The following is a 55,275-nucleotide window of genomic DNA, read 5'->3' on the forward strand; positions in this document are numbered from 1 at the left end:
TTACACCGCACCCCCTTGTGCATTTCCTCCATGATGTCATCTTGAAGTTGAACATGTTTATCTTTAATATTTAGTAAGTCTGCGATATAATTCATATGAGCCAAGTGAATTCTCCTTTTAGTAATGTATGGTAACTTTATTATATAGGAATTCACTGGCTTTTGTGTACATACAAAAAAAGGTGTCAGTGAGATTTCTCTCACCAACACCAAAAATTCAAGAACCCATTTTTGTACGTAGGCCAACGTGTACATAATTGGATGTCTATTCTTTTTTGTTTTTCTAAAAAAGAAGGGATATGTTTTATCATTATTAGGTATTAGGATTGGTGCTGGTTTGGTTGAAAGTTTAAATCCAATTGCTATTTCACAACAGTTTGTATTACAATCTACCGAGAAAAGTAAGCATTCAATCTTGACTTATATTTTTGGGCTGTTATTTTACTTTGGTATAGCTCAAATTATCCGAAATTAATTTGAATCAGCGCAGACGAACTACCTATTTTTAATCCCGCTTACACTAAATGTTCTAGGTGTGATGCTAATCATTTATCGTTTTATCACTATTTTTCAGCGAGAAATAATAAAGCAGAGATTAAGGATAAGGAAATAAATCCTACGCCAAAGAATTTGTCAGCCGTTCAATTATTTGGAGTTGGCGTATTGTCTTGTTTGGCAGAGCTCACAAGCGCTTTGCCATACATCGGCTATTTAACGGTCTTAATTTCAGCTGATAAACAATGGACAGTGGCTTTAGTTATGCTTGTATTATATAACTTAGTCTTATTCAATTTATCATTGTATATTTTGTATGCAGTGTCCGTTTATTATGAAAAATATTTAGTGAAAATATATACTCGATTTTACCGCATCATGAGTTATATTCTTGGGTACGGAATACCAGTACTAAACGTTTTGTTAAGTTTATTTCATATACTTAGGAGAGGTTAGGTTTTATAATTTGTAAAGTGGGTGAATTAGTGTCCCGAAAAAATCTCAAGGACACGAATCCAACAACCAACCAAAACGAAAAACCAGCCCACCTCACTCAGCGTCAATACTGAACGGGGAGGGCTGTTATTTACGCGCGTATATATGCATAGCCGTCTTCTTGGCGGGCAATCAGTTCAACCACGCCGCTTGGGACGTAAGTAAAGTGAATCGCTTCTGCTTGTTCTTGTGTTAATTCTTGTGCAGCCAAAGCATGTCCGCATAACTCGAAAGTAACACCTTTTTCTAATAAAGGCTCGGCTTTCGAAGCAATGTCAGGGTGACTGACAATTTGTACGGCAGGTCCGTTTCCAAGAATAACTATATCAACATTAACTAAATCAGCTAAGGCATTTCTAGCACTAGCAATAACTTTTGACCAATCCTCTAATTCGTGAGCATGAAATATGACTTTTTTCATCGTTTCACCTCTTTACTTTTGAAAAAATAGAAATAAACCAGCGTGTAAAGGCAAAACTTCTGCCGGCAAAAAGTTTTTGATTGCGTAAACAATCCATCGAGTCTTTATATTTATCAGCTGCAGTGGTTTTTAATCGTTAAACTTTAATCGTAATATTAAATTAATCGTCAGTCGCAACCGTTCAATCTAGTTTTAAGTACACAAAGACTCTGCCAAAAGTGTTAAATCTCAGTGAGTAAATCAATTGAAATCATAGAGTTTGCATTCGATTGATCGATTAAAGAAGAAATTTTATTAACTTCTTTCGTAAGTCGGTCAATGTCTTCACGAATCGATGTCTCATTATAAGCACTATATTCGACCACGCCAACCCCCGTCTCAACGCGTGTTTCTTGGCGTTGAATTAGATTCTCAAGTTGTGTTAATAGTAAACGCGTTTGACGAACCCATTCGAGCTGATAAGTGACACTATGATTTTCTACTATGATTTCATTATTTGCCTTTGCGATGGCGTGACGCAGAGCGCTTATGTCGGTAATCAGTTGTTTGTATTTTACCAATTCTTCTTCATTCGATTTAGCTTTATCATCATGGGCAATTGGCTTACCGTCCACTTTCACCGGTCCAAAGAAATTTGAGCGGAAACGGTAAGTAAGTTGGTCAATTTGTTTATTAAAATTTGATAAAGTAAAAATAGCTTCTTGAATAGTTAAATGATGTTGCATAGTTACCTCCAGTGATAAAATTTAGTTTTCCAAAACTGCTGCTTCCAAGTTGCTTATAATAATTTTCTTCGTATTCATCTAGGTTTAAATTTGAGCGTAAGTTTGTTGCAATTCATTTAAGTGACTCGGGATAATTTGCCAAGAAAGACCGTACGCATCCTTAACCCAACCACATTGCTCACTTTCTGGAACGTGAGATATTTTTGACCAGTAGTAGTCAATCTCCTCCTGATCTTCGCAAGCAATCGTAAATGAAATTGCTTCGTTAAATCGGAAATACGGACCGCCATCTAGACCAATAAATTTCTGGCCATTCAATACAAATTCAGCATTAATAACTTTGCCAGCCATGCCTTTAAAATGTTCATTTAAAGACTCATCCGGATAATATTCGATGGACGTGACTTCTGAATTAGGAAAAATAGAAACATAATAATTAAGCGCTTCTTCACAATTGTTATCTGAGAACCATAATGATGGGATAATGTTTTTCACAATATACACTCCTAATGTTTTCTTTATTTTACCACTCCAAAATATCAAAACAAAATAATACAATCAGTCGAACAATGAAAGCGACTGTTTCTAATTAATTTCTAATAAGCGTATAAAAAGGGTCAAATTTGTATTATAATAATAGAATACAAAGTGAGGTGAATGGGAATGTTTAAAACAAATAATTTAGTTAAAATCGCGTTGTTAACTGCTTTAACGACTGCTATTTCCCTATTAGTGATTATTCCGGTTCCAGCAATGAACGGATTTGTTACATTATGTGAGGCGGGTATATATTTAAGTGCAGTCTTACTTGGTCCCGCAGGTGGCTTTTGGGTTGGGGCATTGAGTGGTGGACTTATTGATATATTAACTGGCGCACCTCAATGGGCTTTATTCTCAATCATCATCCATGGTATTCAAGGATTGTTAGTTGGATATTTATATCAAAAATTAACAAGTTCCTTTAAACTAAGTATGAGCTTAGTACTTGGAAGTGCGAGCATGATTGTCGGCTACTTCTTAGCAACCATGTTACTATATACTTGGCCAGCAGCGATGGCGTCAATTCCAGGGAATCTTGTTCAGACAGTTTTTGGAAGTTTAGTCACGATCGCCATGTTAAAAGGTCTTAAGAAAACAAGTTTTAATCCAGCAAAAGAAGGTAATTAAATGAACACTGATAAGTTAACGAATGATTTAATTCAAATTGTAGAAGATGTACTAGAGGCAGCCCAATTACAAGCAGGGAATACTTTTGTTTTAGGGTGTAGTACAAGTGAAGTTGTTGGAGGCATGATTGGGAAAAATTCCAGTCAAGAAGTCGGCGAACTCATTGTCTCAACACTGAAAGAGTATTTAGACCAGCATCAAATTAATTTAGCCGTTCAAGGATGCGAGCATTTGAACAGAGCGCTTGTTGTTGAACGCGCCTTTGCAAAGCAAGCTGACTTAGACGAAGTGTTTGTTGTACCAGCTTTAAATGCTGGAGGTGCAGCGTCGGTGGCAGCCTTCAAATACTTTAGGGATCCTGTTGTCGTCGAACACATTGTCGCGCAAGCTGGATTAGACATTGGAGACACGGCAATTGGCATGCATGTTAAACATGTTCAAGTACCCGTGCGCCCAAGCATTAAGAAATTAGGCTCAGCCCATGTAACTGCTTTAAGAACTCGACCAAAATTCATTGGGGGACCTCGCGCACAGTACGCTAATTAAGGAAAACATTAAGGAGCGGAATGTATGAGTCTTTTTTCAAATGAAGAAAAGATATCACTAATAAAAGATTTATTTGCGATTAAATCAGTGAATAGAAATGAAATCGAAGTCGATGAAGCACGCGCCAATGTAGTGGCTGAATTCGGAAGCGGTAGCCCCGTGATGGAAATTTTAAACCATATGGATGTGGTGTCATAAGGAGATGCTACTGATTGGATACATGATCCCTTTGTCTTAAGTGAATAAGACGATAAGCTACATGGACACGGTACTTCGGATATGAAAGCAGGATTAATAGCACTAGTCACTGCGATGATTGAAATTAAAGAGGCCAATGCCTTTCCTCCAGGAACGCTACGCTTATTATTTACTGCGGGTGAGGAAAGTGCGCAACACGGGTCAAAATATTTACATGAAAATGGCTACAGGGGTGACATTGAAGCAATGATTATTGCTGAACCAACAGGTGATGTCACAGACACATCGAATTTACTGAATGATAAAGACGCTTATTTTAACTTTGTGGATATTTATATTGAACTGATTACAAAATTTGCTGAAGGCAAATAATTGAACGACGCGTACAAATTCAATGGAGGGTGAATGAATTATGACGATGAGATACACTCAAGCACAAATTCCTGAGGTCTCTCTTGTGAAGATAGATACCTTAATAGATGCGCATACGTTAGAAAATTATCCAGAACATGAGAATTTAGAATCTAAACTGTATGCGATTGAAGCCGTGAATGAATCTGGTTTTGCAGGCGGCATCGCCTTTACAAAACAATTTGAGACAGCGCATGTGAATGCATTAGCTGTAGAAAAAGCGTATCGTGGTCAACAAATTGGAACAGGGTTATTAAAGGAAATGGAGCAGTATGCTGAATCGATTGGAGTACATACTGTTTCCTTATCAACCTTGAGTTATCAAGCCTTAGATTTCTATCAGAAATTAGGTTACACATTATCAGGTTCAATGAATGATTACCCAAGACGTGGTCTGACTAAATATGCTTTATACAAACGCCTACCAAACTATTAACTAAAGGAAAAGTCCTAGAAGAGATAACTCTTTTCTAGGACTTTTTGCTTAAGAATTTTTCGAATGGTTTCTGGGGTTTTCATAGAACATAAGTGTTGTCGATTTTGTTTTTAGAAGAATGTCATCTTTTTGATTTTTTACAATCCAGTTTACTTCTACGACTGCTTGATATGGTTTTGATTTAGAAGGCTTGATATCCAGAATCTCAGTTTTAACGTATAGAATATCATCCGGTCGAGTTGGATTTGGCCAAGATAGGTTGACCATCGAACCAATCATACCGTGCTCAATGTTTAATGATCGAACTATAATCCCCATAGCAATAGATGCTGTGTGCCAACCACTTGCAATTAAACCTTTAAACGGGTAGTTCTTCGCTTTATCTTCATTAATGTGATAAAACTGAGGATCATATTTTGCGCAAAATCAATGATTTCCTCTCGACTAATTTGATAGGAGCCATTATCTATTTTGTCTCCAATCTTTAAATCTTCTAAACGGACTATTTGACTATTCATATTTACCCCTCATTTTTTATTTTATGTAAATGCACCTAAACCTGTTAACTCACGACCGACTATTAATGCGTTTACTTCATGTGTTCCTTCGTAAGTGTAGATGGCTTCTGCATCTGCGAAGAAACGCATTACTTCAGATTCTAGGGTAATACCATTACCACCACAAACTTCACGCGCCATTGCAACAGTTTCACGCATTGTCAGTGAGTTGTGCATTTTTGCTAGAGACGAATTTAACGTTGATGGACGTTCTGTTTCTTGTATTTCAGCTAAGCGCACTGAGTAGCCAATGTTAGCAACAACGTTTGCTTGCATACGGGCTAATTTTTCTTGAACTAATTGGAAGCCACCTAATTTTCTTCCGAATTGGTCGCGTTCTTTGACGTATTTTAATGCTGAAATGAAAGCACCTGCTGTCACACCCGTCACGATATGAGACACATCTGCACGAGTGAAGACTAAGATTTTCGCAACATCACCAAAGCCGTTAATGTTAGCTAAGCGGTCTGTTTCAGGCACAACAACGTCTTCTAATTTAATGTGTGCGTTACGGATTGCGCGTAAAGACCCTTTGTGTGGAATTGGGTTAGCCTCATAACCTTCGGCACCTTTACGAACGATGAAACATTTGATGCGGTTATCTTCAACGTCACGTGCGAAAATTGGAATAACATCCGCAGTATCCGCGCCACCAATCCAACGTTTTTCTCCGTTAAGAATCCAGTTGTCTCCCTCACGACGAGCCGTTGTAGCCAAGCCACCTGCAATATCAGAACCGTGATCTGGTTCAGTTAAGCCAAAGCATCCTTGCCATTCAAATGAAGCTAATTTTGGTGCGAATTCTTCGATTTGACGGTCATCTCCACCAATTAAAATCGTGTTGTAGCATAATCCACCGTGAACAGTGTAGAAAGTAGCGATGGATGCATCGAAACGGGCTAATTCTAAGTATAAGAAAGCTGTATATAATTCGCTTGGTTTACGTTTTCCTTCACGGTCAACATATAACTTAGGATTATTTATAATTCCAACATCACTAACTTTTTTAAATGCTTCAAATGGAAAATCAGCTTTCTCCCAGTACTCAGCGATGACTGGACGCACGTGAGTTTCTAAAGCTTCACGAACTTCTTGTAATACTTCAATTTCGCCATCAGTTAATTTCTCTGCATATCCATATAAATCTTCTGGATATAATTCCTTTACGATATCTGCTTTTGTTGTCATAAAAATTGCTCCTTTTTTGGTTAAATTAATTTGTATATAAACGCTTACAAGACTATAGTATAACCATTTTGCGAGAATTACTAATTACTAATAATTAAACATCGTATTAGCTCAGCTTATGATATTTTTAAAAATAAGCGTTTACAAGCGATTAAAAAAGAAGTAACCTATCTTATGTAAGCAAAAAGGAGTTTGAAATTTTTATGAGAATGGATATAAATCAAATGAATTATTTCATAAATATTGTCGAATGTGGTTGCAATTTATCATTAGCTGCAAAGAAGATTCACATTAGTCAATCAGCTTTGAGCCAATTCATTACAAATTTTGAAAAAGAAGAAGAAGTCGAACTATTTAAAAGAAAAAATGGACGATTAGATGAACTCACTGAAAGTGGAGAAAAGATATATCGCTATGCTCAAGATATTACGCAAAAAAGTATAGAGATGGAAGAGCTAGTGAGAAGAGAGGCTTCTAAACAAAAAGGAACCATTCGACTAGGCATTCCATCTTTAATATTGCGAGTTTACTTTTCAACGTATTTACCAAACTTTGTGTTAGAACATCCAGACATCCGCATTGAAGTTACCGAAGGTGGCTGTAATGATCTCAGACATATGTTGATTAATAACGATCTTGATTTCGCATTTTTAATTGAACCGACGAACTTAGACCTGAAAGGTTTCGAACAACATGTGATTGACATTAATGAAATGACAGCCTTTATGGATGTGAACCATCCTTTAGCTTCTGATGATTTGTTGAACTGGTCGCAATTAAAGCCTTATAGTTTAGCGACATTTAATGATACTTTTACAACGCATTTGCAAGTAAAAAGTAAATTAACCGAAAACAATGTGCCCAATGATGTGATGTTTACGTCTGCTTCATGGGATTATTTAATCGAAGCGACGCGTAATAATGAAATCGTAACCATCCTACCAAAGCCAGTAGATCGTTTCTTGAGTAGCGTTGAATTTGCGGTGAAGCATTTCCATGATTTCGTACCATTTAACGTCTTATTATGTCGATCTAAGAAAAAACCTTATAGCGACGTTGAAGAAATCCTGCTTGAAAATATGCTCGACTTCTTCTATCAACCTGTCGCGTAATGAATTTAAGTTAGACGAACAATAATTAATTTTAAGATAGTGTTGGTGAGGTGATCTTGCTGATGCTATTTTTTTGTGATTGAATATCCTCGAAAAGTGACACTATATGACCTCAAACTACTGACCTCCATCCCACATTTTCTATACAAAAATTTTATGAAAACTATAATTTCCCGACAAACCCCAACACACAAAATGGGTATCAATAAGCCCTTCAAATGAGATATAAGTCGAGCTTATAGAAACGATAAATTTAGTATGTTAGAAATTCATCGATGCAAGCATTAGAATTATAATTGTAAACGCTTAATAAATGAAACTAAGACATATATAAAAATGGAGGAAGCAAAATGACAGAAGTAGTAATTGTATCAGCACGTCGTTCGCCAATCGGAAGCTTTGGGGGAGCATTCAAAAATGTTTCTGCTGTGGATTTAGCAACACAAGTAGTGAAAGAAAGTATTAAAGACATCAACTTAGACCCTCAAGAGATTAACGAAGTGATCTTAGGAAATGTACTTAGTGGAGGATTAGGACAAAACGTTGCGCGCCAAATCGCTATTAAATCAGGTATTCCAAAAGAAGTTCCTGCATTTACAGTGAACAAAGTGTGCGGATCAGGACTTAAAACTGTTGCTTTAGCAGCACAATCAATCCTAGCCGGAGACAATGAAGTTGTTATTGCGGGTGGAACAGAAAGTATGAGTCAAGCACCCTACGTATTAAACGACCAACGTTGGGGTAAACGTATGGGAGACGGTCAAATTGTTGATACTATCTTAAAAGATGGTTTAATAGACGCTTTTGATGATATCCATATGGGTGTGACAGCTGAGAATGTCGCAGAAAAATTTGGATTAACTCGTGAAATGGAAGACGAGTTAGCCGTGTCAAGTCAAAACCGTGCAGAAGCAGCAATCAAAGCTGGACGTTTCAAAGACGAAATCGTTCCAATTGCCGTTCCACAACGTAAAGGTGAACCAGTGATGGTTGATACTGATGAATTCCCACGTTTTGGATCAACGATGGAATCTTTAGGGAAATTACGTCCAGCCTTCGCAAAAGACGGATCTGTTACTGCAGGTAATTCATCTGGAATCAACGATGGTGCTGCGATACTTATTTTGATGTCAAAAGAAAAAGCAGAAGCATTAGGTTTAACACCAATAGCTTCAATCGTCGCTTACGCAAGTGGCGGGGTAGATCCAAAAATTATGGGGACAGGTCCAATCCCAGCTACACGCCGAGTATTAGCTAAAGCAAATATGAGCTTAGAGGACATTGAGTTAATTGAAGCGAATGAAGCTTTCGCGGCACAAGCATTAAGTGTGATTAAAGAATTAGAATTAGATACAGATATTGTCAACGTCAATGGTGGTTCAATCGCTCTAGGACACCCAATTGGGGCAAGTGGTGCACGAATTACTGTGACATTATTACACGAAATGATAAAACGTGATTCTAAAACAGGGCTCGCTACATTATGTATCGGTGGCGGGCAAGGGATTGCCTTAATCGTTAAACGACCATAAAAAAGGAGAATGTGTAATGTCGAAAGAGTCTCATGCTTTATTAGAAGAAATTACCCAATACACGAATGATGAGTTAGCTCGAGTAACAAAGCATTATGATGCGACGGAAGAATTTCCTACAGAGTATGTTGATTACTTCTTTAAGCGTGACATCTTTCGATTATTACTTTCTCAAGAATCAGAGACAGAGGATTTTTACACCTTTATAAAAGTAATTCAAATCGTTTCTAAACAATTTCCGTCACTGGCAAGTATTTCATTAACTCAAGTGTTCAAGTTGATTTCTTAGGACAATGTAACTCTCAACGTGTTCAAGATACTTATTATTCTTCTACAGGTGGCCAATCTGACTTTACAAAAGGGGTTCGCTTATCTAAGGCAGGTAAAGGAATTATATGCCTTTATTCAACAGCCAAGAATGATTCAATCTCAACGATAGTGCCAGTTCTCCACGCAGGATCACCCGTATCAACGACAAAAAATGATATTGATACAGTCGTAACAGAATATGGAGCAGTACAATTGAAAGGGAAGACAGTTTTTGAACGTACAGAAGCATTAATTAATATTGCTCATCCAAAATTTAGAGATGAATTACGTCAACAAGCCATTGAAATGGGCTACTTAGAAGTTGAAGAATCAGTTGCTGCAATTGTTTAATATATATTATGAAAGTCATTTAGGTACTTGAATCACGGATATGAAACTGTGATTAAGTCCTCAGTGGCTTTTAATATTTCGAAATTTTCATAAATAATTTTTATGGAATTGCTTCTATCTCATAAAAAATGTGCTATAGTAGTAGTGTAAAATTTATGGGGGAGATAGATTAGGATGAATAATTATATCGATGACGTTGCTAAGAAAAAAGAGGTTTTATATCGTTCAGAATTTCTAAGATATGCTGTGAGGGCGATGTATGCAGGAATGTATTTGACCTTAGGATCAGCGGTGGCCTTTATTGCTGCCAACCACTTTAGTGGCATTGATCCAGTCATTGGTCGGGCCATTTATGCGCTTCTTTTCCCATGGGGCTTAGTGACGATTATCTTACTCAATGGAGAATTAGCCACATCTAATATGATGTTTTTAACAAATGCCACATACCGCAAAGCGATTCCAGCGCGGTCTGCAGTGGGTATTTTGCTAGTGTGTACGTTATTTAATTTACTGGGGAGTATGGCAATTGCTTTTATGTTGAGTCGCACCACTTTATTTAGCAATTTAGAGGCAACACATTATATGTATAATGCGATTGAAAAAAAGCTAGCCAAACCATACGGAGCCATGTTTTTCGACGGAATCATCGCGAATATTCTAGTGAATATTGCCATTATTGGATCGGTTCGAATTAAGGAAACAAGCGCTAAAATTTTATTTGTCGTAGCAATTATTTTTATCTTTTGTTATTTTGGCTTCGAACACGTGATTGCAAACTTTGGTGGATTCTCATTAGTTATGTTCACAAATCCAGGTGTTATTGACAGTTTCACATTCGGTAATGTTATCATGCATTGGTTACTCGTCTTTGTTGCTAACTATATCGGCGGAGGACTCATCATGGGCTTAGGTTATGCTTGGTTAGATTCAACGAAAACTAATTACTTAGACTAATATAAATACTCAGATTTCTGTCACAGTACAGGAATCTTTTTTTATGCAAAAAGGGTTATAATACTAAGATGTTTCAGTATAATAGATGACAGATTCAATGACTTAAATTAGAGGAGTTTATTATAATGAAATTAAACCGACGGTTCATCAAATGGGGACTAGCCACTATCGTTCTGCTTTCTGCATTAATAACAGTGCCTAGCCTTTCTCAAGACCGACCGAGCTTTGATAGTGTGATTGAAGAAGCCGTAAATGCCAGTGACGACGCTATTATTACCATCGGTTATATAGAAAAGGGTCAAACAGACTTTCAAGTTTATACAAAGGAGGGTATAGATGAGTCAAAGCCAATACATGCTTATGAAGTCGGCTCGATCACTAAAACTTTTACCGGTACTTTAGTTGCTCGCGCGGTTGAAGAGGGTTTATTAAACATCGACGACTCAATCAGTGAGTATTTAAACCTACCGGAAGATACTGACTACCCAACCATCCGACAATTACTGACTCATACATCCGGATACCCCACTTTCTTTGAAAATGAAATCATCATTGATAATTTAACACAAGGCGCTAACCCATATCATGGTGTGACCCGCGAGATGATGCTTGAAGAAGTTGCTGAAAATACGACAAAAGTAGGCGAGCAAGCTTTTCAATATTCGAATTTTAATGCCGGTGTATTAGGACTGGTCTTGGAAAGTATTTACGAGGAAAATTATGCTGTGTTACTGGAAAATTATCTAAGTGAAGACTTAAGACTAGAAGAGACGTATTTATTTGAGGAAGAAACGACATTAGGAAATAACTGGTGCTGGTCAAAAGACACGGAAGCATATGTCCCGGCAGGGGCTTTAATATCAAACATCGAGGACATGTTAAGTTACTTGGACTTGCAACTTTCAGAAGCGAATGCTGAAATTCAAGCGTCTCATGATCCACTCAGAGAAGTGAATGCCACTTCAGGTGACAATGGCGATTTAGGAATTCGAATTGATGCCGTTGCTTATCAATGGATGCTCAATCAAGAGGAGGATATTATTTGGCATGACGGAGGAACCGGTGGTTACACCTCTTACATTGGCTTTAATAAAGCGGAAGGTGTTGGTGTTGTCGTTCTATCCAATGTTGCGATGGATCAAGGAATTCCGTCAAATTTACTCGGAAGTTTGTTACTGATGGAGAAGTTAGAAGCTTTATAACACAAATTAAAAACCGCCTTGTGGTCTAGCCTCAAGGCGGTTATTTCTATATTTATTTATTAATAACTGTGAATCGTTGTTTATGATACTTAGGTGCTTCAACCTCATCTATAATTGCTTTCGCAAGCGTACTGTAAGTTGTGATTGATTCGCCATTATCATTTTGTAAGATATGGTCGATTCCTGACGTGTAATTTGTTTGCTCACCTTCAATAAGTCGAGCCCCTGGAGATACACCAACCCATTTTACATCGTTTACATCACGTAAGAAGTTTAACTCTTGAAGTTGCGCTTCTGGGACATTAATAAAGGCAGATGAATTAGGATCTTGACGAATCGTTTCGACAAACAACTCATCATTTTCATCAAGTAAGCTACCAGCACCTAGAATAAAGAACAGGCGAGTGGTCGTTGTTTCACGGAATAAGTGAACCAATTTTGCAGCTAAATCAACGTGTAAATATGCAGTTTGAGGAGCAGTCGCAAACGCATTGACAATCACATCAAAGCCTTGTAAATCATCACGAGTCAAATCAAAGGCATCTTTCACAATTGTATTCGCATCTGAACCTAAAAGGTCTGCGGCTTTTTCAGCGTTTCGAACTACAGCAGTGACTTCGTGGTCACGTCCTGTTGCTTCTTTGAATAACTCTGTTCCAGCTTTCCCTGTTGCACCAATAATAGCTATTTTCATATAAATCTCCCCTTTACTATATATTATAGTTGGGAAATACATTCAAATGCAATTAATAGGATTGTGCGATTTTGAGTTGTATAATGGGGTAAAAGAGAAGGAGTGGTGACAATGCCTTGGAATATGCAAGATTACCCAGACTCATTGAAAAACTTTGAACAGTTGTTGAGAAAGAAAATTATCGACATTGCGAATGCCCTCGAAGAGAGTGGTTATGAAGACGACCGTGCCATCCCGATTGCGATTAATGAGGGAAAAGATTGGTACAACAATGCAAGCCAAAGCGAACGCGACGCCTTTGAGAAAGAAGCAAATCCACAAAAAGACGATGACCACGATACAAGTAGCGCCGATCCGGATTTGTTAGATAATGATGTTGAAGTCTTTTACGAAGATGAACAGTGGAAAGTGAAGACGGTTGACGCCGAAAGAGCGAGTGACACCTTTGATAAAAAATCAGACGCGATAGAGCGCGCCAAAGAAATCGCCGAGAATCGTGATGAAAACGTGATTAGTTATACAAAAGATGGAATGAAACAAGATTAGTTAAAAAAGGATTGTTGCCTATGCGTTGGCAACAATCCTTTTTATTTTGAAACACTATTTACTTTCACCAAAGTTAAACCAACGTTTAGCTGTTCCAACACTTGCTTTACGAACAGCATTGCCAACAGTCTTAACGACCACTTTACTATTGTCTTTAATAATTGATCCCATAAATTTCATTGACTGCAATGAAGCAGAGCGACGAATATTATGTTTGTCGGTAGGGCGAATATGTCCGAGGAAATCTTGGGTAATAATACCAACACGCATAGTCAGGAATGAGTTTACAGCACCTTCCATTAATGAACTCACAACCAGATTAGCGATGGGTACCATACCAGGGATGGCTGAGGCAATACTTTCACCAACGATGGTTGTAATCAGTGGTTCTAATTGATACTCAATTAAATCTGCATCTTCAATGGTGCGCGCCATTAACACAACACTCGCCACTTGCATATATAACTTGGCTAAGCTGGCAAGGGACGGGCGTGTTTCATAAATTCGCGCAATTTGCCAAACCATTCTCAGTAATGAGAATAGAACAACGAGGCTGTCTAGGGAACCATTTTGTGAAATCGCCGTACTTAGGAAAATCGCATTTGCATTTTGCTTGATAAGAGGCATCGATAATTCATCTAATTCTTTAAAATACAACTCTACTTGTTCTTGTTTCGGCAATTCCTCATCGACTTCAAGATTGACCAGACGAGGATTTTTCTTTAATAAATCGAGCGTCTTGTCAATGTACTCCTCATACTTTTCTTCCGTCGCATCATCTTCCAATTCTAATACTTTCGGACTTTTCATTAATTGTTTTGTCATCGAATAGATGAAATATAGAATGCCAATTCCAATGACACTCAATACAATAATAGCAAGTATCGGATGAAGTAAGGATAGAAATTGATAAAGTAATATAAATTGATTAATAACGAATACGATGAATAGTAAACCTAATACAGCGGCAAGCCCCATTAGGACGCGCTTAATATCTTTCCACCAATCTGTCATAAGATCAGTCCTTTCAATGTTATCATAATTATTTTACAGTAAATATACCATAAAACTATCAGCCCAGAGACTTATATTTCAAAAAAATGAGAAAAATATGGCCCTGAGAAAAAGTCAGGGACACACCAACCTCACCACACCACAAAAAAACAGCACTTATTTTTCAATAAGCACTGCTTGTGTAAAAAATATCAAATTATTCAGCAGACTCTTCTTCAGACTCAGAACTATCCTCATCTGCGTCTTCTGCATCATCTTCATCCGCATCTTCTTCGCCATCTAAGCTAAACGCTGGCGCAAGGTGTTTTTCAGCAGCTAATTCATCTAGGAATTCTAATACTTCTGGAGAAGTAAAAGCGGCTTGAAGTGCTTCTGTAGCGTCAGTATCAAGATTTCCTTCACGAATAACTAGTTGAATTGCATAAGTATTATCATCTTCGTCTTCTAAGATTAATGCGTCATCAGTTGTTAAATCAATACTTGCGATGTAAGTAGGGTAGTTGAATACTAATTCAATCCCATCTTCATAAGCACCTGTTAAATTTAATAAGTCAATGTGAGTGAATTCTAAGTTATGAGGATTCTCTTCAATATCTTCAACAGTTGGGAATAAACCAGCCTCATCATTTAAAGAAATTAAATCATGATCTTCTAAAATTAATAATGCACGACCTTCGTTTGTAATATCTGAAGGAATTGCTACTTCAGCACCATCTTCAATTTGGTCAATTGAATCGTAAACCGATGAGTAGAAACCAACCACTGCATTATAAACCGGTTGGATTGCAACTAAGTCTCCATCGCGCTCTTCGTTAAAAATTTCAGCGAATGGCTCGTGTTGAGCAAAGTTTGCGTAGACTTCATCATTTAATAAAGCTTCGTTATATTGAATGTTGTCAGAAACCTCAACTAATTCGATTGAATATGGTTCTGCAATAACTTCACTAGCGATTTCAACGACATCAGTCATTGGAGGTAAGTGAGAAGCAACTTTTAATACATTTTCCTCTTCTTGAGCTGACACATTCTCGGCTGCTGGAGCAAAACCTCCAACTAATAATGCTAACGCGCTAACTAATAAACTTTTTTTAAACATTTACATTCTCCTTTAAATTTAATACGCCTTCTAGCGTTTATCTAATTTCTTAGCTAATTTTAAACCTAACCATTGAATAATTTGTACAAAAATGATAATCACTACGATGGCCGTATACATAATATCAGTCTCGTAACGCTGATAACCGTATCGGATCGCAAAGTCGCCGATTCCACCTCCTCCTACAACACCCATAATCGTTGAGTAAGAGATAAAACTAACAAAGGCGGTCGTAAAACCGATAATGAGTGAGCTTCTCGACTCGACAAATAAGAATTTGGTTACGAGTTGATTCGTAGAAGCGCCCATAGCGTCAGCCACTTCGATGACACCTTTAGGAATCTCTAATAACGACTGCTCCACAAAGCGAGCATAAAGTGCGATTGCAATTAACATCATTGGAAAGGACGCTGCGATGGGATCGCCAGTTGCTCGGCCATACAAGGCACGAATAGCGGGTTGCATTGCAACGACAAGTAGTAGGAACGGAAACGAACGAACAATATTCACGAAAATATTACAAATCTGATAAATCCAAAGGTTCTCACTCGGCTTACCAGGAGCGGTTAAATAAAGCAAGGTACCTAAAGGAATACCAATAAAGATAGCAGCCACTGATGCCAAGCTCAGCATAATACCCGATTCTTGCAAACTCTCAATCAGTCTCGGTGCGAACTCAATCACCCGATCTAAATATATTTGAATCGACTCAGTCATCTGTTAGCACCTCCAACACTCGGTCGTGATAACTTTTAGCTTCTGGTATATAATCAGATTCTTTAATATCTAGCACATCAACCAATTTTCCATGCTCTAAGATAGCCGTGCGGTGACACATCGCTTTTATCACATCAAGTTCATGGGTCACAATCACAATGGTCATATTGAATTTAGCGTGCGCACGTTTTAATACCGACACAATCTCATCCGTCATCTTCGCATCTAAAGCAGACGTTGGCTCATCACATAATAATATTTTCGGACGCGTCACTAAAGCACGCGCGATACCAACCCGTTGTTTTTGACCACCCGATAATTGGCTAGGGTAGTGATCCTTTTTATCACTGAGTCCTACAAAACTTAGAACTTCATCCACCGACAAAGGGTCATCGTAAGGATGTATCTCAAGCGCTAAATGTACATTTGCAGCGACGGTCTTATTATTTAATAGATTAAATTGCTGGAAAATCATACCAATATCTTTACGGAAATATTGAAGTTCTCCTTTACTTAAAGACAGCACCTCAACATTATCGACCAAAACATGTCCACTATCTGGGCGTTCTAAAGCATTAATAAAACGCACAAGGGTTGATTTTCCTGCACCACTTTCTCCGACCACACCAAAAACTTCTTGGTCTTTAATGCTTAAACTTATATTGTCTACTGCGAGAAACGAGCCAGATTTTCCTTCAAATCGCTTCGTTGTATTCACGAGTTCAATCAAAAATTATCCACCACCTTTGATTTTTGTAATTGTTTTCATTGTAACAGATTTATATTTAAAATGAAACAGAATAAAGCCCTATTATCCGGGAATATATTGTGAAAATGTTCTCTAACCTAAAACAGACGACCGAAACTGTTTATTCACTGTCATTTGTCAATAATCTCGGTGCGAAATAATCCATCCCGATGGCTCCAATTGGCGCTGTAATTAAGATTGACAAGACTGCGAGAGTTAACATCAATTCGCCACCAGCCATTCCGTTTGCTAAAGGCACACTCCCAATAGCAGCTTGAACCGTTGCTTTAGGTAAATAACTCATGAGTACAAATCTCTTCTCTTTCTTATTAAAAGGTGTATTAAGCAAACAAAGTCTCACACCAATAAATAAGCGACACAGAGAGAAGAATGATAAAGAGTATCGGTAAGAATCCATAAGACAAAGCATTTTCCGGATTGACACTCACACCGACTAAAAAGAATAGAAAAATCTCAGCGACAAACCAAACTTGGTTAAAAGAACCTGATAAGTCATTAGATAACTTTTCAGATTGAGTCCGAATCATAATATTCATTGCGATGACCGCAAGAATTCCTGAAAATAAACCTGTAAAAACTGTTTCCAAACGCATCAATACCATCCCACTTGCTAAGAGGATCATAACTTGAAATACACGCTTCAATTGAATGTAAACAAATAAGAAGTTTAATAAATAACCTAGGACTGCCCCGCCAAAAATTCCTGCAATAATTGAAACAGGCACTTGCATAAATGTCCAAGCTGAGACAGAACCTCCTAAAGCAATCGTTAAAAAGGCTGAAAATAAAACTAAAACAAAGACATCATCTAAAGAAGCACCCGCTAATATCATTTGCGGCACTTGCTTTTTCGTACCCCGATGCGTTTGAATTAAATCTACCATGCGTGGGACGACTACCGCTGGAGAGACCGCTGCTAATATTGCACCAATCAATAAAGATTGGATTAAAGAAAAGCCAAAAAACAAAGGTCCAAAGATCATCGAAGTCATAATCTCAACGGTTGCCGGCACAAAACACATCATGATAGCTGGGCGACCCACCTCTAACAGTCGCTTAATATCCAATGACAAACCTGCGCGAGTTAAGATAACAATCAACGCGACTTGACGAATGTCAGGACTTAATCGTAATAAATCTGAATCAACAAGATTTAAACCAAAAGGGCCTAATAATATTCCGGCTATTAAATAACCTAATAAAGCAGGGAGTTTTAGCTTCTTTAAAGTATACTCCAAGACAACGCCACTCACTAATATCAACGCTACACTTACTAACATTTTATCCCTCCAATAATATAAAAAAGACTTCTACACACTCAAATAAGCATGCAGAAGTCATTAGTCTTTAAGACGGTTTTGCCCGTAGGCAAGGGAGCCCTTCATTCCCAAATATTATATTTATCCAAAGTATACACCTAAATTTAATACGGTCAATACTTTCGATCCAGTAAAATAATATAGCAAGAAGATTAAAAATGAATTAGAGTTATTCTCATTAATATGGTATAATTTTTATAAGTAAAATCAATAACAATGATGAGAAATCAACTTTAGAAAAGAGGCATTGGTATGAACGAGAAAATAAATTTTGTCATGATTTCACCTCATTTTCCATCGAACTTTGAAACATTCGCAGTTCGTTTAAAGGAAAAAGGCATTAATACCTTAGGTATTGCAGATGAACCTTATGAGAATTTAAGTCAATCGTTGAGAGATAGTTTAACAGAATATTATCGCGTCGATAATATGGATGATTATGATCAAATGTATAGAGCTGTTGCTTACTTTGCGTTTAAATACGGTAAAATCGATCGCATCGAATCGCATAACGAGCACTGGTTAGAACTTGATGCAAAGTTGCGGACAGATTTCAATGTCTTCGGTTATAACAATCGCAATATTCGCTTGATTAAATATAAATCAACGATGAAAGAAGTCTTTCGTGAACTAAAGATACCCGTAGCTAAAGGCCGTGTCATATCAGACAAAGCCGATGCGAAAAAACTAATTAAAAGTCTAAAGTATCCAGTCATTATTAAACCAGATACTGGTGTTGGTGCAAACGATACGGTTAAAGTCAAAAACGAAAAAGAACTAGATGAATTCTTTAAGGTTAAACAACCAGAGGTGCCTTACATTATGGAAGAATTCATTGATGGACAAATTGTAACCTTTGATGGTTTAACAGACCGGGATGGAAATATCGTCTTCTCATCTACTTTAATCAATGATAAACCTATCTTAGATATTGTAACCCAAGATACAGATATGTATTACCATATTAAGCGAGAGATACCTAAGGATCTTGCTGAATTCGGAGAAAAATGTGTGAAAGCCTTTGAAATAAAAGAGCGTTTCTTCCACTTTGAATTCTTTAGATTAAAAGATGGTTCTTTATATGGATTAGAAGTGAACTGCCGACCACCCGGAGGCGCTACAATCGATATGTTCAACTATGCGAATGATTTTGATATTTTTAAAGAATATGCAAATTTAGTTAAAGATAATCGATTTGAAGCAGAAATTACACGACCATATCATGTGATTTATGTCTCACGAAAAAATCATTTAAATTATAAGTTTACGAATGAAGAAATTAAAGATAAGTACAGTAAAGAATTAGTAAACATTGTACACATTCCAGGCGTCTTTGCTAAAGCAATGGGAGATATAGGATTTATTATGAAGTCGCCATCAGAAAAGAAAATTAATGAAATGCTTAAAACCATCGCTCAAAGACAGGAGGCGTAAACAATGCATTTTGAAGCAAGAAGTCACTATAGTGGGCATTTAGGCCGTGAAATGTATTTTAACCGTTATGGGCATGGCGGTACGCCAGTGATTGTATTCCCATCAAGTGGTGGGAGTAAGGATGAGTATGCTGACTTTAAGATGGTAGAAACTTTAAGTGGTTTCATCGAATCAGGACAAATTCATCTTTATACTGTGAGCAGTATCGATTCAGAATCTTGGAATGACACTGGTAAATCAGCACACGATAAGGCAAAAGCACATAATCAGTATGATAAGTATTTAGTGCATGAGTTCATTCCCTTAGTCCGTCACGAATCTCAATGGGGCGGGAAGATGATTGCGACTGGTTGTAGTATGGGTGGCTTCCACTCAATGCTGTTTGCCTTAAGACACCCGGATATTATTGGACTAACCATCTCACAAAGTGGTGTTTATGATGCGAGATACTTTACCGGCGAATTTGGTAGCGATATTGCTACTTATGAGAATTCTCCGATTGATTTCTTGTGGAATATGTCTGATCCATGGTTCTTAGATCAATACCGACAGAATCAATTCATTGTCTCAGTTGGTCAAGGCGATTGGGAAGGGCCGCACGTCACAGCGACACGTAAATTAGATGAAGTATTCAATGCTAAAGGAATTCCAGGCTGGTTTGATTATTGGGGACATGATGTTGCCCATGATTGGCATGACTGGCGTCAGCAAATATATTACTTCTTTTCAACATTAGAAGATTTAGCAATTGTTTAACAATTCTTTCAAAATTACGTCTCAAGGATGATAACAGAAGGCAGAATTTCGTATATACTTAGTATTGTAAGGAAGTACAAGTTGAAAGGAATTGATTATATATGAAATTTTTAGGTAATTTAATTTGGTTTATCTTTGGAGGCTTTATTAATTTTATCACCTGGGGCTTCATTGGTTTGCTCTGGTGTATAACAATTATTGGAATTCCAGTTGGGATTCAATGTTTTAAGATTGCGAGTCTATCTGCATGGCCCATGGGACGTGAAGTTTACCACAGTAATAGTGGGGGAAGTTTCCTTATGAATATTTTATGGATTATTTTTGGCGGAATTGAAATCGCAGCTATGCATTTATTTAGTGGCTTAATATTATGTGTGACCATTATTGGGATTCCATTTGGCTTACAACAGTTCAAATTAGTGAAACTCGCACTCTTCCCATTTGGTGCAGAAATCCACAATGAACGCCAACAAGTAGTGATGAGAACCGACGTTCCATATTCAAGATAAGTTATGAAGTTGAAGAAGCATGTAAGAATGCTTCTTTTTTTATGAATGAAAATTCATCTGATATACGATTAAATTTTTAGTTAAATATAAAAGTATAATTAAAAAATACAAAATGACGTCGATTCAGAGAGCTATGTCAGAATAATTCACATAATGGACAGAAATTAGCAAGTAAAATTAAATAATATTTAAATAGGAAGGAACGCGACTTTTTTCAGAAAAAAGGGGTAACTTTCCGCATAGGGCTAGGGTGTGAACGTTTTTTATGATATACTTAAAAATGTTAGGGGTGAGTAAAAATTGAGCAAGGATATAATTGGAAAAGTAATAGAAGCTGAAAATTTAATTGATTCTATGAAAGTAGAATTAGCGGATAAAAAAGAAGCGATTCGTGAAAATGAAAAAGAAAAAATTGAAACTTATCGCAAAGAATTAGAGCAGTCGCTTGATGGCGTTGCTTCTGAATTGGAGCAAGAAAGAAATCAAGAATTAGCCGAAGTCCGTGAAAGAGTGAATTATGAAGTGGATAATTATCGGCGACATGCCCAAGATGATTATCAAACTCATAAAGGAGAACTCATTCAAGCTGGAATAAAGGAGGTTATGAGTCAATATGGCAATTTCAGTCATGAAGCGGGTAACAATCATCGCGGAGCAAGCGAATAAAGAATTATTACTCGAATCCCTTCAAGAATTAAAAGGAATTGAAATCGTCCCTTTTGAAGAAGTGGAGGAAGCAGATCTTGATATCTTCTTTGACGGTGCATCATTGAATTCAGAAGATTCAAAACTGAATCGTTACACTCTAAATAAGATTGAAGACGCAATAGAATTTCTGAAACAATACGGATCACAACCGTCTTTTATCAAACGAATGCGAGAGAAACGTAAAGTTTACTCGCTGCAAGAACTTGAAACAGAAGTAAATTCAATGAATCTTGAGTCACTGCTAAGACTGGTTAGCGAAAAACGTTCCGAGTTGGAACAGTTAAGGCAAGCGATTACAGAACTTGAAGAGAAGGAACGTTTTCTTAGAAAATGGACTAACTTAGACTTCTCACTTAAGCAGTCTGATGACTTTAAGCATTTTGATGTCGTTGTTGGTTCGATTGATACTGAAGATTCAACTGAATTCATAGACAACTTAATGAACGTTACTGATGAAGTATTGGTTCAAGAGGTATACTACACTGAAGATACAAGCGGTTACACGATTGTGTTTTCTAAAGAACATCAAGAGGATGTTCAAGAAGTCGTCAGACGTTCGAATTTCACTGAATTAGATTACGAGTACGATAAGTTACCAAAAGAAGAACTTCAAGAGGTACTAAGTACACGTAAAAGAATGATCGAAGAGCAATCCGAACTTGTGAAGCGTTTCAAATCTAATCGTCAATTATTGAGTAATTTAAAATTAGCTCAAGAATATTATGCGAACTTAATCGAACGTGAGAAAGCGAGTCAATTATTACTAGATAGTTCTCATTTATTTATTCTTAAAGGGTGGATGGATGCAGACGAAGTATCAGATAATATCGTGAATATTAATCATGTAATTGGTGAAGACAACCTTGCAATCTTTACATATGATGTTGATCCTGAAGAAGATAACTTAGATGAAGTTCCAGTGAAGTTGAAGAATAGTGCGTTTAGTACACCCTTTGAAACTTTAACTCTTCAATATGGAACACCGAAGTATAACTCAATCGACCCAACACCGTTTTTCTCATTTTCTCAAGTGTTATTCTTTGGATTAATGAGTGCAGATGTAGGGTACGGATTATTGTTGTTTATCGCAACATTCATCCCCATTATGTTTTTCGAATTAGATCCAGGTATGAGAAAAACCTTGAAATCATTTAACTATATGTCAGTTGGAACAATTCTAGTTGGCTTATTTTTTGGAAGTTTCTTTGGATTCTCACTACCATTTGGTGTGATGAATTTATCATCACAAGTTATTGAAGTGATGATATTCTCTGTTGCGTTAGGTTTAGTTCATTTGTTAGTGGGTTATTCATTAAAGTTCTATCTAACATTGAAAGAAAAAGATTATGGTAGTTCTTATTTAGATGCACTACAACAAATTTTGATGCTCATTGGTGGGGCAATCATAGCGATCAACTTCATTCTTGAAATACCTGTTTTAAATACTATTGGTTTAGTACTATTACTTGGGAATGTGATTGGAATGATTGTTGTCAATATGATTGTAGCGAAAAACCCACTGATTGGTCTCGGACAAGGAGCCTTTGGTTTAATTGATTTAGCGGGGATGATTGGTGATATCGTCAGTTATACACGTTTAACTGCCTTAGCCGTTGCGGGTGCGAATATTGGTATGGCATTTAATCTTATCGTAGGACTGTTACCGCCGTTTGTACGTTTCACAGTCGGAATATTATTATTCTTGGCATTGCATGCCTTAAATATCTTCATCACTTATTTAGGAGCTTACGTGCATTCAATGCGTCTGCAATTCGTTGAGTTCTTTGGTAAGTTTTATGAAACAGGTGGAAAAGCATTCAAGCCTTTAAGCCCACTTGAAAAAGAAGTTTGGATTCAAAAAAATTATAACAATAAATAGGAGGAATTAATAAAATGGAATTTCTACAAACATTATTCGGAGAAAACATTGGTCTAGTATTTGGAGGATTAGGAGCAGCAATTGCGACAGTCTTTGGAGGGATTGGATCAGCACGTGGTGTAGGTATCGCAGGGGAGTCTGCTGCAGCTTTAGTTAAAGAAAAACCTGAATTATTTGGACAAGCATTAGTTTTACAACTATTACCAGCGACACAAGGTTTATACGGATTCGTAATTGGTTTATTAATGTTATTACAATTAGATGCTGGAATGGATACTTCAACAGGATGGCACTATGTTATGTGTGCTTTACCAGTAGCAATCACAGGTCTGACTTCAGGACCAGCACAAGGGCGCGTTTCAGTTGCAGGTATGCAAATCATTGCACAAAGACCAGAAAACTCTACACAAGGGATTGTATTCTCAGCGATGGTTGAGACATACGCTATTCTAGGATTCGTAATTTCTCTACTTATGTTCTTATTAGTTTAATTACTGCTTTTACAAGTAGACAAGAGAGGAGTGAGTAGATGGCTGACATTAATGGATTAACCAAGAGTGTTATCGAACGAGAACAAGCCAAGGTTGACCAAGCGGTCCACGCTTACGAACAAGAGCAAGCGGCCGAAACGGAAACTAAAAAAGAAAATCTAAAACAAACATTTGTTAAACGTAAATTTAATCTTGAACAAGAGAGCAAACATCAATTAGACATTTCGCTTAACAGTGAAAGTTTAAAGAAACGGGACCAAATATTAGAGACAAAGCAAGCAATTATAAGCGATTATATTGCTCAAGTGAAGCACTCATTTGAACAACTTGATGCTGAAACAACAACAAAATTCATCAAAAGTGTTCTAAATGACTATTCAAATCCTGAACAATACGAAATTGTTTTAGGTGAAAAAACACGTGACTTATTAAATAACTCGCTTCAAGTGAATGCGACAGTTTCTAATGAGACAGTCGCTGACAAAGCAGGCTTTGTCCTACGCCAAGGAAGTATAGAATACAATTATTTATTCGATAACTTAGTGGAAGAGAAGGCGAGTTCTTTACAAACACTTATCGTTGATAAAATTTTCAAAAAATCATAGGAGGTGGATTACATGCAAGATAGTTCATATGGACCGTTGAATACAACGGTTCGCGTACAAGAGACTAATCTCCTAAAGCAAAGTGACTATGACCGAATGTTATCAGCCAAAACCTATGAGGATGCTGTTCGAGTATTAGCCGACACCGGTTACCGTGATGGTATGGAAGAAGCGATTCAAACGAGAGAGTATGACGATATGTTAATGGATGAGTTGAAAGAAACTTACCAATGGATTATGGATCAATCGCCAAGTCCCGTACTTTCAGAATTAATGACTTTAAGCTATGCTTATCACAATATCAAAGTGTTATTCAAAGAAGAACTTACGGGTAAAGACTTTGACCAAACATTAATTGATATCGGGCTATATCCCATTTATGAATTTCGCCGTGCGGTTTCTCAAGGACAATCGGATGTTTTACCAAAATGGTATATGCAAAACATCAACAATCTAAGAATTGAATTTGCGGAGACACCTCGGTTGAATGATATTGATATTTTCGTAGACCGTGCTTACGTCCATCATTTGAAGCGATTATCGGAAGAGATTGCCGATCATGACGTAACACGTTATATTGAAAAGTTAATTGATAATACAAATATGTCGATATTCTTTAGAGCGATGGCCAATGATCGTGGTCGAACACACTTACAAGCAACAATCACTAACGAAGGAGCGATTTCAACAGATTACTTTGTTGAAGTGGCTGAAGGCGGGATGGAGAATGCGATTCGTGTCTTTTCAGACTCACCTGATTACCGTGATATTGTAGCTGAAGCAATGGATGATCAAGGAAAATTCTCCTTAAGACGCTTTGAACAAGCAATAGATAATGCAACGGAAACGTATTTACAACAAGCAAGATTCCTTGTTTTTGGTCCGTTACCTGTCTTAGCGTTCATTAGTGCGAAAGAGATTGAAGTGAAGAATATCCGATTGGTTTTAACAGGTAAAATTAATAACATTGAATCAGATATTGTTAGAGATAGGATGAGATTAGATTATGCAGTATAAAATCGCTATCGTAGGAGAGAAAGATACAGTTTACGCTTTCGGGATGTTAGGAATGAATGTATTTTATACAACAGACGCAAAACAAGGACGCCAAGTTGTCAAAGATATCATAAAAGATGATTACGGTGTGATTTTTATTACTGAAAATCTGGCACAACAAATACCAGATATTATTAAAAAATATGATGATGAATTCATGCCGGCCTTCATTCTAATCCCAAGTGATTGTGATTCTGAAAGTATCGGTTTACAGCGCGTTCAAGAAAATGTGCAAAAAGCCGTCGGTCAAAATATTCTATAGGAGGTATTATTATTGGATTCTGGAACAATCGTATCAGTATCTGGTCCTTTGGTAGTCGCAAAGGGCTTAGATAACGCAAAAATTCGTGACATTTGTTACGTTGGTGACGCTAACTTAGTTGGTGAAATTATCCAAATTCGTAACGAAAATGTTTACGTACAAGTTTATGAAGAGACTTCAATGGTCGGTCCTGGAGAGCCTGTAAAACCTACAGGAAAACCATTATCAGTTGAATTAGGACCTGGATTAATTGCTGGAATGTTTGATGGTATTCAAAGACCACTACAAAAACTAGCAGAATTATCAAATAATTCATTCTTAGACCGTGGAGTTCACTTACCAGCTTTAGATCGTGAAACAATTTGGAATTTTACAAAAAATGTTGAAGTTGGAGACATGGTCGAATCAGGAGATATCATCGGTGAAGTTCCTGAAACTGATGTTATCTCACATAAAATTATGGTACCTGTAGGTACAAAAGGAACAATTAAATCAATTCAAGATGGTGAATTCAAAGTAGAAGATACTTTATACACTGTTGAATTAGAAAATGGTGAAGTGAAAGAATTTAACATGATTCAATCTTCACCAATCCGTGAAGGACGTAAAACTGCACGTAAACGTACACCTGATGAGCCATTAATTACTGGACAACGTGTCATTGATACATTATTTCCAGTAGTTAAAGGTGGAGCAGCAACCGTTCCTGGACCATTCGGTGCAGGGAAGACTGTTGTACAACATCAGATTGCTAAATGGGCAGACGTGGACATCGTTGTTTATATCGGTTGTGGTGAGCGTGGAAACGAGATGACAGAGGTTATTAACGAATTCCCAGAACTAGTTGACCCACATACTGGTAAATCAATTATGGACCGTACAATCTTAATTGCCAATACATCAGATATGCCGGTTGCGGCTCGTGAAGCGTCAATCTATACAGGGATTACAATCGCAGAATATTTCCGTGATATGGGTTACTCTGTTGCCGTTATGGCGGATTCAACTTCTCGTTGGGCAGAGGCATTACGTGAAATCTCAGGTCGTTTAGAAGAGATGCCAGGGGACGAAGGTTACCCAGCTTACTTAGGTAGTCGACTTGCAGAATACTACGAGCGTGCTGGTAAAGTAGAAACTTTAGGTAAACCAGAACGTACAGGGGACATCACAGCGATTGGAGCGGTATCACCTCCCGGAGGAGATACATCTGAACCAGTAACACAAAACACAATGCGTGTAGCGAAAGTGTTCTGGGGACTAGATGCAACGCTTGCTCGCCGTCGTCACTTCCCATCAGTAAACTGGTTAACATCATACTCATTATATTCTTCAGATATGAATATTATTATGGGTAACCGTTTAGGAATCGATTGGGATTCAATGGTTAAACATACGCGTGCTTTACTACAAGATGAGTCTGAATTAGAAGAAATTGTTCGTTTAGTAGGGGTTGAATCTTTATCAGATACAGACCGCTTGAAATTACAAACAGCCGCAATGATTCGTACAGACTACTTACAACAAAACGCTTATGATGATGTGGATACATTTACGGACTTAGAGAAACAAGCTCAAATGTTACAAACAATTCTTTATTTTGAAGAGAAAGGTCGCGAGACTTTAGAGCTTGGAGCTTCAATTAACAGTATCTTAAATGGAACAGTTAACTTAAGAGAGCGTATCGGACGTATGAAATATATCGAAGATAACACAGAAGCGCCTTACGCAGAAATTCGTAAAGCGATTGATGATACGTTAAGACAAGTGATGCAAGATGGAGGTGAGGTCTAACGTGTTAAAAGATTATAGAGGTATTACTGAAATAGTCGATCCGTTAATTACGGTTCAAGACGTTGAAGGAGTAAAATTCGACGAACTTGTAGATGTTCAATTAGGTAGCGGCGAAACACGTCGAGGCCAAGTACTAGAAGTTAAAGACGATAAAGCTGTCGTTCAATTATTCGAAGGTTCAGCAGGAATCAACAAAATGGATACAAAAATCCGTTTCTTAGGACACCCATTAACATTAGATGTGTCTGAAGATATTATTGGACGCCGTTTTGACGGTATGGGACGAATTGCTGATGGTGGACCAGATTTAATTCCTGAGAAATCATTAGATATTAACGGGCAAGCAATTAACCCGGTTAAACGTCTGTATCCAAACGAATTTGTTCAAACAGGAGTATCAACGATTGACCATTTAAACACATTAGTTCGTGGTCAAAAATTACCAATCTTCTCTGGATCTGGACTTCCTCACCAAGACTTGGCTGCACAAATTGCACGTCAAGCGTCGGTAGTCAATTCAGATGAGAAGTTCGCGGTTGTTTTCGCAGCTATCGGGGTTACTTTCGAAGAGGCAGAATTCTTCATTAATGACTTTACTGAAACTGGTGCGATCGACCGTTCAGTTGTATTTATCAACTTAGCGGATGACCCAGCTATTGAACGTATCGCAACACCACGTATGGCTCTGACAGCCGCTGAATATTTAGCGTTTGAAAAAGACATGCACGTGCTTGTAATTATGTCAGATATGACTAACTACGCGAACGCATTACGTGAAGTATCAGCAGCACGACGTGAAGTGCCGGGACGTCGTGGTTACCCAGGTTACTTATACACAAACTTAGCGACACTTTATGAGCGTGCAGGTCGTATCGAAGGTTCTAACGGATCAGTGACTCAAATTCCAATTGTTACCATGCCGGAAGATGATATCACTCACCCGATCCCTGACTTAACCGGTTATATTACTGAGGGACAAATTTTATTATCTCGTGAGTTGTATAACCAAGGTATTGAACCACCAGTAGATGTTTTGCCATCATTATCACGTCTGAAAGATAACGGGATTGGGGAAGGTAAGACACGTGCGGACCACGCATCTACTATGAACCAAATTTTCTCTGCGTATGCTCAAGGTAAAGAAGCGAAAAGTTTAGCTTCTGTATTAGGGGACTCTGCCTTAACGGACAGTGACTTGAAATACTTAGAGTTTGCAGATGAATTTGAACAACGTTACGTGAACCAAGGTTACTACACAAACCGAACAATTGAAGATACATTAGCAATTGGTTGGGACTTATTAGGTATCTTGCCACGTACAGAATTAACTCGTATTAGTGAGGAACACTTGGATCAGTACTTACCAAAGACTGAGGAAGGGTGATAAGCGATGGCACAACTAAACGTTAATCCGACAAGAATGGAACTTGCTCGTCTGAAAGACCGTTTAGCATTAGCAACACGCGGGCATGATGTCTTAAAAGACAAACAAGACGGGTTAATGCGTAGTTTTATCGAATTAATTCGTGAGAACAATGCCTATCGTCAAGAAGTTGAGGGCCACCTGAAAAAAGGAATGCAAAACTTTTCCTTGGCAAAAGCTTTACTGCATGAGGAATATTTAGAACAGATTTCTTTAGTCCCTCAATACGATGTAACGGTAGATGTTCGTAAGGAAAATATGATGAGTGTAAAGGTGCCTAAAATGCACTTCAGTTCAGATGACCAAGATGATCAGTCACTGAACTATGGTTACATCAACTCGAACGCAGACTTAGATGAAACTTTACAAGAATTCAGTGATGTTCTACCTAAAATGTTAAAACTCGCTGAACTTGAAAAGACGAGTCAATTATTGGCGAATGAAATCGAAAGAACGCGACGCCGAGTAAATGCCTTACACGAACGAACAATTCCAGACTTGGAAGAAACAATCAAAACTATTCAAATGAAACTTGACGAAAACGAACGGGCAGAAATTACACGTCTGATGAAAATCAAAGATTTCGATCAAGAAGATTAGTTATAAAAGAGGAAACCCACCAGATCGGTGGGTTTTTTCTTGTTTTATGAGGGATTTATGGGTCGCGGGGCGTCGTGGAGTGTCGCGACGTACCGCAAATGCGAATGCGGAGTGTCGTGCTCCCTCACGACGTCCCGCAATTGAAAATACGGAGTGTCGTGCTCACTTACGACGTCCCGCAATTGAAAATACGGAGTGTCGTACTCCCCCACGACGTCCCGCAAATGCGAATGCGGAGTGTCGTGCTCACCCGCGACGTCCCGCAATTGAAAATACAGAGTGTGGTGCTCACCCGCGACGTCCCGCAAACACACCATCCCTTCCCAGTAGCGCATAAAGTTAGTCACAGCAGCGCTTTCGTGATACTATTATGGTTAAAGGAGTGATTGTAATTGATGGAAAATTATATTTTAAATGATGGGTTTGCGATTCCTAAAGTTGGCTTAGGAACTTACGGTTTACGAGGCGAATTAGGAGTGCGTCAAATTGAAACGGCGATTCAATCTGGTTACCGATTAATTGACTCTGCGTATAATTATGAAAATGAAGGAATCGTAGGTAAAGCCATTCGCAATAGTGGGGTGTCCCGTGATCAAATCACATTAACATCTAAATTACCGGGTCGTTACCATGAGTATGATAAAGCAATGATTGCGATTCAAGAATCGATTGCTCGAACTGGCCTAGACTATATTGACTTATACTTAATCCACTGGCCGAATCCAATAGAAGATAAATATGTCGAAGCCTGGCAAGCATTAATTGACGCACAAAAACTTGGCCTTATTCGCTCAATAGGTACATCAAACTTCTTACCAGAGCACATTGACCGTTTAGAAAAAGAAACTGGTATTTTACCAGCAGTAAACCAAGTTGAAACTCATCCAAACTTTAATCAAGAAGCACAACGTGAGTACGATGCATCTAAAGGTATCATTACAGAAGCTTGGAGCCCAATCGGAAGAGCGGCTGACATGATGTCGAATGATTTAATTACAGATATCGCTCAAGCACATAATAAAACGGCATATCAAGTCATCTTACGTTGGCACATCCAAAGAGGATTTTTACCCATTCCAAAATCAGGAAATTATCAAAGACAGCGTCAGAACATTGATATCTTTGATTTCAATTTATCTGAAGGTGAAGTAGCTAAGATCAATTCTATGTCTCATGAAGATGGCCGTCAGAAAGATCAAAATCCAGCAGAGTATCAAGAATTCTAAATTAAACACAAAAGACGAATCCGCAAGGACTCGTCTTTTGTTATTTGAGAATACCCGCCTAGTGTTGTTTTAATCACACTTATGATAAAATGACTATAAAGTACTAGTTAGTGAGGGATAGATATGGGAATCAAAATAGATCCACGTGTCGCTAGAACACGCAAAGCCATCATCGAGTCATTTATACAATTATCTGAAAGAAAACCCTTCGAAAATATTTCAGTCAAAGATATTACTGAAGAAGCTTTAATAAACCGAGCAACTTTTTATAATCATTTCTTAGACAAATATGATTTAATGGAGAAAGCTTTATTTGAAGATGTCCAACTGAAATTGAATCGTGAAGAGTATAGTGAAGTTCAATTAAATGAAGACTACATTGTCTCTCTTTTTGAAAAGTTATGTTCCTTCCACATGCGCTTGGCCACACAATGCCAACGCTCATACATTGTGACAATCAACCAATTAGTCGTGGATCAACTTAAAGTCATTCACTCACAACAATTGAAGAAACACTTTGAATCACTCGATGAAGAAGAAATTCACAAAATAGCAACCTTATTCGCATCAGGATTATTCTCGCTATCACAAGAATGGTTTGATGACCAAGATGCAGAAGAACCTGCCACATATGTAAAAGACGCGATTCCATTTTTAAAAGTATTCATTAAGCAATAAAAAATAAGCTCCCAGGACAGTAAAATGTCAGGGAGCTTTTTATTATAAATTATGTATGAAAATCTATGCGTGGTGCAATTAAAAAATACATAATTAATCCACCGATGGTCATCACGATAAACTCTGATAAAGCTAAGAAGGCATAAGTTTCCCAGAAGAAGTCCGAAAAGCCCATATACATTAACATAGCCGCGATAATGAACATTGTAAATGTAAAGACAAGAGTCATCACGCCGTAACGAATAATCATTGGGTCTTTAACTTTCTTACCAAAAGCTTTCACCGCTAAATTACCTAAGTAACGTGCTAAAATTAATGAAACGAGTGTATGGAAACTCCCAACAACCACATCAACAATCGTAGATTGCATGGCATTCACGATGAATACCCCCAAAGTAATTGAAGCGATGTAGCGTTTATTATAAAGTCCCATAAAGTTTAAACCTTCTGAAATTCTAAACTGAATGGGTCCATAAGCCACTGGAGCAACGAACATGGTAATGACAACATATAATGCAGTCACTAAGCCAGCCTTAACTAAACCTTGTGTATCAAAACTAGAGTAACTATCGACATGATGATTATTTCCCATTTTTTATCAATCTCCTTTATAGTCATAGCATTGCTATGCTAGTAATAACTACGGCCAAAGGACAGGAGCATATTCTGCTGAAGTGCCATAGTACTATTCAGTCATCATCTAAACAGCGTTATATAGTTTACATTAAAAAGCCTTTGAAGACAACAAAGGTTTAACGTAAATAATAGCCACTATAAGTAAAAATTAAGGAGAGGCCACAGAACTTATGCTACAATGATTATGAAAACAGTTACATAGAAAGGTGAATATATGAATACATTAAAATTCCATGATATGACGCTGACTTGGTTAGAATCAACTTCAACACTGAATGATGCAGGGAACATGTTCGGACCGGTGCCTAAAGCCGTCTGGTCTAAAAAGTATCCAAACAATGATCATAACCAAATGAATTCCGTTGAAGACCCTATCCTCATTCAATTTAAAAACACCAATTACTTAATTGATGCTGGATTTGAAACGAATAAGTTCAATAAAAAAGACTGGCGTAATATCGGTGTTCAAAATGAAACAAGACTAACTGAAAGTTTGTCTCAACTAAATTTAACACCTAAAGACATCGACGTCATCCTCATGACACACATGCATAATGACCATGCGAGTGGTTTAACTCGCGCAACTGAGGAGGGTTTTGAATCAGTCTTCCCAAATGCTACGATTTATATGACAGAGATCGAATGGAAAGAAGTACAAAATCCCAACGTTCGTACTAAAGGAACCTACCTCAAAGAAAACTGGGAACCCATTCAAGAACAAGTCAAAGTGTTCAAAGATAGGATTGAAATCATTCCAGGTATAGAAATGTTTCATACAGGTGGACATTCAAATGGCTTAGCAATAGTTAAATTGACTCAAGAAGACGAAGTTCTACTACATCTGTCAGATTTACTCCTTACTGTAGCGTCAATGAATCCAGCATGGGTAAGTAGTTACGATGACTATCCTATGGACACTATCGCTGCAAAGCAAAAGTGGTTACCCGAAGCCTTTGAGAATGGCTATAAACTAATCTTCTATCATGATGCGTATTATTGCATGCTGCAATTTGATCGAGATGGCAAAACAGTCATTGATTACCTAGAAAGAGAGAAAAATCCAATCATTGAATGGCCGGAAAATATTGGGAAATTAACTTAAAATAGGGTGTGTTTTATTTTACAAGCATAGGTCGTTGTAATACAATAGATTTATGAAGGAAAGATGAGCAAACAATGAGAGTGGGTATGATTTTCATGATGACTTTAAAACTAATAAAGACTAATCATAAGAATTTTGTGACTCATTCATTATCGCTTCATTTAACTTCACAATTACACACAAGAAAAACCTCAGTGCGAAAAGTTAGAACTGAGAGTATTTGTGATCTTTCTAAACTTATTCATACATTCCAAACGAGTCTCTATGCACGTAGTGCGTAGGGGCTTTTTATGTGTCTCAAGGGCTTAGAAAGAGGTCGTGGTTGGTGTTGCTTATTGAATACGGCATGCTGAAGGGAGTGAAAAGGATTGTTTTTGACCGACACTATAAAGAAAGGTTAAGGTGATCCAGATGCTTAAAAAAGCAGTATCTCGCTATTAGGCGTAACTTAATATGATGAAAATGATAAAATGATTAAAATGGATTGACAAACTCTAATGTAAGCTGTATAATTCTAATTAACAAATCAATGGAGGACTAAAGATGAATTCAAAACTTATTTCACAACATAACCGTTTCTTTTTTAGCAACTTTAGATAGTGTTTGTATCTTGCCTAATTGGATACAAACACGTACAAGCGTTTGTTTGTATCTATGAGGTGCTAAAAAAGTGTGGAGCCCGCATAGATTATTCTAGAGATTATAATCTTTGCGAGTGTGAGATAAGATGCGTTCTTCATTGAGGGACCTATTTAATTTCTTCCTGCCTAGCGAGATTATATTTCTCGCTAGGTTTTTTTGTCGCTTTTAGTCAAATCAAAAAGGAGAAATTAACATGAAAAAAATTATTAACCTATTATTAGTTGTCAGCTTAGCATTAATGAGTATCCTATACGGCTCATCAACAACAGTCAGCGCACAAGACCGAGAACCCATTAGCGTCGGGATATTACAATTCAATGTCCACGGATCATTGGATGAAAACTACCGAGGCTTCATTGAAGGCTTAGCAGAATTAGGTTATGTTGAAGGAGAAAACTTGACGGTCAATTATGTGAACGCTGCAGCAGAAGTTAGCCAACTTCCATCACTCGCAAGCAGTATTGAAGCAGAAAGTGACTATTTATTCGCTATTGCGACACCATCTGCACAAGCTTTAGCAAATACAACTCAAGATAAGGTCATTTTATTCTCATCTGTAGCGGATCCAATTGGAGCCGGCGTGGTGGATTCCTTAGAAGAACCAGGACGCAATTTAACTGGAACAACAAATATTGGACCCATTGAACAACAAATCAATCAAATTTTACTCCCATTAGTACCAGAAGCAGAAAAAATTGGTTTAATTTATAATTCGAGTGAAATTAATGCCCAATACCAAGTCGATATCGCGGTACCAATCTTAGAAGAGCAAGACATTGAACCAGTCATTAAGACAATCTCATCAACAAATGATATTAGCCAAGCAATGAACGCCTTAGTTAATGAAGAAGTGGACGGAATTTACTTAGTAACAGATAACTATATCGCTGCATCGATGGCACTTGTCGGAGAAATCGGAAAAGAAGCGGGTATTCCAATGGTCGGTGGATCGAATGATATGATTTTAGAAAACGGTCTAGCAACTTACGGACTAGATTACTATGAACTTGGTGTTCAAACGGCCGAGATGTTAGTTAGAATTATCGATGAAGACCTTGACCCAGCAACAACACCTGTAGAGTTAGCTAACTACTTAGAACTCGTTGTTAATGAAGATTACGCAAATGCTATTGGCATTGACCCACAAGAAATTTATGATTTAATGAAAGAATAAAAACGCAATGACAAATGAATAATAACAATTCTGACAGCAAGAAATGATAAGACTTTTCATGACTTGCTGTCGTATTGTTTGTATAGAAAACGATACCACGGTATAATATTTATAATAAGTAAGAGACTATTTAAGGGGGAACTACCATGGATGAAAAATTTGTATATGCAGTCTATGACAGAATCGAAGAAGCGAATAAAGCAGTTCAAAATTTAACAGATGCCGGAATACCTGTGAGTGCAATCTCACTCTATGCAGACGATGATGTTGTGGAAGAAGCAAATCAATCCGCGAGTGTCGTTGAGTTAGAAGAATATGATGATGACGATGACCATAGATCATTTTGGAATCGAATCGCTGATTTCTTTGGATCTGACGACGGTGAGGATGAGAATTTCCCAGTTGATTTAAAAGGTTATCAAAATGAACTTGATGACGACAAGATATTAGTCGTCGTAGAGAAGACTTATGAAGGCGAAGCACTTTCAGTGGATACGAATGTAAATGTTATGGAAGAAAATGATCCCAACCAAGTAGAGACATTCACACAAAGGAATGACTATCCAACACCAGATGAAACAACTGATTCAGAAAATGCAACAGTTATCGCAGGTGATATGGGTGCAGAAACTGACTACTCTAAAGAGCATCAAAAAGATAGCACTCAAGTAGACTCACAAGTTGACCCAGACGACCGTCAATATACTGTCACTGAAAATGTTCAATACGATGAAAGTAATAAAGTAGCAGGAGATACTGCACGAGAATCAGAAGAAGCAGAAGCCCACTATACAAATCTTAATAGGCAACCGCAAACTGACCGTGATGTAGCAAACAAATCGTCAAATGACGTTACTTACACAGAAGATCCAGTAGCTGATGAAAAGTTACGTGCGGATAGAAAAGAAGGTGGCGTTGCTGGAGATATAGGTGACTCTTCCGATTATTCACAGTACTACCAAAAAAATCAAGAAGCAGCTACACCGACTTCATCCACAGACTACCATGATGAAGATTATTATTTAAAAGGTGAAGAAACAAGACTGGAAAGAGAGTCTGAAGGGAGGCGCAGTGATTTCATGGGAGTAGGAGACAGCAAACGTCCGGTATCAAACCGTTCGAATAATGATCCGAGACTGGGAGAATTTGAAGATGAGATGCGTCGACATGACGATAATCCTCCAGCAGATGAAGAGGGCGTAAACCCTGAACAGTATGGAGCAGAAGATAAAAGCCCTCAAAACTTTAATACACTAAGCCCAGAAGACACAAATGGCTATGCAGACCAAGAAGAAGGTCATCCATTGGGTGAATTTGAAGATGAGATGCGTCGACACGACGATAATCCCCCAGCAGATGAAGAAGGTGTAAACGCAGATCAATATGAGGACGATAAATAATTGAATTTTAATTTAGAGCTCGTACTTGAGGCAATTCAAGTACGAGTTTTTTTTACAGCGAGAGTCATTTACTATAGAAAAACGGTAGATTTTTGAAAGTGAAATCAATATAATGTGGCCACTATAAAAACATTGATGGAGGATTATTTATGACGACCGTGAAAGACGAGAAACAGGGGACCATCTTGAATAAAGTACTAGATGCTTAAAAAAATATATTCGCACCAAACTTAGGAGCCTTAAGTGCGGCTGGTATTCTATAAGACTTCACAATCTTGTTACATACATACGGATTAATTCAAGAAGGTCGCGCAGAATATATTATCCTAGAAACTATCTCAGGGTGCAGTGCTCTACTTCTTGCCTGTCCTACTCGCTTATCCTGCGGCAAAAGTATTTAATACAAACCAAGTATTCGCAGTCTGTGTGGCCTTATTCATGTTACACCCAACGACAAGTCAAACTTAGCTTTAGCTGGTGCAGCATTAGCAGTCATGATTAAATCAAATAATTCAAGTTACAAGCAATACTCAGTGACAGCAGTTGTAACAGCTGCTTTAGGAGTTTCGCAACCGGCTTTATATGGTATCGCCATTCCTTATAAACGCGTAATGATCGCAAGTATTATCGGCGGTTTAGCCGGAAGATTTTATGCCGGTATTGTTGAATTCTATTCTTATTCCTTTGTAAATCCAGAAATTGCTGCACTTCCAGCCTTTATCTCCCCAGATGGATCATTTGAAAACTTAATTAACAGCATCATTGTAATGATCCTGGCATTCGGAGTTTCATTCTTAATTGTCTTATTCGGTAAATTTGAAGACATGCCAGATGCAGAAATTGCTAAAATCGTAGGAGAAGAAGAGAATTAATTCAGAAATTATGAAACGAAGCCATAGCGGTGGCTTTTTTTATATAAAATAGCAACTGTAGATAGAAAAACATTCGTAAATATTTTTAAAATTTCATATATATGGCAATATATAATTTGCACATAATATGCGTCTTATTTGAGTTGCTAATGAAATGTTATATAATAGAGTTGTAGTCAAAAAAATATTAGGAGTGATACAATAATGAAGAAATCATTGAAAAGTTTTGCATTGTTAGGAATGGCCGGATTAATGTTAACTGCCGTTGCGCCACACGTGTCTGCCCAAGATGATTCTCAAGAAGCATCTACTTCTGAAGAATCAGTTAGCTCAGAAGAAAGTACTGAAAGTACAGATGAAGCCCAAACTGAAGAGAGTGACTTACAAGTAGCCCTTAATGATGCAGTAGTACTATTCCAAGAAGAATACCCTAATGCAGAAATAGAAGAGTTAGAAGTTGAATTAAGAAATGAAGAATACCGAATTACGATTCATGGATTTGAAGATAATATTGAATACGAAGTGGACTTTAGTGTAGACCCAGTAGAAATTACTGACCGCGATGAAGATAATGAAGACGATAATGATAACGATGGTGAAGCATTAGTCTTAGTAGACTTAATCACCATTGATGAAGCATCTGAAATTGCTTTAGAAGAGGCTGGCGAAGGAACAATCACTGATTGGGACTTAGATAGCGATGACGGAAGAGTCCGTTGGGAAATTGAAATTGATGGTGTAGAAAATCCAGATCAAGACGATGATGATAACAAATTACACATTGAAATCGATGCAGAAACAGGAGATATCCTAAACGTTGAATTCGATGACTAAACAATAGTATTTAAGGAGGCTTGAAAAAGCCTCCTTTTTTTGCTGTGTACAACTTTTAATATAAATATATAGAAATATTTATATTAAACTTCTGCTTTGTCTATCTTAACTTAAAAATGATGATATAATTGTTACATATAATATGAAGGAGTGACATAGATGAAGAAATCTTTAAAGACCCTTGTTGTAAGTTTACTAAGTGCGAATTTAATTGTTGGATCGATGGCAACCATTGTTATGGCTGAAGAAGGTGGAGAGGATGCTAATATTACGACCCCTTCAGATAATTCGGACGAGACAGGTGGCGATACTGGCGGTGAGACTGGAGATAATGATGCACCAAGTGAACCTGGAAATGACGGGGATACTTCAGACTCTGGTGAGACAGAAAATCCAGGGAATTCGGTTGACCCAGGGGACAATGAGAATCCAGGAGAATCCGAAAGTAGCCAAGAATCCGAAAGTAGCCAAGAATCCGAAAGTAGCCAAGAATCTGAAAGTAGCCAAGAATCTGAAGAGTCGAAAGAATCAGAAGGATCAGAAGAATCTGACGAATCTGACGAATCTGATGAATCTGATGAATCAACGGACGAAGGTACAGTTACACAACCTACTTATCCAGTAGGACCACCAAGTTCATATGTTCCACCAAGAACGGTTCCTAGAACACCAGTATCAACGAATACAGAAGTATCGGAAACACCGATCGCTACTCAATTTGGAATCAATTCAAATGTTGAGAACTTAGAATCATTATTAGCAGCCTCTCTTGAAGATCCTAACTTTGTATTAGCTTGGGAAGATTACCAAACATTAATCAATGACTTTGAATTAAAGGATATTACTTCTGAGCCAGCTGCAATGGGAAGCACATTTGATGAAATCTTAACAAACTTTGAAGGTAATGCTATTCCGGAACAAACAACCACTGAAGATGGACAAAATGTATTAGTCTTCAATTATTCTGAAGAAACGGAAGAAGAAGAAGGAACTGTACCTGCGCAAATCATCTTAATTGGTGACGAAGCTGGAAACTTAATTGGATCAGCACTTCTACAAGCAAGTACTGCGCAAACAACAAATGAAGCTGTGAGTGCAGAAACAATTCAAGGCTTGGTTGATCAAGAAAATGCGGGATTATATGCTCAAAACTTATTTGTCACTGCTTTATATCAGTTATCATCAAATGATGTAACTTACACTACAATTGCGACACCAAGTGAAACTGAAGGTGTATACGAATTTATTACTTTAGACAATCAATTTGTTTTAAGTCATACTACTGTTGAACAAGCAGAAACTTCATTAGTAAATCAGCTGCAAGAAACAGTTGCTTCATATATAGAAGATTTAGGTAATCAAGAGGTTGAAGAAGCAAGTGAAGAATCGGCTGAAGAGTCTGTTACGGACGAATCGATAGAAAGCATTGAGGATGATTTCTTGACACGTTTTGCTCCGGTAACTTATAACGAAGATAAACTACTAGACTATGAAAAAATAAATACTGGGTATAATGACCTACTAGGGAAAATTGAGAATGATACATTAACTATTAATTATGAACAGATTATTAATTTGCTTGGAGAGCCAACAGATTACTTTGATACCGCAACATCTTCATTTTTCAGTTACTATTCAATTGAAAATGAGAGAGTCAGTATGTTAGATATTCAAATAGATTCGGAAACTAACAAAGTAGTTTCTATAATATATGATGTCAGAACTCCTTTATTATTAGACAATTTCCCGGTTAATACTGAAGGTTTGTTTGAACTTGCGAAAGAAGATATATCTATATCTAAGTTAATTGAAACTTTAGGTAATCCATTAATTATAGAACATAATTTTAATGAAAACCAACAAATTAGATATGTTTGGACTAGCGTGACAGATCCAGAAATGAGGAATATTGAAGCGTATGAAGATGCTGCCACAGGTCAGGTTGAGCTTTATTACTATGAGCAAAATTAAGATAAATTTTTAAAGTCTTAAGAAATTCTTAATTAGTTGTTGTATTTTTTAAAAGATGAGTTATAATGTATTTAAGGCATAAGGATTATTGCACGAAACGTGTTAACAATGTCGAGGTACAATTAGTAAATTGCTCAAGCCATTTAAGAACGTGAAGATTTGTTGAATGTCAATAATAACAGAAGTGTTACAAAAATGTATCAACTTGTAAAATCGATTGACGATAAAAATAAATCTTGGTATACTTTTCTTAAGATGAACTTAAGAAATTCTTTATTAAGTTAAAGAATTGAATTATGGGAAGTTTATCACTTAGGCATGTTAAACTTGCCAGTTGTAATGTCACTTAGGAGAAACTTATAAAGTAGATCTCGAATTATTAGGAGGAAATTATAAATGAAAAAATCATTAATTAAATTAGTTGCAGTTTCATCTGCAGCATTAGCATTAGGTGGAGTAGTAGCCCCAGTCGTACAAGCACAAGAGTTACCAGATTACGTTCAAAGTACTGAGTGGAACTTAGAAAAAATTGCTAAAGCAATTGAAGAGTTCAATACACGTTCAGGAAACCGTGCTGATTTAGCAAGTGACTTAAAAGCAAAAGAGGCTACTGAAGCTGAGAAAAAGACTGCTTATAGCGATGCTGTAAAAACTCGTCAAGAAGCTGAAGCTAAATTAGCTGGAGCTAAAACTGATTTAGCGGCTGCTAAAGATGCAGCACACAACGCTGCAGTTGAGTTACGTGATACATTAGCTGCTCAAAAAGTTGATATTGACGCAATCATTGCTCACTACAATGAAGAATTAGAAGGTGAACGCACTACCCGTAAAACTGCGGCTGCAAACGAAAAAGCTGCTTTAGAAACAGAAGCAACTAACACTGCTGCTGAAGCAAATAGATTAATGGCATTAATTCCAGCTGATCCAGGAGCTGTCGATGATGGAACTGCAGACTACACTGAGCGTAAACTTGCTTATGACACTGCTGTTGAAGCTTATAACGCAGCAAAAGCTGCTGCTGATACTGCCGCAGCTGTAAATGCTGAATACGACTTAGAAGCTGTAAAAGATTCAATTGATACTGATGTTGATGAAAAAGTTGATGCAGCTCGTGACCGTGTATCTAACTATTATGAACACAATGGTGAGTACTTTGAAGACTTAAACGGTGTATTAACTCAAGCAATTAAGCGTGATGCTGACGCAAAAACTGTGTTAACTAATGCTGAAACAGCTGTATCAGATGCTACAACAGAATTAACTAATGCACAAACAGCGGAAAACACAGCGGCTCAAGAATACAAAGCTGCAAAAGAAGCTTCTCGTTTAGCTAAAGTTGCATACTCTTCTAACGAAAGTGCAATCCGTGAAGTATTATTAAGCTTACGCGCACACGCTGATGCTGAGCAAATCAAAAACGGAATCACAGGTGGACGATTCACTGATAAACAAATCGAAGAATTTGAAGCTGAGTATGGAAAAACTAGTGAACAATTACAAGATGAAAAAGATACTTTTGAAAAAGCAAAAGAAGATGCTGAAACTGATTTAGAAAACATCAAAGATACTACTGATGTAACAGATAAAGAAGTTTTAGATCCTTCAAAAGACGACGAGAAATCTAATGTAGTTGACCCAACTGAATCTGAAAATACAGGTGACGAATCTTCAGACGGCGAAGAAACTCCAGACGAAGAAACTCCAGGGGAAGACAACAACAACGGAAACGGATCTAACAATGGTGGATCTAACAGCGGTTCTGGACAAGCAGAATTACCAGAAACTGGTGAGTCTTCATCATACGCAATCTTTGGAGCAGCTGCATTAGCAGTATTAGCTGGTGTTGGTTTAGTAGCACCTTCATTCAAAAAAGAAAACTAATTTAAATAATTAGACTTTAAGACCAAGCTTCGGCTTGGTCTTTTTTATGTGCACATTTTTATAGAATAAAGCAAAAAGAGTATATATGACTAGTCAGTCCGTCCAATATCATTTACAATTAATATAATGACAAGGAGTGAGTGATAATGCTAAGTCAAGTAAATATAGGTTTATTTATTACCGGCGGAATTGCCAGTTATAAGATGGGTGAGTTAGCGCGCCAATTAATTAAAAAAGGAGCTAACGTTCGGGTGGTTATGAGTGAAAGTGCTCAGAAATTTATTACACCACTAACTTTACAAACATTAACTAAACATTCAGTATTAACAGATACTTTTGATGAACATGATCCTGCATCGATTCAACATATTAATATTGCTGATTGGTTAGATCTTGCTTTAGTTGCACCAGCAACAGCGAATATAATAGGAAAGATGGCTAATGGTATTTCAGATGACGCTGTGTCCAGTACATTAATGGCAGTAAATAATTTACGTGTGATCGTTCCGGCAATGAACACTAAAATGTTTGATAATCCAGCAACTCAAGCGAATATTAGTCGCTTAGAGTCTTTTGGTTATGTCGTTATGGAACCTGACGAAGGATTTTTAGCTGAAGGTTATAGTGGAAAAGGGCGTATGCCGTCTGTAGAAGACATTGTTGAGATGGTTGAGTACCAATATATGTGTCATAATTCTCCACAATGGCTTGAAGGACAAAAAGTTGTGGTAACTGCCGGTGGAACAGTTGAAAGAATTGACCCTGTACGCTACATTTCAAACGATTCATCTGGTCAGATGGGGTTTGCGATGGCAAGAGCGGCAAGTTTTTATGGAGCGGACGTTACTTTAATCTCAACTAAACGTGATTTAAAGGTGCCTCATAATATTACAGCAGTTTATGTGGACTCTGCAGTTGAGATGCAACAAGAGTTGAATAAATACTTTTTAGATACAAATTATGTGGTGATGGCTGCAGCAGTAAGCGATTATCGTGTCCTTAACCGTGCGGATCAAAAGATTAAGAAAGAAGCAGGTAATGATAATTCATTCCAACTTGATTTCGCTGAGAACCCAGATATCCTTGCAACACTTGGTAAAGAGAAGAAGAACCAAGTTTTAATTGGCTTTGCGGCCGAAACTGAGAATTTATCTGAGTATGCTTCAGGTAAATTAAGAAAGAAAAATGCGAATTGGATTATTGCTAATGATGTATCAAATAAAGGCATTGGTTTTAACTCGACGCATAATGAAGTGTTAGTTATTGGAGCAGATGGAACTTATGAAGAAATTTCTGTGCGTTCTAAGTTAAATGTTTCTTTAAAAATTTGGCGCATTATTCTTGACCCAAACCATACAACTAATTAGTCGCTGTCAGTTCATCTTAAGTTCGGATGGATATGATATAATGACTAAGTAACTTTACTTCGATAAAGGAGAGTATAATGACACTACAAGTAGATAATTTATTTAGTGGGTACAGACAAGTACCTGTATTGAAAGATGTTAATTTCTCAATTAAATTTGGAGAAATCGTTGGTTTAATCGGATTAAATGGTGCCGGAAAATCAACGTTATTAAAGACTATTCTTGGTTTGATAGAACCACAACAAGGGTCAGTGAAGATTAACGGCCAATCAATTATTGATAACCATAAAGATTATGCACAAAATATTGCTTACATTCCAGAAACACCGATTTTATATGAGGAATTGACTTTAAGAGAGCATATTGAAATGACGGCCCTTGGATATAACATTCCTGTTGATGTCGCCATGCAGCGTGCGGAACCTTTATTGAAGATGTTTAGACTTGACAAGAACCTAAACTGGTTCCCAACGCATTTTTCAAAAGGAATGAAGCAAAAGGTGATGGTAGTCTGTGCATTAATTACAGATGCAAAAATTTTAATTATTGACGAACCATTCTTAGGCTTAGATCCCATTGCGATTCGTGATTTTACTAATTTATTAAAAGAGCGTGCAGCTGATGGAACAGCTATCTTATTCACAACGCATGTGTTGAGTATTGCGGATGAGTTGTGCGATTACTTCTTAATGTTAAGAGCAGGAGTTTTAATCGGTCAAGGTAATGTCTCGCAGTTGAGAGAGCAATTTATGATGCCGGAAGCTTCGTTAGACGATATTTATATCGCGATGACTGAGCAAGAGGAGGCGCTTTAATGGGTGACTTCAAAAGCTTATGGCAACAGCGCTTTTCAAATTATTTAAAGGAAATTGGTAAGTATGCAAGGCTAATCATGAATGATCACTTTTCAATTATTATGCTAGTGATCTTAGCTTTTGGTGCATTGTATTACCGTGAATTACTGATTCAATTACAAGCTTTAGACTTAAGTGTTATTCGTTGGGTAATTATCCTGAGTGTTGTCATTTGGTTGGCAACGATATTTCAATTTGGACAGCCGATGTGGTTTACGAAGGATCCTGACAAAAGTTATTTGTTTGCTCGAGGAGAAGAGTGGCATAGTTATTGGTTGAAAGGTGCTTTAGTATCTTTAGTCTTACCAGCGATTATTATTTCACTCGGAACAGCAATGATTATGCCGTTTCTAGATTTGATTTCTGTTTGGAGTTTGAGCCAAAGTTGGTTGCTGATTCTTTATATGGTTGCCTTCAAAGCAGTCAGCTTTTCGTTACTGTATTTAGATATTTTTAATTTAGGCTTCGCTCAGATTATTGGGCGACCTCTATCCAGATGGCATCACACTTTATTAGTTGCAGTCGCGTTATTCATAACGTTTAGTTTACCTGTGACATTTAATATATACATACCTTTGGTGATACTTTTACTCTTGATTGTTTATATCGCCTGGACGATGACTCAAAGAAGTAACCGCTGGGTGGCTTTTGATCATATTGTGGAAGAAGAGACGCGTCGTGAGGCAAGTTTATATAAGTGGATTTCGATTTTTGCGGATGTACCTCACTTGAGACCATCGATTAAACGCCGTCCATATTTAGATGGGGTACTGTCATTCATGAAGAACTTGAATAATAACCGCTATTCATTCTTATTCTTGAGAGCTATATTTAGAAATAATGCATACAGTGGTGTTTGGCTACGCGTAACATTATTTATTTCAGTACTGATTATGATGACAAGTAACGTTTGGATGTTATTAGGAATGGGTATCTTGAGTCATGTACTCACGTTTATCCAGCTAGTTCCATTGATGAAATTATATAGTAATCAACCTTTTCAAATTATTTATCCAAACCGAGAAGGGTCTATTGTTAAGGCATTTCAAGGAACATCTTTGGTCATTGCCTTTATTCAATTGCTTGTGTATGCAGTGATTGCTGTATTGACTCAGCCACTAACACTTCAGTTAGCTTATATTATTATGGCTTGGATCGCAGTGGCGATGTTGATGATATTCTTATATGTACCATGGTGGTACAAAAAACAGACAGATTAAATAGGGAAGCGCTCAACTATGTTGGGCGCTTTTTTGAATTGGAATGATAATTGTGTCCCTGAGAAAATTTCAGGGCACCAAATTGCGAAAAACCATCTTTGAGAAATTCTCAAGGACCTAAATCCCCATAATTCCAAAATTCACAGCCAATGCCAACTCTGTTATATTATTGAGTTTAACATTTCATAATAATCTATTTCACAAACTATTCATTGTGTTCCCTAACTTGCAAATTTTTACAAACCCGAATTTCTGGAATTGCCTACAAGTAATGATTAAAAGATTATAACTTTGGAATAAAAGGATTTTGTAACAGCGGTTAATAACTTAAATTCAATTTTCACAAGCTTATAAGCAATTATTATAAGGATATTGAATAGGATGGAAACTCTGTTATGCCAATAATCTAGCTGTTTTCACAAAGTTACTCATAAAATTTTAACTTAAATTTTAAATTACTTTGTGATATGATGTACTTATTGGATTTAAAAAGGTATATTAGGGGGAAATAATTGATGAAAGTTGTAATTATTGGTGCTAACCATGCGGGGATTGCTGCAGCGAATGTTTTACTTGATGAGTACGAAGGTCATGAAGTAGTATTAATTGAGAAAAATGATAACATTAGTTATGTTGGAGCAGGTACTGCTTTATGGGTTGCTCGCGAAGTAGAAAATCGTAATGATTTATTCTATACAGAGAGTGGAGATTTTGAAGATAAAGGTGCACGCATCTTAATGGAAACAACAGTTGATCGTGTTGATTATGATAATAAAGTTGTTCATGCTATAAGAAAAGATGGCGAAGCCGTAGAAGAATCATATGATAAATTAATCTTAGCAACTGGTTCTAAACCAATTGAACCAAATGTGCCAGGTAAAGACTTAGACGGAATCCACTTCCTTAAATTATTCCAAGAAGGACAAGCGGTTGATGAAGAGTTAAACAGTGATAAAATTGAAAAAGTTGCTGTAATCGGCGCTGGTTATATTGGTGTTGAGATTGCAGAAGCAATTCAACGTCGCGGTAAACAAGTATTATTATTCGATGCAATGTCTACATCATTATCAAACTATTATGATGAAGAGTTTGCTCAATTAATGGATAAAAACTTAGCTGACAACGGCTTAGACTTACACTTTGGTGAATTAGCTGAAGCTTATGAAGGTGAAGAAGGTCGTGTTAAAGCAATTAAAACAAATAAAGGTCACTATGATGTTGATTTAGTAGTTAACGCGATTGGTTTCCGTCCAAACAATGACTTAGGTCAAGACCATTTAGAATTATTTGCGAATGGAGCTTACTTAGTAGACCGTCACCAACAAACAAGTGATCCAGATGTTTATGCAATTGGTGACTGTGCGACAGTTTACTCTAATGCACTACAAGATACAGCTTACATCGCATTAGCAAGTAACGCTGTTCGTTCAGGAATCGTTGGAGGACATAACGTTGCTGGAACTGACTTAGAACACGTGGGTGTTCAAGGATCAAACGGTATTTCAATCTTTGGTTTAAACTTAGTATCAACGGGATACTCAGTAAAAGCTTGCCAACGTTTTGGTATTGATGTGGATTATGTTGAGCATGAAGATGTTCAAAAATCACCTTACATGAGCGATAATGAAACAGTTAAGATCCGTATCGTCTTTGAAAAAGGAACTCGCCGTATTGTGGGAGCTCAAATTGCTTCACATTATGACATGTCAGCAACTATTCATATGTTCTCATTAGCCATTCAACAAAAAGTAACGATAGATACGTTGAAGTTAACAGATATTTTCTTCTTACCTCACTTCAACCAACCTTACAACTACATCACAATGGCTGCATTAAAAGCAAAATAATATATTCAAACTCAAACCGCTATTTTATAGCGGTTTTTTATTTTGAGCTAAGATTTTTGTTCTTCTTAGTACTTTTGATATCATAGGGGAGAGGACGTACAACTTATCCATGAAAAGTCAATCACTTAGGAGGAATAACATGAAAGCATGGTCAATAACTGAACCGGGTGGCGTAGATAATTTAATTCAAGAAGAACGCCCAACTCCACTACCCACAAATGGTGAAGTGTTAATTAAAGTAAAGGCTTTCGGTATTAACCGAACTGAGATTCTGACGCGTGAGAACAAACAATTAGAGGCGCCGTATCCAGTCTTAGGAATTGAAGTTGCCGGGGAAATTATTGAAAACCGCTCAAATCGAACTGATTTAGAACCGGGAACACGTGTAGCTGGCTTAGTGATTCAAGGATCATATCAAGAATACGCAGTCATGCCTGCGGAGTTCGCGATGATTTTACCTGAGAATCTCACTTACGAAGAAGGCGCAGCGATACCAGAAGTTTTCTTAACCGCTTACCAAACTATATACTGGTTAGGTGATTTGAAAAAAGGTGAAAGTATTTTAATTCATGCTGGAGCTAGTGGAGTAGGAACAGCCGCAATCCAAATGGCTAAGCAATTGAGCAATGCCAAAATCTTATCGACATCCAGTCGCAAAGAGAAATTAGATAAGATGAAAGAATTAGGAACTGACTTTCCGATTAATTATAAAGAAGAAGATATCGCTAAACGGGTGCTTGAAGAAACAAATGACGAAGGTGTTGACGTTATTTTAGACTTTATTGGAGCATCGTATTACGACTTAAATCTTAAAAGTGCCAGAATTGATTCGAGATGGATATTGATTGGGACACTAGGCGGATCTGAAGTAGAGCAATTTAATATTTTAGATATTATGCAAAAGCGAATTCACCTAAAAGGAACGCTCCTGACGCCAAGAAGTAATGCATATAAAGGAGAATTGACGAAAGAGTTCGTGAAGAACGTTATGCCGTATTTTGCAACAGGGGAAATCCAAGCAATTATTCATGAAGTAGTAGATTTCTCAGAACTACCAAAAGCGCATCAAATGATGGAAAACAACGTAAATATCGGGAAAATAATCGTCAAAATCAGTGAGTAATGACTTATATAGAAAACGTCAAATTATTAAGTATTATAACCACTATTTATAATGAAAACGTGTTAGAATATTCAGTATGAAGGAAAATCAGAAAGGAAATGAATGTATGGAATTGAATAAAGAATTATTAGTAAACTTAACAGAAGTTAACGGAATTGCAGGAAATGAAACGCAAGTGCGTGAACTTTTCAAGAAAGAAACAGAATCTTATGTGGACGAATTCGTTCAAGATGGTTTAGGAGGGATCTTCGGTAAACATACCGGAGATGCAGAGGGACCTAAAGTCTTAATGGCAGCTCACATGGACGAAGTTGGTTTCATGGTCAGTGAAATCACTGATAAAGGATTCATCAAATTCGTTACGATTGGAGGCTGGTGGAGTCAAGTTGTACTCGCACAAGAAGTTGTTATTACAACGAGAGAAGGTAAAGAAATCGAAGGGGTTACTGGATCAAAACCACCTCACGTATTGACAGCAGAAGCGCGTAAAAAACCAATTGATATGAAAGATATCTTTATCGATGTTGGAGGACAATCAAAAGAAGACATTGAAAAAATGGGCATCCGTCCTGGTGACATGATTACACCGTTAATTAAAACTCGTCGCCTAAACGACACACCATTCCTACTAGGGAAAGCATGGGACAACCGAATTGGCGTAGCGGTAGCAGTAGAAGTCTTAAAACACGCCAAAGAAAAAAACCATCAAACAGTACTTTATTCTGGGGCGAATGTTCAAGAGGAAGTTGGCTTGCGCGGTGCTAAAGTAGCTGCGAACTTAGTTCAACCAGATATCGCGATCGCCTTAGATACAGGTACTGCAGGTGATACGCCAGGCATGACTAAAGCAGAAGCGGATAGTGAATTAGGAAAAGGGCCACAAGTTATTGTCTTTGACGCGTCGATGATTTCTCACAAAGGTTTACGTGACTTTGTAGTAAACATTGCTGACAAACATGACATTCCATTCCAATATACATTTATTCCAGGTGGAGGAACAGACGCTGGATCAATTCATACAGCTCAAGCAGGAATTCCTTCAATCGCGATTACTGTTCCAGTTCGTTATTTACATTCAACTACTTCAGTCATTCATGAAGATGACTTCAAGAATACAGTTCGTCTAGTGACAGCAATTTTAGATGAGTTAAATACAGAAACTATTGCGACAATTAAAGAAAATGTTTAAAGAAAGAGGATAACAACTATGATTTTTGTGGATAATGGTAATAATTATGATGCCAGTTTAAATATTGCACTAGAAACTTATTTAGTAGAAAATCGTCTAGTTGACGAACCGATTCTGCTATTCTATATTAATGAACCTTCAATTATCGTTGGACGTAATCAAAATACGACGGAAGAAATTAACCAATCGTATGTTGACGAACATAATGTGCAAGTTGTTCGTCGTATGTCTGGTGGCGGGTCCGTGTATCACGATCTGGGAAACTTTTGTTTCTGCTTTATTAAAGATGATGATGGAACTTTCCGCGACTTCAAGAGTGTGACGGAACCCATCATCGAAGCTCTACATAAGATGGGAGCAACGGAAGCAGCTTTAGAAGGGCGTAATGACCTACTTATTGATGGGAAGAAATTCTCTGGAAATGCTATGTACGCTAAAGACGGTCGAATGACTGCTCATGGAACTATTTTATTTGATTCAGACTTAGACGAGACTAATAATGTATTAAAACCAAGAAAAGCTAAAATTGAATCAAAAGGAATCAAGTCTGTACGCTCACGTGTCACAAATATCAAACCTTACGTTGATGAAAAATACCGCGATTTATCTACAGAAGAGTTTAGAGATTTAATTCTTTTAGAAATCTTCGGAGTGGATAAACGTGAAGATGTCCCAGAATTTAAATTAACCGATGAGATTTGGGAAGGCGTGTATAAACTGCGTGAAGAACGTATGGGTAATTGGGAATGGAATTATGGTAAATCACCGGACTTTGATTTTGAACAAAGTCATAAATTCCCATTCGGTTTTGTTGATATTCGCTTTAACGTGAGTCAAGGTGTCATTAAAGATGCACGTATTTATGGAGACTTCTTTGGTTTAGGTAATATCAAAGATGTTGAAGAGAAATTAAATGGCGTAAGATATGAACGCCAAGCAGTGACAGAAGCTTTAGCCGATGTTGATGTGAATAAATATTTTGGAAATACGACTTTAGAAGAGATTGTCAACTTAATCTTCGCATAAAACTTAAAGAAAGCCCCGCTGATTTGTATTAAAACAAATCAGCGGGGCTGTTTTTAATTATTCATCTTGTAATTGATGTCCAATACCAACCATAATATCACGGAAGTCAGTGATGTAGCTGATTTCTGAGAAATCTTCATCGGTATCTGAATACCAAACATAAGTTATAACAGATTTAGGGAAGTCATGATAGATACTATCTGGTTGTCCAATTTGATCAACCATTTCGTTAAAAGTCACTCCACTCGTGTATGAAAGTTGATTCAATTGAGACGGGGTAATGCCAAAGTCTTTCTCGAGATTATCATCGACATTCGAATGTTCATTTAAAGCGTAGACTTTATCGTCTAGTAACACAACGATGTAATCAGTACTTGAATCACTATCACCAACTGAATAAACTAATAATTCATAAGAACCAGCTAAGGTAATTGTAGTTGGATCACCCAACGTTTCAACCACTTGATCTCTTTCAATCACGGGTCCTTCATTGTGCAACACTAAAGCATGATCAACTAATTCAGAGTATGTATCGGAAAAAGCATCCGCATCTTCATATACGACATCTTCGAAATCGATGTTAAATGTCAGATTAATCACTTCTTCGGCATCTTCAGTTGAGATATCCGCGATCACTTCTAAACTTGTCGCTTCATCTTCTCTTTCTAAAATGAAAAATTGACGCGAAGTAGAATCATCAAGTTCTTCTTCTGAGCTAGGCTCTCCAAAGGTTTCATGTAATTTTTCTACTGAATAAACTTCTTCGTTAAGCATAGCATCAACGAAAACGCTATTCTCTTCTTCTGCTAAAGACTTAACGTCCTCTGCAAAAACAGGTGTAGCTCCACTTAAGCCAGTGAGACTTAGTGATACGATTACGACATATTTCAAATACTTCATCATCCAATCTGCTCCTTTATAAAAAATACTTCACTAACGCTATTATACGTCAGTGAAGCATACGCTCTAATAAAGGAATTGTAAAATTTATGTAAACGTGCGACTGTAATATTACCCTCTATTATAAACGTCAGGGAATAATTGATTTAACATTGCTTTTCCTAAAAGACGAGGTGTTCCTTCGCCTGGGAAGCGGTGAATCGCAATCATCGGATTAAAGTTTGCTTCGATAATACCGTAATTATCCTGAGTAGGTTCTTTAGTGTAGTCTTCAATAATGATATCTACACCACAGAAGCTTGCTTCAAGTAATTGAGAAGCTTTTTCAGCAATCTTCTTATAACCTTCATGCGTATCATCGGTACGGTCAATTGAAACTCCACCGGTCGACACATTACTGTTCTCACGTAAATATACTGTCTTACCATCTTCTGGTACAGAATCAAAAGTATATCCATAGTTTTTTAATTGAAGGGTCTCGATTTCACCTTTTTCAATGATTGTTAAAGGTGCTTTATGATCACGTCCACGTAGTGGGTTTTTGTTCACTTCATCAATTAACTCGCCAATGGTAGACATTCCGTCTCCAATGATATGAGCTGGGCGACGTTCAACAATTGCCATAGTTTGATTATCTTGAATATAAAAGCGTAATTCAGTTCCTTCTATATACTCCTCAACTAAAACTGTATGATCTTCCTTATAGGCAAAGTTCAAAGCATCAATATAATCATCTTCACTTGGATTGCTTCTAAAGATAGTAATACCTAAACCATAGTTTGTATTCTTAGGTTTAACAACAATGGCTTTATCGGGTAGGGAAGTGTAGTATGCTTTTGCTTCTTCAATATGACTGAATGACGTTCCGGATGGAACTTTAAGACCCGCTTCATCGAGTAAAACTTTTGTTGCGACTTTATTTTCCATTAAGAAATAACTGATTAAAGAATCAAGGCGAGTCATATTTGCACTTTTGACGTATTCTGTTTGCCCTTGGAACGATAATTCGATCACATTTTCCTCACTGTCAATGATTCTTACTTTAATACCCGCTTTAATTGCTTCTTTAAGCACATCTTGTGTTGATAACTCGAGATTTTCAAAGCCATGTAGTAAGTAGGGTTTATCTAAGTAAACTTCTTGATGTTCTTTGGCAAGGCGTAAGCCCATCTCAAGGAAACTATCATAGTCAGTTGCTTCTTCAACAATGCGTCCAGCTAAAGTTAATGAAGGATCTTCAAGTGAAGCTTCAACTTTATCTACTATAGAAGAGACATTATCTGTGTTAGATAATTGATCGGCAACTTCGCGCATAGCAGTGACTAACCATTTAGCTTCATCTATGTCCATTGGAGCATCTAAAGCGTCCGCTTCTGAAGTTGCATAATTCATCTTAGTTCCTTTTACGATCTCAGTGTCGTATTTTACATCTGGGATAAATAAAAGTGTAATTAAAAAAAGACGAACTAATGCGATTGTTTCATCATCAATCCCATGAGGGTGATAAGGATTCAAATCAATGTTACGAAATTCAAGGTAACTAATCCCTTTATCTAAAAGTTCTCGGGCATTCGCTCCTCCACGGAGACGCACATCACGGTACAATTCCTTCTCTAAAGAAAGAGCACCAGAATCAATGGCATCTTCTATAGAAGTAACAAAGTCTTCTAAAGAATCATAGTTCATCACAACAGATTCTTTATTCTGATAACCATAACGACTTTGTCTAATTGAACGCATTCTTTCTGCATGAGGTTTACCATATAAGTTTGTCGCATAGTTAGGAGCAACATAAGGTGATGCACCTATGAGATATGTTAGTAACCAACGATAGCGGAAATAATTTCTAGCTAAATGCATATAAATCATATTATTGAATTGTAATTCATCGTCATAATCAGACTGAGCTTCAAATGAATCATGTTCGATATCAGGATTAATCTGGAAGTTATAATGAATTCCAGAAATTAATTGGACATGCTTACCGTATAGTTCGGCTAGAAATGCCCGGTAATTATACTCTTCAATCTTCTCTAACTGAGCAATCTTAATATCCTCAGAATTCTCTGGGATAATGACCGGTGTACTAAACGGCCATAATAAATCTCCGTTCTTTTCATTCGTCGTTGCGACGATCTGATGGAAGGAGCTTAACCAATCTTGTAGTTTACTGATTGACACAGTAGGGGGTGTAATTAATTCTAATTGACTTTCTGCAAAGTCAGTTTGTATATAAGGTTGTTGTTTACGAGTTCCCCATTCAGAAGAATGAAGGTGATTAGATATGTTCCCAACATGGTTAACACGTAAAGATTCTCGCTCAAGTCCAACAGTACTACGCCACAAGCCAGGAACTTGATCAAGTTTAAAGTAACTCTCTTGTATCTTCACTATAATCCTCCTTTGAATTAAGAGTATAATACATTATACAATAATATTAGACTTTATATAGTAGAAAGTGATTCCAAAAGTTAAAAGCTACAATAGAAATAAAGAATTATGAATAAAGTACAAAATAGTGTTGACACTATACAGCAACCCATGGTATATTATCACTTGTCGTCACGAGACGTTGCAACAATGTTTGGCGATAACTTTGTAAGGTTACATAAAATTTACATAAACTTTACAAAAAAGCGAAAAAAGCATTGACGAAATGATTCGTCGATGATAATATAACATAAGTTGCTACTACAACATGTGTAGCGCTTACAACCTTTGGAACGAATCATATATTTGTTTCAAAAAACGCTTTACAGATTATGCGAAGCATGATAGAGTATAAAAGTTGACATTTGAAATCACGTCACTTAAAAAAAGAAATAATAAAAGTGAAAAAAGTGATTGACGCTAACATAGCAAACATGTTAATATTTAAAAGCTGTCATTTTAGGTAGCGATTAAACGAGGCGACACTGATAAAAAAAGTGAAAAATATTGTTGACACAATATAGCCCGCATGATAAGATATGTAAGTTGTCAAACAGCGACAGCATCACAACGAAGTGTTAAATAGTTTTGTAAATTATTTAAAAAACTTCAAAGAAGTTGTTGACTTCGAGTCACAACCGTGATATTCTATAAAAGTTGTTAAAACAAACGACATCACTTCGAAACGAAGTTGAAAATACTTTTAAAAAAGTGTTGACAACCACAACGCGAACGTGATAGACTATAAAAGTTGTTGTTCAACAAAACGACAACGAAAGCTCATTGAAAACTGAACAAAGATAAACACACCAAATGTGTAAGGGGATCTGTTCTACGGAACAGACAACCAAACAATTTCGCTGGACGACCACCAGTTTAAAAAAGGTCAACAAAGCTAGAATAGTAATGAGCAAAAGCTCAAACAATCAATTATGAGAGTTTGATCCTGGCTCAGGACGAACGCTGGCGGCGTGCCTAATACATGCAAGTCGAACGCACTGAGGGAGAACTTGTTCTCTTGACGTGAGTGGCGCACGGGTGAGTAACACGTGGGAAACCTACCCTTCAGCGGGGGATAACCATCGGAAACGATGACTAATACCGCATAGACGACAGAACCGCCTGGTTCAATCGGG

At 37.2% G+C, this 55,275-nt stretch carries 55 protein-coding genes, 1 rRNA gene, 1 pseudogene and 1 riboswitch; of the genes and pseudogenes, 41 read left to right on the forward strand and 16 right to left on the reverse strand.

From position 1 onward, the window contains the following. Positions 1 to 1,080 precede the first annotated feature (1,080 nt). The 3 genes from ACEN33_RS02815 to ACEN33_RS02825 form a co-directional block, all read right to left on the reverse strand. Complete coding sequence (locus ACEN33_RS02815) at positions 1,081 to 1,410, reverse strand: DsrE family protein (protein WP_138404593.1); 330 nt, start codon at positions 1,408 to 1,410, stop codon at positions 1,081 to 1,083. A 221-nt stretch (positions 1,411 to 1,631) separates the two neighbouring features. Beyond that, positions 1,632 to 2,135 carry a hypothetical protein gene (locus tag ACEN33_RS02820; RefSeq protein ID WP_407094512.1) on the reverse strand — a complete coding sequence of 168 codons (504 nt, stop codon included), beginning with the start codon at positions 2,133 to 2,135 and terminating at the stop codon, positions 1,632 to 1,634. A gap of 84 nt (positions 2,136 to 2,219) precedes the next feature. Continuing rightward, positions 2,220 to 2,630 carry a VOC family protein gene (locus tag ACEN33_RS02825; protein WP_407089317.1) on the reverse strand — a complete coding sequence of 137 codons (411 nt, stop codon included), beginning with the start codon at positions 2,628 to 2,630 and terminating at the stop codon, positions 2,220 to 2,222. A gap of 168 nt (positions 2,631 to 2,798) precedes the next feature. Here ACEN33_RS02825 and ACEN33_RS02830 point away from each other — a divergent pair, with 168 nt between their 5' ends. The 5 genes and pseudogenes from ACEN33_RS02830 (at position 2,799) to ACEN33_RS02850 (ending at position 4,893) form a co-directional block, all read left to right on the forward strand. Next, positions 2,799 to 3,302 carry an ECF transporter S component gene (locus ACEN33_RS02830; RefSeq protein ID WP_138404591.1) on the forward strand — a complete coding sequence of 168 codons (504 nt, stop codon included), beginning with the start codon at positions 2,799 to 2,801 and terminating at the stop codon, positions 3,300 to 3,302. Beyond that, the gene (locus ACEN33_RS02835) at positions 3,303 to 3,848 is read left to right on the forward strand and encodes a TIGR01440 family protein (RefSeq protein ID WP_407094513.1); all 546 of its coding nucleotides are present in this window, start codon (positions 3,303 to 3,305) and stop codon (positions 3,846 to 3,848) included. It begins immediately after the preceding gene. A gap of 24 nt (positions 3,849 to 3,872) precedes the next feature. Next, positions 3,873 to 4,046 carry a hypothetical protein gene (locus ACEN33_RS02840; RefSeq protein ID WP_407094514.1) on the forward strand — a complete coding sequence of 58 codons (174 nt, stop codon included), beginning with the start codon at positions 3,873 to 3,875 and terminating at the stop codon, positions 4,044 to 4,046. Between the two features lie 60 nt (positions 4,047 to 4,106). Continuing rightward, positions 4,107 to 4,418 (forward strand): annotated as a pseudogene (locus tag ACEN33_RS02845) (M20/M25/M40 family metallo-hydrolase); the annotation flags it as partial. A gap of 40 nt (positions 4,419 to 4,458) precedes the next feature. Then, a complete protein-coding gene (locus ACEN33_RS02850) occupies positions 4,459 to 4,893 on the forward strand; it encodes a GNAT family N-acetyltransferase (protein ID WP_407089319.1) in 435 nt (144 codons plus the stop codon). Positions 4,894 to 4,941: 48 nt separating this feature from the next. Here the strand turns inward: ACEN33_RS02850 and ACEN33_RS02855 are convergent, their stop codons facing one another. From ACEN33_RS02855 to ACEN33_RS02865, 3 genes are read right to left on the reverse strand one after another with little or no spacing between them, the layout of a single operon-like run. Then, entirely contained in the window at positions 4,942 to 5,286 is a 345-nt protein-coding gene (locus tag ACEN33_RS02855; RefSeq protein ID WP_407094545.1) for a MaoC/PaaZ C-terminal domain-containing protein, read from the reverse strand. Continuing rightward, entirely contained in the window at positions 5,244 to 5,411 is a 168-nt protein-coding gene (locus tag ACEN33_RS02860; RefSeq protein ID WP_407094515.1) for a hypothetical protein, read from the reverse strand. Before ACEN33_RS02860 ends, ACEN33_RS02855 begins: the two co-directional genes overlap by 43 nt. A gap of 21 nt (positions 5,412 to 5,432) precedes the next feature. Continuing rightward, on the reverse strand, positions 5,433 to 6,638 hold the full coding sequence (locus tag ACEN33_RS02865) for an acyl-CoA dehydrogenase family protein (RefSeq protein WP_407094517.1): 1,206 nt from the start codon (positions 6,636 to 6,638) through the stop codon (positions 5,433 to 5,435). A 209-nt stretch (positions 6,639 to 6,847) separates the two neighbouring features. Between ACEN33_RS02865 and ACEN33_RS02870 the strand changes: the two genes are divergently transcribed. The 6 genes from ACEN33_RS02870 (at position 6,848) to ACEN33_RS02895 (ending at position 12,098) form a co-directional block, all read left to right on the forward strand. Then, on the forward strand, positions 6,848 to 7,750 hold the full coding sequence (locus ACEN33_RS02870; protein ID WP_407089354.1) for a LysR substrate-binding domain-containing protein: 903 nt from the start codon (positions 6,848 to 6,850) through the stop codon (positions 7,748 to 7,750). 350 nt (positions 7,751 to 8,100) lie between these two features. After that, a complete protein-coding gene (locus ACEN33_RS02875; RefSeq protein ID WP_407089322.1) occupies positions 8,101 to 9,282 on the forward strand; it encodes an acetyl-CoA C-acetyltransferase in 1,182 nt (393 codons plus the stop codon). A 16-nt stretch (positions 9,283 to 9,298) separates the two neighbouring features. Beyond that, on the forward strand, positions 9,299 to 9,571 hold the full coding sequence (locus tag ACEN33_RS02880) for a hypothetical protein (protein ID WP_407094518.1): 273 nt from the start codon (positions 9,299 to 9,301) through the stop codon (positions 9,569 to 9,571). Further along, entirely contained in the window at positions 9,541 to 9,942 is a 402-nt protein-coding gene (locus ACEN33_RS02885) for an acetyl-CoA hydrolase/transferase C-terminal domain-containing protein (RefSeq protein WP_407089355.1), read from the forward strand. The genes ACEN33_RS02880 and ACEN33_RS02885 overlap by 31 nt, the downstream gene beginning before the upstream one ends. 174 nt (positions 9,943 to 10,116) lie before the next feature. After that, positions 10,117 to 10,896, forward strand: coding sequence for a formate/nitrite transporter family protein (locus ACEN33_RS02890; RefSeq protein WP_407089324.1), 780 nt, complete (start codon positions 10,117 to 10,119; stop codon positions 10,894 to 10,896). 125 nt (positions 10,897 to 11,021) lie between these two features. Continuing rightward, on the forward strand, positions 11,022 to 12,098 hold the full coding sequence (locus tag ACEN33_RS02895) for a serine hydrolase domain-containing protein (RefSeq protein WP_407094519.1): 1,077 nt from the start codon (positions 11,022 to 11,024) through the stop codon (positions 12,096 to 12,098). A gap of 52 nt (positions 12,099 to 12,150) precedes the next feature. Here the strand turns inward: ACEN33_RS02895 and ACEN33_RS02900 are convergent, their stop codons facing one another. After that, positions 12,151 to 12,792 (reverse strand): NAD(P)-dependent oxidoreductase, encoded by a 642-nt coding sequence (locus tag ACEN33_RS02900; RefSeq protein WP_407089326.1) that lies wholly within the window; start codon positions 12,790 to 12,792, stop codon positions 12,151 to 12,153. Positions 12,793 to 12,903: 111 nt separating this feature from the next. Here ACEN33_RS02900 and ACEN33_RS02905 point away from each other — a divergent pair, with 111 nt between their 5' ends. Then, positions 12,904 to 13,338, forward strand: a complete 435-nt coding sequence (locus ACEN33_RS02905) for a DUF2188 domain-containing protein (protein WP_407089327.1) — start codon at positions 12,904 to 12,906, stop codon at positions 13,336 to 13,338. Positions 13,339 to 13,392: 54 nt separating this feature from the next. On the opposite strand, the gene ACEN33_RS02910 is transcribed toward ACEN33_RS02905, so the two are convergent. From ACEN33_RS02910 to ACEN33_RS02935, 6 genes are all read right to left on the reverse strand, one after another. Next, positions 13,393 to 14,352 (reverse strand): DUF697 domain-containing protein, encoded by a 960-nt coding sequence (locus ACEN33_RS02910; protein ID WP_407089328.1) that lies wholly within the window; start codon positions 14,350 to 14,352, stop codon positions 13,393 to 13,395. Between the two features lie 196 nt (positions 14,353 to 14,548). Then, positions 14,549 to 15,448: a MetQ/NlpA family ABC transporter substrate-binding protein gene (locus ACEN33_RS02915; protein ID WP_407089329.1), complete on the reverse strand. Its 900-nt coding sequence runs from the start codon at positions 15,446 to 15,448 to the stop codon at positions 14,549 to 14,551. Between the two features lie 30 nt (positions 15,449 to 15,478). Beyond that, the gene (locus ACEN33_RS02920) at positions 15,479 to 16,165 is read right to left on the reverse strand and encodes an ABC transporter permease subunit (protein WP_338487782.1); all 687 of its coding nucleotides are present in this window, start codon (positions 16,163 to 16,165) and stop codon (positions 15,479 to 15,481) included. Beyond that, complete coding sequence (locus tag ACEN33_RS02925) at positions 16,158 to 16,895, reverse strand: methionine ABC transporter ATP-binding protein (protein WP_407094520.1); 738 nt, start codon at positions 16,893 to 16,895, stop codon at positions 16,158 to 16,160. Before ACEN33_RS02925 ends, ACEN33_RS02920 begins: the two co-directional genes overlap by 8 nt. A 139-nt stretch (positions 16,896 to 17,034) precedes the next feature. Next, complete coding sequence (locus tag ACEN33_RS02930; RefSeq protein WP_407094521.1) at positions 17,035 to 17,217, reverse strand: hypothetical protein; 183 nt, start codon at positions 17,215 to 17,217, stop codon at positions 17,035 to 17,037. Between the two features lie 37 nt (positions 17,218 to 17,254). Further along, positions 17,255 to 18,214 carry a cation:proton antiporter gene (locus ACEN33_RS02935; RefSeq protein WP_407094522.1) on the reverse strand — a complete coding sequence of 320 codons (960 nt, stop codon included), beginning with the start codon at positions 18,212 to 18,214 and terminating at the stop codon, positions 17,255 to 17,257. A 44-nt stretch (positions 18,215 to 18,258) separates the two neighbouring features. Then, positions 18,259 to 18,332: riboswitch (Fluoride riboswitch) on the reverse strand. A gap of 173 nt (positions 18,333 to 18,505) precedes the next feature. Between ACEN33_RS02935 and ACEN33_RS02940 the strand changes: the two genes are divergently transcribed. From ACEN33_RS02940 to ACEN33_RS03005, 14 genes are all read left to right on the forward strand, one after another. Beyond that, a complete protein-coding gene (locus tag ACEN33_RS02940) occupies positions 18,506 to 19,687 on the forward strand; it encodes an acetyl-CoA carboxylase biotin carboxylase subunit family protein (RefSeq protein ID WP_407094523.1) in 1,182 nt (393 codons plus the stop codon). Positions 19,688 to 19,690: 3 nt separating this feature from the next. Further along, positions 19,691 to 20,443 (forward strand): esterase family protein, encoded by a 753-nt coding sequence (locus ACEN33_RS02945; protein WP_407094525.1) that lies wholly within the window; start codon positions 19,691 to 19,693, stop codon positions 20,441 to 20,443. Positions 20,444 to 20,544: 101 nt separating this feature from the next. Further along, entirely contained in the window at positions 20,545 to 20,952 is a 408-nt protein-coding gene (locus ACEN33_RS02950; protein ID WP_138405451.1) for a YccF domain-containing protein, read from the forward strand. A gap of 300 nt (positions 20,953 to 21,252) precedes the next feature. Continuing rightward, positions 21,253 to 21,618 (forward strand): hypothetical protein, encoded by a 366-nt coding sequence (locus ACEN33_RS02955; protein WP_138404720.1) that lies wholly within the window; start codon positions 21,253 to 21,255, stop codon positions 21,616 to 21,618. Next, positions 21,566 to 23,539: a V-type ATP synthase subunit I gene (locus ACEN33_RS02960; protein WP_407094526.1), complete on the forward strand. Its 1,974-nt coding sequence runs from the start codon at positions 21,566 to 21,568 to the stop codon at positions 23,537 to 23,539. The genes ACEN33_RS02955 and ACEN33_RS02960 overlap by 53 nt, the downstream gene beginning before the upstream one ends. Before the next feature lie 14 nt (positions 23,540 to 23,553). Further along, positions 23,554 to 24,030, forward strand: a complete 477-nt coding sequence (locus tag ACEN33_RS02965; protein ID WP_138404718.1) for a V-type ATP synthase subunit K — start codon at positions 23,554 to 23,556, stop codon at positions 24,028 to 24,030. A 38-nt stretch (positions 24,031 to 24,068) separates the two neighbouring features. Next, positions 24,069 to 24,635, forward strand: a complete 567-nt coding sequence (locus ACEN33_RS02970; RefSeq protein WP_138404717.1) for a hypothetical protein — start codon at positions 24,069 to 24,071, stop codon at positions 24,633 to 24,635. A gap of 12 nt (positions 24,636 to 24,647) precedes the next feature. Then, a complete protein-coding gene (locus ACEN33_RS02975) occupies positions 24,648 to 25,652 on the forward strand; it encodes a V-type ATPase subunit (RefSeq protein WP_138404716.1) in 1,005 nt (334 codons plus the stop codon). Continuing rightward, positions 25,642 to 25,953, forward strand: coding sequence for a V-type ATP synthase subunit F (locus tag ACEN33_RS02980; protein ID WP_138404715.1), 312 nt, complete (start codon positions 25,642 to 25,644; stop codon positions 25,951 to 25,953). The genes ACEN33_RS02975 and ACEN33_RS02980 overlap by 11 nt, the downstream gene beginning before the upstream one ends. A 12-nt stretch (positions 25,954 to 25,965) precedes the next feature. Further along, complete coding sequence (locus ACEN33_RS02985; protein ID WP_138404714.1) at positions 25,966 to 27,744, forward strand: V-type ATP synthase subunit A; 1,779 nt, start codon at positions 25,966 to 25,968, stop codon at positions 27,742 to 27,744. After that, a complete protein-coding gene (locus ACEN33_RS02990; protein ID WP_138404713.1) occupies positions 27,728 to 29,128 on the forward strand; it encodes a V-type ATP synthase subunit B in 1,401 nt (466 codons plus the stop codon). Before ACEN33_RS02985 ends, ACEN33_RS02990 begins: the two co-directional genes overlap by 17 nt. A 6-nt stretch (positions 29,129 to 29,134) precedes the next feature. Further along, positions 29,135 to 29,767: a V-type ATP synthase subunit D gene (locus ACEN33_RS02995; RefSeq protein ID WP_407089335.1), complete on the forward strand. Its 633-nt coding sequence runs from the start codon at positions 29,135 to 29,137 to the stop codon at positions 29,765 to 29,767. A gap of 395 nt (positions 29,768 to 30,162) precedes the next feature. Then, complete coding sequence (locus ACEN33_RS03000) at positions 30,163 to 30,993, forward strand: aldo/keto reductase (protein ID WP_407094527.1); 831 nt, start codon at positions 30,163 to 30,165, stop codon at positions 30,991 to 30,993. 123 nt (positions 30,994 to 31,116) lie between these two features. After that, a complete protein-coding gene (locus tag ACEN33_RS03005) occupies positions 31,117 to 31,671 on the forward strand; it encodes a TetR family transcriptional regulator (RefSeq protein WP_407094528.1) in 555 nt (184 codons plus the stop codon). A 49-nt stretch (positions 31,672 to 31,720) separates the two neighbouring features. Here the strand turns inward: ACEN33_RS03005 and ACEN33_RS03010 are convergent, their stop codons facing one another. Continuing rightward, a complete protein-coding gene (locus ACEN33_RS03010; protein WP_407094529.1) occupies positions 31,721 to 32,263 on the reverse strand; it encodes a QueT transporter family protein in 543 nt (180 codons plus the stop codon). Between the two features lie 258 nt (positions 32,264 to 32,521). On the opposite strand from ACEN33_RS03010, the gene ACEN33_RS03015 reads away from it, so the two are divergent. From ACEN33_RS03015 to ACEN33_RS03080, 14 genes are all read left to right on the forward strand, one after another. Beyond that, positions 32,522 to 33,409, forward strand: coding sequence for an MBL fold metallo-hydrolase (locus ACEN33_RS03015; RefSeq protein WP_407094530.1), 888 nt, complete (start codon positions 32,522 to 32,524; stop codon positions 33,407 to 33,409). 835 nt (positions 33,410 to 34,244) lie between these two features. Next, a complete protein-coding gene (locus ACEN33_RS03020; protein WP_407094532.1) occupies positions 34,245 to 35,225 on the forward strand; it encodes an ABC transporter substrate-binding protein in 981 nt (326 codons plus the stop codon). Between the two features lie 146 nt (positions 35,226 to 35,371). Beyond that, complete coding sequence (locus tag ACEN33_RS03025) at positions 35,372 to 36,625, forward strand: hypothetical protein (RefSeq protein ID WP_407094534.1); 1,254 nt, start codon at positions 35,372 to 35,374, stop codon at positions 36,623 to 36,625. 494 nt (positions 36,626 to 37,119) lie between these two features. Beyond that, entirely contained in the window at positions 37,120 to 37,497 is a 378-nt protein-coding gene (locus ACEN33_RS03030) for a hypothetical protein (protein ID WP_407094535.1), read from the forward strand. Between the two features lie 204 nt (positions 37,498 to 37,701). After that, positions 37,702 to 38,331, forward strand: a complete 630-nt coding sequence (locus tag ACEN33_RS03035; RefSeq protein WP_407094536.1) for a PepSY domain-containing protein — start codon at positions 37,702 to 37,704, stop codon at positions 38,329 to 38,331. Positions 38,332 to 38,490: 159 nt separating this feature from the next. Next, positions 38,491 to 40,302 (forward strand): hypothetical protein, encoded by a 1,812-nt coding sequence (locus ACEN33_RS03040; protein WP_407094537.1) that lies wholly within the window; start codon positions 38,491 to 38,493, stop codon positions 40,300 to 40,302. A 396-nt stretch (positions 40,303 to 40,698) separates the two neighbouring features. Next, complete coding sequence (locus ACEN33_RS03045) at positions 40,699 to 42,183, forward strand: LPXTG cell wall anchor domain-containing protein (protein WP_407094538.1); 1,485 nt, start codon at positions 40,699 to 40,701, stop codon at positions 42,181 to 42,183. Positions 42,184 to 42,329: 146 nt separating this feature from the next. Continuing rightward, entirely contained in the window at positions 42,330 to 43,550 is a 1,221-nt protein-coding gene (gene coaBC / locus ACEN33_RS03050) for a bifunctional phosphopantothenoylcysteine decarboxylase/phosphopantothenate--cysteine ligase CoaBC (protein ID WP_407094539.1), read from the forward strand. A 77-nt stretch (positions 43,551 to 43,627) separates the two neighbouring features. Beyond that, positions 43,628 to 44,365, forward strand: a complete 738-nt coding sequence (locus tag ACEN33_RS03055; RefSeq protein ID WP_407094540.1) for an ABC transporter ATP-binding protein — start codon at positions 43,628 to 43,630, stop codon at positions 44,363 to 44,365. Continuing rightward, the gene (locus ACEN33_RS03060; RefSeq protein WP_407094541.1) at positions 44,365 to 45,624 is read left to right on the forward strand and encodes an ABC transporter permease; all 1,260 of its coding nucleotides are present in this window, start codon (positions 44,365 to 44,367) and stop codon (positions 45,622 to 45,624) included. The genes ACEN33_RS03055 and ACEN33_RS03060 overlap by 1 nt, the downstream gene beginning before the upstream one ends. Before the next feature lie 515 nt (positions 45,625 to 46,139). Then, a complete protein-coding gene (nox, locus tag ACEN33_RS03065; protein WP_407094044.1) occupies positions 46,140 to 47,471 on the forward strand; it encodes a H2O-forming NADH oxidase in 1,332 nt (443 codons plus the stop codon). A gap of 139 nt (positions 47,472 to 47,610) precedes the next feature. Further along, positions 47,611 to 48,594, forward strand: a complete 984-nt coding sequence (locus ACEN33_RS03070) for an NAD(P)H-quinone oxidoreductase (RefSeq protein ID WP_407094542.1) — start codon at positions 47,611 to 47,613, stop codon at positions 48,592 to 48,594. Positions 48,595 to 48,700: 106 nt separating this feature from the next. Further along, positions 48,701 to 49,783, forward strand: a complete 1,083-nt coding sequence (locus tag ACEN33_RS03075; RefSeq protein ID WP_407094543.1) for a M42 family metallopeptidase — start codon at positions 48,701 to 48,703, stop codon at positions 49,781 to 49,783. A gap of 18 nt (positions 49,784 to 49,801) precedes the next feature. Then, positions 49,802 to 50,809: a lipoate--protein ligase gene (locus ACEN33_RS03080; protein WP_407089350.1), complete on the forward strand. Its 1,008-nt coding sequence runs from the start codon at positions 49,802 to 49,804 to the stop codon at positions 50,807 to 50,809. Between the two features lie 57 nt (positions 50,810 to 50,866). Here the strand turns inward: ACEN33_RS03080 and ACEN33_RS03085 are convergent, their stop codons facing one another. Further along, the gene (locus tag ACEN33_RS03085; protein ID WP_407094544.1) at positions 50,867 to 51,712 is read right to left on the reverse strand and encodes a hypothetical protein; all 846 of its coding nucleotides are present in this window, start codon (positions 51,710 to 51,712) and stop codon (positions 50,867 to 50,869) included. 108 nt (positions 51,713 to 51,820) lie between these two features. Further along, positions 51,821 to 54,100, reverse strand: a complete 2,280-nt coding sequence (gene gshAB, locus ACEN33_RS03090; RefSeq protein ID WP_407094039.1) for a bifunctional glutamate--cysteine ligase GshA/glutathione synthetase GshB — start codon at positions 54,098 to 54,100, stop codon at positions 51,821 to 51,823. Between the two features lie 967 nt (positions 54,101 to 55,067). Here gshAB and ACEN33_RS03095 point away from each other — a divergent pair. Next, a 16S ribosomal RNA gene (locus ACEN33_RS03095) occupies positions 55,068 to 55,275 on the forward strand; the annotation flags it as partial.

It is taken from the genome of Ruoffia sp. FAM 24228 (assembly GCF_045528575.1).
Classification (GTDB): domain Bacteria; phylum Bacillota; class Bacilli; order Lactobacillales; family Aerococcaceae; genus Ruoffia; species Ruoffia halotolerans.

Bases quoted from the DNA above. Each gene is read 5' to 3' on its own strand.
- ACEN33_RS02815 (WP_138404593.1), bottom strand. From the start codon at position 1,410: ATGAAAAAAGTCATATTTCATGCTCACGAATTAGAGGATTGGTCAAAA.
- ACEN33_RS03010 (WP_407094529.1), bottom strand. From the start codon at position 32,263: ATGGGAAATAATCATCATGTCGATAGTTACTCTAGTTTTGATACACAA.
- nox (WP_407094044.1), top strand. From the start codon at position 46,140: ATGAAAGTTGTAATTATTGGTGCTAACCATGCGGGGATTGCTGCAGCG.
- ACEN33_RS02975 (WP_138404716.1), top strand. From the start codon at position 24,648: ATGCAAGATAGTTCATATGGACCGTTGAATACAACGGTTCGCGTACAA.
- ACEN33_RS02910 (WP_407089328.1), bottom strand. From the start codon at position 14,352: ATGACAGATTGGTGGAAAGATATTAAGCGCGTCCTAATGGGGCTTGCC.
- ACEN33_RS03025 (WP_407094534.1), top strand. From the start codon at position 35,372: ATGGATGAAAAATTTGTATATGCAGTCTATGACAGAATCGAAGAAGCG.
- ACEN33_RS02880 (WP_407094518.1), top strand. From the start codon at position 9,299: ATGTCGAAAGAGTCTCATGCTTTATTAGAAGAAATTACCCAATACACG.
- ACEN33_RS03005 (WP_407094528.1), top strand. From the start codon at position 31,117: ATGGGAATCAAAATAGATCCACGTGTCGCTAGAACACGCAAAGCCATC.
- ACEN33_RS03080 (WP_407089350.1), top strand. From the start codon at position 49,802: ATGATTTTTGTGGATAATGGTAATAATTATGATGCCAGTTTAAATATT.
- ACEN33_RS02840 (WP_407094514.1), top strand. From the start codon at position 3,873: ATGAGTCTTTTTTCAAATGAAGAAAAGATATCACTAATAAAAGATTTA.
- ACEN33_RS02920 (WP_338487782.1), bottom strand. From the start codon at position 16,165: ATGACTGAGTCGATTCAAATATATTTAGATCGGGTGATTGAGTTCGCA.
- ACEN33_RS02995 (WP_407089335.1), top strand. From the start codon at position 29,135: ATGGCACAACTAAACGTTAATCCGACAAGAATGGAACTTGCTCGTCTG.
- ACEN33_RS02965 (WP_138404718.1), top strand. From the start codon at position 23,554: ATGGAATTTCTACAAACATTATTCGGAGAAAACATTGGTCTAGTATTT.
- ACEN33_RS03040 (WP_407094537.1), top strand. From the start codon at position 38,491: ATGAAGAAATCTTTAAAGACCCTTGTTGTAAGTTTACTAAGTGCGAAT.
- ACEN33_RS02980 (WP_138404715.1), top strand. From the start codon at position 25,642: ATGCAGTATAAAATCGCTATCGTAGGAGAGAAAGATACAGTTTACGCT.
- ACEN33_RS02860 (WP_407094515.1), bottom strand. From the start codon at position 5,411: ATGAATAGTCAAATAGTCCGTTTAGAAGATTTAAAGATTGGAGACAAA.
- ACEN33_RS02900 (WP_407089326.1), bottom strand. From the start codon at position 12,792: ATGAAAATAGCTATTATTGGTGCAACAGGGAAAGCTGGAACAGAGTTA.
- ACEN33_RS02940 (WP_407094523.1), top strand. From the start codon at position 18,506: ATGAACGAGAAAATAAATTTTGTCATGATTTCACCTCATTTTCCATCG.
- ACEN33_RS02820 (WP_407094512.1), bottom strand. From the start codon at position 2,135: ATGCAACATCATTTAACTATTCAAGAAGCTATTTTTACTTTATCAAAT.
- ACEN33_RS03000 (WP_407094527.1), top strand. From the start codon at position 30,163: ATGGAAAATTATATTTTAAATGATGGGTTTGCGATTCCTAAAGTTGGC.
- ACEN33_RS03070 (WP_407094542.1), top strand. From the start codon at position 47,611: ATGAAAGCATGGTCAATAACTGAACCGGGTGGCGTAGATAATTTAATT.
- ACEN33_RS02830 (WP_138404591.1), top strand. From the start codon at position 2,799: ATGTTTAAAACAAATAATTTAGTTAAAATCGCGTTGTTAACTGCTTTA.
- ACEN33_RS02915 (WP_407089329.1), bottom strand. From the start codon at position 15,448: ATGTTTAAAAAAAGTTTATTAGTTAGCGCGTTAGCATTATTAGTTGGA.
- ACEN33_RS02875 (WP_407089322.1), top strand. From the start codon at position 8,101: ATGACAGAAGTAGTAATTGTATCAGCACGTCGTTCGCCAATCGGAAGC.
- ACEN33_RS03045 (WP_407094538.1), top strand. From the start codon at position 40,699: ATGAAAAAATCATTAATTAAATTAGTTGCAGTTTCATCTGCAGCATTA.
- ACEN33_RS03055 (WP_407094540.1), top strand. From the start codon at position 43,628: ATGACACTACAAGTAGATAATTTATTTAGTGGGTACAGACAAGTACCT.
- ACEN33_RS02930 (WP_407094521.1), bottom strand. From the start codon at position 17,217: ATGAGTTATTTACCTAAAGCAACGGTTCAAGCTGCTATTGGGAGTGTG.
- ACEN33_RS02890 (WP_407089324.1), top strand. From the start codon at position 10,117: ATGAATAATTATATCGATGACGTTGCTAAGAAAAAAGAGGTTTTATAT.
- ACEN33_RS02865 (WP_407094517.1), bottom strand. From the start codon at position 6,638: ATGACAACAAAAGCAGATATCGTAAAGGAATTATATCCAGAAGATTTA.
- ACEN33_RS03030 (WP_407094535.1), top strand. From the start codon at position 37,120: ATGATTAAATCAAATAATTCAAGTTACAAGCAATACTCAGTGACAGCA.
- ACEN33_RS02935 (WP_407094522.1), bottom strand. From the start codon at position 18,214: ATGTTAGTAAGTGTAGCGTTGATATTAGTGAGTGGCGTTGTCTTGGAG.
- ACEN33_RS03085 (WP_407094544.1), bottom strand. From the start codon at position 51,712: ATGATGAAGTATTTGAAATATGTCGTAATCGTATCACTAAGTCTCACT.
- coaBC (WP_407094539.1), top strand. From the start codon at position 42,330: ATGCTAAGTCAAGTAAATATAGGTTTATTTATTACCGGCGGAATTGCC.
- ACEN33_RS03015 (WP_407094530.1), top strand. From the start codon at position 32,522: ATGAATACATTAAAATTCCATGATATGACGCTGACTTGGTTAGAATCA.
- ACEN33_RS03060 (WP_407094541.1), top strand. From the start codon at position 44,365: ATGGGTGACTTCAAAAGCTTATGGCAACAGCGCTTTTCAAATTATTTA.
- ACEN33_RS03035 (WP_407094536.1), top strand. From the start codon at position 37,702: ATGAAGAAATCATTGAAAAGTTTTGCATTGTTAGGAATGGCCGGATTA.
- ACEN33_RS02970 (WP_138404717.1), top strand. From the start codon at position 24,069: ATGGCTGACATTAATGGATTAACCAAGAGTGTTATCGAACGAGAACAA.
- ACEN33_RS02850 (WP_407089319.1), top strand. From the start codon at position 4,459: ATGACGATGAGATACACTCAAGCACAAATTCCTGAGGTCTCTCTTGTG.
- ACEN33_RS02950 (WP_138405451.1), top strand. From the start codon at position 20,545: ATGAAATTTTTAGGTAATTTAATTTGGTTTATCTTTGGAGGCTTTATT.
- ACEN33_RS02960 (WP_407094526.1), top strand. From the start codon at position 21,566: ATGGCAATTTCAGTCATGAAGCGGGTAACAATCATCGCGGAGCAAGCG.
- ACEN33_RS02945 (WP_407094525.1), top strand. From the start codon at position 19,691: ATGCATTTTGAAGCAAGAAGTCACTATAGTGGGCATTTAGGCCGTGAA.
- ACEN33_RS03020 (WP_407094532.1), top strand. From the start codon at position 34,245: ATGAAAAAAATTATTAACCTATTATTAGTTGTCAGCTTAGCATTAATG.
- ACEN33_RS02905 (WP_407089327.1), top strand. From the start codon at position 12,904: ATGCCTTGGAATATGCAAGATTACCCAGACTCATTGAAAAACTTTGAA.
- ACEN33_RS02870 (WP_407089354.1), top strand. From the start codon at position 6,848: ATGGATATAAATCAAATGAATTATTTCATAAATATTGTCGAATGTGGT.
- ACEN33_RS02990 (WP_138404713.1), top strand. From the start codon at position 27,728: ATGGAGGTGAGGTCTAACGTGTTAAAAGATTATAGAGGTATTACTGAA.
- ACEN33_RS02835 (WP_407094513.1), top strand. From the start codon at position 3,303: ATGAACACTGATAAGTTAACGAATGATTTAATTCAAATTGTAGAAGAT.
- ACEN33_RS02895 (WP_407094519.1), top strand. From the start codon at position 11,022: ATGAAATTAAACCGACGGTTCATCAAATGGGGACTAGCCACTATCGTT.
- ACEN33_RS03075 (WP_407094543.1), top strand. From the start codon at position 48,701: ATGGAATTGAATAAAGAATTATTAGTAAACTTAACAGAAGTTAACGGA.